We start from the raw sequence: 56400 nt of genomic DNA, 5'->3' as shown, positions 1-56400 counted from the left end.
CCGTGGCGCAGGCCGTGGGCGGCGTCCTCGGCGCGCGCGCGGCCGTCAAGGGCGGAGAGCAGCTCATCCGCTCCGTCGTGCTGCTCGTCTCGCTCGCGCTCGCGGCGCGGCTCGCGTACCAGATCCTCGCGGGGTCGTGAGCCGCTCTGCCCCGGGCAGAGCGCGCTGCGCACGCGAGGACCCACCGCTGCGACAGCGCTGTCAGGGGGAGACCCCGGCTGGCATGCGGGCGGGACCTTGGAATCGCGGGCGAGCGGGCGCGGCCCGCCTCTTGCTCGATGTCCTCGTCGCAGCGCGCGGGCGCTCTTCTCTTTGCTTCGCTTCGATCGGTCCCCCGGCGTCGGCGTGTGATGGCAGCGAGTCGACGAGGACCACGCCGCCGCCGGGGGACCCTTGCTTCATGCCGTCGGCTCCGCGCTAAGCTCGCGCGTCGTGACGACCGCATCGAATCCGGACGATCGAGACGCGCGCGCAGCCGCCCTCGTGATCGCAGGTGTCCTCGGGGCGGGCGTCGCCCACGAGCTCAGGAACCTGCTCGCTGCGATCGAGTCGGCGCTCTACCTCGCGCGACGACACGCCGACGATCCCGCGCGCCTCACAGGCCACCTCGGCCGCGCGGAGGACGAGGTGCGCAAGGGGCAAGCGGTGATCGACCGCGTGCTCGGCCTCGCGCGGGGTGAGCCGCTCGGCAAGGAGATCGTGTCCGTCGCGGAGATCGTCACGTCCGCGGAGCGCGAGCTCCTCGAGGGGGACGTGACGATCGAGGTGAGCGTGACGCCGCCGGAGCTCGAGGTCGCGTGTGATCCGATCCTGCTCGAGCGGGTGCTCGTGAACCTGCTCCTCAACGCGCGCGAGGCGCTGGAAGGCCGCGCCTCGGGGCGCATCACCCTGCGCGCGTGGGCTGCCGGGGCGGCCGTGATCGTGGACGTCGAGGACGACGGGCCGGGCATCGATCCAGCCATCGCGGCGCGCCTCTTCGAGCCCTCGGTCACCAGCAAGCCGACGGGCACGGGGCTCGGGCTCGCCTTGTGTCGCACGATCGTGCGAGGGCACGGCGGCACCATCGAGGCGCTCGCCGCGCCCTCGGGAGGCGCGCTCTTCCGGATCACCTTGCCCGCGAAGGGCGCGGACTAGCGCCTCGTCTTGCCGCCGCGGACGAGCTGCGCCACGGCCTCGCCGAGCCCCTCGAGCGTGAGCTGGTACATCGGGAACACGTCCTTCACGACCTGCGTCGTGCCGTGTGACCAGCCGCTCGGCGGATCCGGGTTCAGCCAGACGCTCCGTTCGAAGTGCTCGCGCAACATCGCGAGCCACGCGACGCCCGGCGTGCCCGCGTCCTCGCCCCAGCCTGCCGCGCCGAGCAGCTCGTAGGGCGCCATCGACGCGTCGCCGACCATCACCAGCTTGTAGTGCTTGCCGCACTCGTGGATGAGGTCGCGCACGCTCACCGGGTCCTGGAAACCTTCGGTCTTGTAGACCTTCCCGTAGACGCAGTTGTGGAAGTAGTACGTGCGCAGCTCCTTCCAGTGTGTCGCGCGTTTGGCCGCGCTGAAGAGCTGCGAGACGGCGTGCGCGTACGGATCCATCGAGCCGCCGACGTCCATCATCAGGAGGACGCGTGTGTTCGGCCGCCGCGGTGGGCGCGTCACGACCTCGAGCTCGCCCGCGTTTTTCGCCGTCGCGTCGATCGTCCCCTCGACGTCGAGCTCCTCGTCCGCGCCCTCGCGCTCGAAGCCGCGTAGCTTCCGCAAGGCCACCTCGATCGTGCGCACGTCGAGCGTGATGTCGCTGCGGTACGAGCGGTACTTGCGCGCGTCGGCCGTGTGGATCGCGCTCTTGCCGCCCGAGCCGCCGCCCACGCTGATCCCCGACGGATGGAAGCCGTTTCGGCCGAACGGCGACGTCCCGCCCGTGCCGATCCACCGGTTGCCTCCGTCGTGCCGCTCCTTCTGCTCGCGCAGCCGCTCCTCGAACTGGCGCAGCACCTCCTCGAGGTCGAGCGCCTCGATCATCGCCTTCTCTTCCTCGCTGAGCTGGCGGAGCTGCTTCGGATCACGCAGCCAGGCCTGCAGCTCCTCGGCGATCTTCTTCGCCTCCACGTGGACGCCGCGGAAGGTCTTGGCGAAGGCGAGGTCGAAGTCGTCGAGGTGGGCCTCGGAGTGCACGCACAGGGCCCGCGCCACGTGGTAAAAACCCTCCAGCGACGCGTCGTGCAGGCCCTTTTTGAGGGCGTGGCCGAGCGCCACCGCCTCCTGCGTCCCGACCGGCACCTTCCGGGCCCGCAGCTCGTACAGGAAATCGAGGAACATCCCGGCAGGAGCTTAGCCCGCTTCTCGTCTTCCGCCCTCTCGACCTCCGCCCCGTTCCGGACGCCTCCCGCGCTCGGATGTGCTCGCAGGCTCCCCTCCGCGCTTGCTCTTGTGTATGGTTCGCAGAATGGCGACCAAGGAGGAACTGGTTCAAACGGTCAAGGGCATCGTGAAGCACTGGCGGGACGGCCAGCTCGACGTGGCCTACCAGGGCTACCGCGATCTCTTCTCGAGCCCCGAGTTCGGGCAACATCGGCCGGAGGACCAGCGGAGCGCGCTCAGGCTCATGATCATGGCGAAAGGCGCGCCGAACCCCGATCGGCCCACGGAGCCGATGATCGAGGCCCACCGCGCCGCTGTGTCACCCCTCACGGACCTCGTGTCGAACCACGGCGATCCGGCCGATCACGAGATGCTCGGCGTCTGTCACGTCGTGCTCGGCAACATGGAAAGCGCGAGCGCGATCTTCCGCGCTGGGCTCGCGATCGAGCGTCAAAGAAATCCGCAGTCGGATCTCTGCGGCTCGCTGATGAAGCGGATCAGCCTGATCTAGTCCCCCTCGCAGCCCACCTTTTCGCGTGGCGTCCTGCTACGATGGCGCGAGAAGCATGCACGTCATCTGCGTGGCCAGCCAAAAGGGAGGCGTCGGTAAGACCACGATCTCGCTCAATCTGGGTCTTGCCCTCGCCCGGGCCGGCAACCGCACGCTGCTCATGGAGCTCGACGCGCAAGGCAGCCTCTGCCTCTCGCTCGGGCTGCCCGACCGCGCGCGGCCGGGCATCGCAGAGGTGCTCACGGGCGCCGAGCACATCGGCAACGTCCTGCTCCGCACCCGCGATCCGCAGCTCCACGTGCTCAGCGTGGGCCGCGTCGATCCCACGACCGTCGCCGGCTTCGAGGAGGCGCTCACGCGCACCGGCATGCTCACCGGCATGCTCAGCAAGCTCGAGAGCGAGTTCGACCTCGTGCTGCTCGACTGCCCCGCCGGCCTCGGCAAGGTCACGAGCCGCGCGCTCGAGGCCGCGACGCACGTGCTCTCGCCGCTCCAGGCCGAGCCGCTCGCGCTCCGCTCGGTCGGCCAGCTCCTCGCGCTCGTCGACCGCGTCCGCGCCGAGAAGAACCCGCGGCTCACCCTGCTCGGCATCGTGTTGTCCATGTTCGATCGGCAGACGCCCGCCTCGCTCGAGGTCGCCGAGACGCTCTGGACGCGTTTTCCGGGCGGCATCATCCTCGACAGCGTGATCCCGCGCGACGAGGTCTTCCTCGAGGCCTCGCTGCGTGGCTCGCCGCTCCTGCTCATGCAGAAGCGCCCGCCGCCGCTCGCGCGTGTCTTCGATCAGCTCGCGAACGACGTGCTCGATCGCCTCGACACCCACGGCGGCGGCGCTACGGAGGAGGACGATGGCCCGATCCCGCTCCTCGTTTGACTTCGATCTCTCGAACGCGATCGCGGCCGCGACCTCGCTCTCGCCCGAGGACAAGGGCAAGAAGAAGCAGCCGGGCGTCGAGCCGCTGCCGGCCGACCTCGTCTCCTTCGACCCCGGGGCGGCCGCGCCGGCGACGGAGGCCTCACCGGCGCCGCACGTCCCCACGCCGCCCCCGCGCGCCGGGCAGGCCGCGGCCTCGCTCTCCGATGCGGACGGTAGCTCGGGCGAGTCGCCGCGGCCCCTGCCGAAGCTGCCGGACCTCTCGGGCATCACGAGCCCCGTGCAGCGCTGCGAGAGGATCGTGCAGTGGATCGGCGAAGCCACGGGCGCGACCGACGTCTTCCTCGCCGACGCCGCCGGCTTGCCGCTCGCGGGCGCCGTGAGTGACACCGAGGCGAAGCTCGCGGGCTCGGGCCTCGTCGCCTCGTCGATCGCCTCGCTCGCCTCGGCCGTGCCTGGCAACCTCTCGTCGACCTTCGAGATGCACATCGGCGAGGGCCCGTGCTTCCAGCTCATCGGCTTTCAGGTCGGCCCCACGCTCTTCTTCGTCGGCTTGAACCGCGCGCGCCCGCTCACGCCGAACCAGTCTCTGGGCATCCGCCTCGCTTGCCGGCATGCGCTCGGCGACACGCTGCGGACCGGAGGACCATGACGGCGCGGCCTGCTCGGCCGAAAGGAGCCCCCGCCGGCGCGTCCCTCGTCGAGCAGCTCGCCGCGAGCGCCGACGGCGTCGAGGCCATCGTCGCGTTCCACATCGCCGACGCGAAGCTCCACGCGGCCTGGATCCGCCCGGGATCCGGCTACACCGCGGGCGCGATCACGCAGAGCTTGCGCGAGGTCTACAAGACGAGCCAGGTCCACGCGCGCAGGCTCGATTTCCTCTCGCCCTCGCCCCTGCTCGATCAGGGCGCGGCCGACCTCTCCGATCCGCTGATCACGCTGGAGATGCCCGGCCGCGTGATCGTGCTCCGGCGCGTGCACAGCCACGTCGTCGCGGTCTCCTTCGACAGCACCGTGCCGCTCGGCTTCGTCCGTTACCACGCCGCGCGTATCGCCAGCACGCTCCGGCCGGAGCTGCCGCCGGAGTCGATCACGCCGCCCTCGGGTGTGCCGGCCGTCTCGGCGCCGCCGCCGACGGTGAACGTCGTCTCGAAGCCCGAGCCGCAGCAGGAAGAGCACGAGGAGCCGGCGCGTACGCTCGCGTTCCCGGCGAGCGGGTCGGTCGTCGTGCGCTCGTCGCGCCCGGCGCCGCGGGGCACGAAGGCGGAGATCGATCGGGCGACGAAGCTGCTCGCGTACCTCGACGCGCACGCGCCCGACCCGCACGTCGTGCGGCTGCGTGTGTCGCTTCGCGCGGGGATCAAGCCGATCGCGCTCGACCACCCCGAGTCGCTCGGCGCCGACGCGATGGTCTTGGTCGAGACCGCGGCGGAGGACATCCTCGGCATCGACCGCGCCGAGCTCCGGAGCAAGTTATGAGGGCGCTCGGCGAGCTCGTCCGCGACCTCCAGCCGCACTCGCTGCTCACGCTGCGTGATCAGCTCGTCTACGTCCAGAGCCACCACCACGCGCTCTTCCTCGACCAGACGGTCTCCGACGCGCTCGGCGGCGAGGGCTGGGCCGTGCGCAAGCAGGCCGCCTTCGAGAGCACGCATGCGCTGCTCGAGGCGGTCTTCAAGGCCGAGAGCGTCGAGGGCGCGAAACCGCGGCTCGACGCGGCGAGCGCGCTCTTCGCCGCGATGGGCCACGGCAAGCTCGTCTTCGACGTCACGGCCGAGGGCGGCATGGTGCGGGGCGAGGGCCTGTTCTACGGGGCGAGCCACGCCGAGAAGTACGGCAAGAAGGTCCGGCACAAGCAGCCCGTCGACTCGTTCGCGGCGGGCTTCTCGGCGGCGGCGGCGAGCCTCGCGTTCCCCTCGGACTGGGGGCATTTCGAGGCCGAGGAGGTCACGTGTGTGGCGCGGGGCGACGGGGCTTGTGCCTTCACGCTCGCGCGTCGCCCGGAGCGGCCGCGGCTCGGCATCGCGGTCACGCGCCAGGTCGTCTCGGGCTTGCCGCTCAAGCCGCCGCCGCTCGACGCGCCGAACTCGCAGTACCCGCACGCCATCCCCACGGCGATGCGGGTGATCCGGAACCTCGTGGCGACCGAGGAGGGCGTCGTGCGGGCGTTTGGTGTCCGCCTCGCGCTCGTGCCGGTGGGGTACGTCAATCAGATCACGTTCGACACGATGCACCTCCTCGAGAGCCGCACGCCGGAGCTCGTGCCTGTGTACGCGTCGCTCGTGCGTGAGGCGGCGCAGGCGGGGGCGTTCCATCTGCTCGGTGGGGTGCTCGCGTCGCCGGAGTGGTCGATCTCGTCGAAGGCGACGGGGTCGGTCGAGCATCGATTGGAGAAATTGCTCTCGATCGCGCGGGTGCTCGGCTGGGGCCGCTGGTATTCGGTCGAGTTTTTCCCGGGCCAGTCGCTCGTCGTGCGGAGCCCGACCACGCAGGAGAGCATCTATTACGGCACGCGTTATGGCGCGTCCGTGCGCAACCGCCTCTTTTTCCAGCAGGGCGCGGTGCTCGCCGTGATGCAGCTCCTCCACCGTGTGGATTTCGCCGCGGCGAACCCGATCAGCGCCGCGTCGTATGCGGCGCTCTTCGGCGGGGGCGGCGGGCGCTTCCACGTGGAGGAGACGCGCTCGCCGCTGCGGGGGGACGATATGTGCGAGATCGTGGTCGAGGCTTTGAGCGAGCGCTGAGCGGCCTCAATAAACCGTCGCGTAAAGCATGTTGATGCACATCTCGTCGCCCGTCCCTTCGCCGAAGACGGTCGTCTCCGTGCGCCCGCGCGTGTCGTAGGCGCACGTGATTCCGATCGAGCTGTCGGCGCTCACCTCCAGGGGCGTCTCGTTCCACCACAGGTCTTGCCAGTGGAAATCCCAGCGGTCGACGTCGGTGATGCATTGCTCGCCGGACGGCGATTTCGCGACGCTCCTCAGCGTGCGGCCCGCCATGTGCATGTGGGGCAGGGCGCCGAAGACGCGCAGCCCGTTGAAGCTGGGCAGGTTGAATTGCTGGGCGACCCACGACAGCGGCAGCTCGCCCTTGGCCTCCGTGCGCTCCTGGCCGGGCGGCAGCGAGAGCTCGAAGGCCCCCGTCGGCACGAGGAACGCCGGCGTGAGCGCGGGGTCCTTGGCGAGCGCGAGCTTCACCTTCGATCGGTCGGTGAAGGGGCCTCCCATGGCGGGGACGTTGTAATGCATCTGCAGCACGAGCTTGCGGCCGGCTCCATAACGGATCCCCGTGCCCTCGGGGAGGAACGTGGCGCCGCTGCCCGGGGCCCACGCGGCGATGATCGAAGACCCCTTCACGCCGGAGCCGCCGAAGCACGTGTACCCCGGCCCGTCCTCGGCTGCGTCCATGGCGGCCGCGTCGGCCTCGGCATTCGCGTCGGCGAGGGAGAAGAGCACGACGTGGTGCACGACCTTCCGGTCCCCCGGCTGGATGTCGTATCCGGTCATGAACGCGTCGGCGTCGATACCCGGATCGATGATGAAGCAACGATAATCGTCCGGTTTGTCGTCGGCGGGCTTCGGCGTGTAATCGACGCCGATGTCGAACTCCACGATGTCGCCCGAGAGCGTGGGGACCTCGTGCGCGGGCGGCGGGGGCGCGTCCGCGGGGTCGCCGAGGGGCGCGCCGGCCCGAGACCAGCTCTCGAAGAGCGCGATTTGCTCGTCGCTGAGCCACCGCGCGTTCTTGAAGGTGTTGCACGAGCCGTCGTTGTTGACGGGCATGGGCGGCATCGTGCGGGCCGCGACCGCCGCCGCCATCGCGGGGGCCATCTCGGCCGCGACGTCGGCGTCGGTGAGGGAGAAGCCTCCGATGGCGCCCTCCTGATGGCAGCTCGCGCATTCTGCGTTCACGAGGGGCGCGATGTCCTTGTAATACGTGGGCCCGGTGGCCTCGTTCGTCGTGCGGCCCGGATCCTCGGTCCCGCTGCAGCCGGTGAGGGCTACGAGCCCGACCAGCGCGGAAATGGTGAAGCCATATTTTTGCATGCTGTCCTCCCTCGCGTGAATCGCTTCGGACGGGAGCAGCATGTCATTTCTGGAGAGCGCGCGCGACACGTTCCGCGATGAATTCCCGGGAGGCTCAGCGGATTTGCCTCCGTCCCGACCGCGTGCCCGAGCGCGGCGCTACGGCGTCGGCCGACCCATCGAGAACGACCGCCCGATTTTGATCGGGAGGTCATCACAATCGAGCAGATCCCCCGACTCCGGAGGAGCCCAGCCCTCCGGCAGCATGCTCGCGTAGATCGCGCGCGCCAGGGCGAGCCCGTCGAGAGCGGCCTCGATGAAGTCGGCGCCCATGCCATGGCGAATGGGCGTGGTCTCGGCTGGACCAAAAGCGAAGGGGCATTTCCATGTGCCGCTCTCTGTCGGGTAGGGCTCGTAGACGGTGAGGAGAAGCTCGGCGGCGGCCCCGGTTTCGTCGGGACGGGCGAGCTTTCGGGTCGCGAAGACCTCCAGGCTTCCCGGGTTGCTTTCGGGCGGTGGGATTTCGGGCGGCTGAAGAGGCAAGGGCCCCTCGGCCTTCGCGGGCAAGCCGCAATCGCGTGATCCTTGCCAATGACCTGTCTTCGACCAGCTCGTCGTTTCGAAGGTGAGGCGCGCATAGGTCAGGCAGTGCAGAAATGCACGGATGAGATCGAACCCGCGCGCCCTCACATTTCTAGGTTTGATGGGTGGTTCGAAGTCGAACACGCACACCCAGTCCCAGGGGTCTTGTTCGAAGGGCTGGAAGATGGTGAGGACCACCTCCTTCTCCTCCTCGCCGCCCCCCTCGTCGGTGTACCGCAGGGTCCGTGTCGTCAGGATGTCCATCGGGTGCGCTGTGGCGTCAGTTCGGCTCGGCGCCACGGGCCGCCGCGCTCCACCCAGTTCATGGCGCGGAGCTCCACGCAGACGTCCGACGCGCGACCCTGCGATACCGCGGAGCGGTCCACGAGCCCCTGACCCGCGGAAGAGCGATGATGCGGTGTCGAGCTCAGGCGGTTGCGGGGCTCTCCGCGGCATCGCGTCGGGCTCCATCGGCCGGCTGCGGTGAGCCCGGCGCCGACGCGGGAGAGGTGCTCCGTCGAGCGTGACCGCTCCTGCAGCGAAGCGGGCGGAATTGGCAGGCGCTTGCACCACGTCCTGCACCATCGCGGGTGCGTTTTCCGGCGCCCGAGCCGTCGCCCGCGCGGGCGTATGCGCTTCAAGGCGTGGTTTGGGGCGCGGGCGTCTCGGGCGCGGCGGCGGCGCCGGCTCGGCTCGTCTTGCGCCACGGGATCGTGAACAGGGCCGTCTTCTCGCGGTCCTTGAGGATGCTCTGGATCGTGCCCAGCGCCGACTCGCGGACCTGCGAAAGCTCGGACTTGTAGAGCGTGAGGGCGACTTTGCCGCTCTGGAGCGCGAGGCGCGTCTTGTCTTCGTTCTTGTCGGCCTTCGAGAACTCCGCGAGCTCCTTCGTCAGCTTGTCGAGGAAGGCCACCCGGAGCGGATCGTCCACCGGGAGGGTCTGGAGGTTCGAGATGGCCGCGCTCGTGCGCTCCGTGAACGTCGCGGCGCCGAGGCGGCGGAGCGCGGAGGGCGCGTCGGGCAAGAGGGTGAGCGCATCCTCGGGGCTCTTCACGGCGATCGTTCGCCGTAACTCGGTATAGATATCCACCACATCGAGCTTCTCGGCGTCCTCGATGGCGCGCGCCCGGATCTGATCGTCCTCGGCGCTCTGCAATGCAGCCCGGCGGGCGTCGATCTCCGCGACGATGGCGTTGGCCTCGGCGCCGACGGCGGCGAGGCCGGGATACCGCTGGGCGAGCGCGCCGCACATGGCGCCGCGACGGATGAAATCCTCGCGGTACGTGTCGAGGGGCGTCTCTTCGGTGTAGGTTTGGTAGGTGTTTTTCGCCATGGGAGTCCGTGCTTCCTTGGGTCGAGTGGGGAGCGACGGTACGTCTGCGCACGGTCGGCCGTCAAGGGGTTGGCTGCGGAGGAGCGCAGCCGCGGCCCCTGCGCCCGAGCGATCTGAAAATCTTCGTCACCTCTCCACGTGCGCGGCCAATACCAGGTGAGGAGGGTTGCGACCATGAGAACGGGAGGCCGCGCGGGCGGGCGGTCCGGAGTCCTTGCACGCTTGCTCCAGCTTCGAGACAACATCCGGCGCTTCCTCGCGAGCCAGAGCCGGAAACGTGTCCAGACGAACGAGGAGCTGGAGGACCGCACGCAGGACACGCTCGTGCGCATCGTCGAGTGTTCCGAGCGTTACGACGAGAACGTCAGCGCGCTGGACAAGTGGGTGATGGGCGTCGCGCACAACGTCGATCGGGAGCAAGCGCGTGCGCGGCGAACCCGTGACGCGTGCACGTCGAGCATCGAGGACGCGGAGGGGCTCGGGAGCGAGCTGTCGCCCGAGGAGCAGGCTCACTATCGCTACCTCGCGGAGAAGCTCGCGCGCGCCATCCAGGAGTTGCCGCTCGATCTGTTCGAGGTCCTCTGGCTCGTGGCGATCGAGGAGCGATCACACGAGGAAGCGGCGCGCCTTCTCGGCATCTCCGAGGCCGCCTCCAAGAAGCGGCTGGAGCGCGCGCGGGGCTTCCTTCGTGAGCGGATGCGTATCACGCAAGACGACCTCCATGCGGCCCTGCCTCTCGTGTGGCTCGTCGGCGACGAGCGCGCCTCGTGGCTCCAGCGGTGTCGAACGTTGGCCCGGCGCCTATGGCGTCTCCGTCCTGGCCGTGGGGCCGTCACGGTGGTTCTGTTTGGGCTCTTTCCGTGGCCGAGCCCGGCGCCTGCGCTCGCGCGGACGGGGCTCGGAGTTCGGGAGCCGGTGGCGCTCGTCGCGGAAGAGACAAGGCACGATACGGAGGATGCCGTGCGCGGTCCGGGTGCGGCGCTCGTGCCAAACGCGGCAGCTCTTCTGCCCGCGCGCCCTGCTCTTCCTGTCGACGCGGCGCAGCGCCGCACGCAGCCGGTTCCATCGCCGACAGCTCCAGTGATCGATACGACCGGACTCACGCTGATGCGTCGTGGAAACCGCTGACCGTTGACAGCAAGCGGAGACGTCTGGTCGCCTTCCGGGAATGGCGTCTCCGTGTGCACGAACCCTCCTCACCCTCGGGCTCCTCGGCTGCGCGACGCTGGCGCTCGTCCCGCTCGGCTGCTCCGCGGCCACGATCCACGACCGCGCGGACGACCGCCCGCGTGTCCCCGCCGCCACCGCGGAGCGTGTACGCGCGTGTGTCGACGAGCTCGGCGGCGAGCTTGGAACTGGCTATTACACGTTCGACGCCACGGTGAAGGTCGACGAAGAGGGCCGCGTGGTGGATGTCAAGAGCAAAGGCGTGCCCCATCCGGAGCTCGCGATATGCATGCGGATCGCGTTGCGAAGCATGACGGTCCCGGACGAGCTCCTCCGGGTGCGCGCGCTGCGCGTGGCCGAGCCGGCCGCGAAAACGAACGGGCAGGGGCCGGACGAGCCTGGGCTCGTCGGCCACCCCGCGGTGGCCGTGGTCGTGGTCGTCGCGCTCGCCGACGTCATCATCGAAGTGGGCACGACCGTCCTCGTGCTGGCCGCTGCGGTGGAGATGACCGGGGAGATCGCGAAGACGGTGCGGAAGGAAGACGATGATCCGTGTCAAGAGCCTCTGAACGACTGCCTCGACTCGGCGCGACAAAGCAAACCGGGGAGTGTATGGAGACATTCGATATGCCTCGCGTGCCACGCAAAATGCAAGGGGAACGGCAAATGGCCCGACAAGATCATGATGTCCAAATGGGAGAGATGTAAATGAGCGGTGAGCGGGAATCCGGCGGAGACATGGTGGGGGAGGAGTTGGCGTTCTGCAACGCCAGCGGCCGCCTCTTGGTCAAGTCTCTGGACAAGGAGCGAAGCTTCGCCCAGGGCGTGGACGACTTCCGCCGGCTCGAGGCGGAGTTCGTGGTGCGTGGATGCGACACTGACTTCCACGTGCTCGAGACGAGGCGACGCATCGCCGAGCTGATCCTCACGCTCGCGCAATCGAAGCGCCCCCCCCTCGAGGTCTGCCGCGAGGCCTGGAAGGACATGGTTCGCCTCGGCTTCTCGAACAGGGAACGAGAATATACCATGAGCTGGTTTTATGCGGACTGCTGTCGGTACGACGAGAACCCCGAGGAGGGGCTCGCCGTGCTTTTACCGCTCATCGCGGAGCTCGAGCGGGGGCTCGAAGAAGCGAGGGCGACGCAGAGCGACACGGAATTTTTCGAATACCACCTCGAACCCCTGCACAAGCTCCGTGACGAGCTCCTGGCCCAGCAAAGGGGCGAACCCATTCCGGGGAAAAGCACGCGGCGGCTCGACGAGGCGCGCCGGTGATCGATACGACCGGACTCACGCTGCTGCGTCGTGGGGACCGCTGACCGTTGACAGCCAGCGGAGACGTCTGGTCGCCTTCCGTGGATGGCGTCTCCGTGTGCACGAACCCTCCTCACCCTCGGGCTCCTTGGCTGCGCGCCGGCGGCGCTCTTGCCGCTCGGCTGCGGTGCCAAGATTCGTTATCCCGTGCAGCAGGAAGACCGCCCGCGCTTGCCGGACGCGACGGCGGAGCGGCTGCGCGAATGTGTCGATGAGTTCGGCAGTGCCCTTCCCCGAGGGCAATTCACGTTCGCCGCCGCGTTGACGGTCGACGAAAACGGCCACGTGGTGGATGTCAAGAGCAAAGGCGTGCCCCATGAAGAGCTCGCGATATGCATGCGGATCGCGCTGCGAGCCATGACCGTCCCGGAGGAGCTCGTCAGGCTGCGCGAGCTGCGTTTGCCCGACTCGCCCGCGTCGACGAACGGGCAGGCGGCGGCCGAGCGTGGGCTCGTCGGGCACCCGGGGGCGCTCTTGGTCGTGTGGATCGCGCTCGCCGAGCTCGTCATCGAGGTGGGACCCACCGCCGTGGCGATCGTCGCGGCGGTGGAGATGACCGGGGAGATCGCGGAGGCGGCGAAGCGGCGGCCCAATCCGAACCTGAACCGCTGCCTGGATGCTGCCGCGGGTGGAGAATATATGTGGAAGGAGTTTTGTCGAGCAGTAGCGGAGAAATTGCCGGATCCATACGATGCGCAGGAATGCTGGAGCAAGACATCAATGAGCGAGCAAGAGAAGCGAAACTGGTGCCGGAATCTATTCGGTAGGTGAAACATGCCCGCTAGCGCGAAAACAACGAAGACCAAACGAATACGATGGATCGCCGAGCGCCGTCTCGAGCGACGCGACGCCGTCGGGGGCATCGTCGTGGTCCGTATCGGCTCCCCTGAATGGCCCCCTGGCGCCGAGGAGTGGAGATGCCCGTATGTCATCGAGGGATTGGGCGATGACTCGATTCGATTTGGTCACAGCAACGAGTCCATGGCCGCGCTCCAAAACACCATTCAAGGCATTCACTACGACCTCGAGCGAAGCGGGATTCCGCTTCGATTGGAAGGGGCTAGAAAAGATTATACGGGGTTTTCCCCGTTCGTGACCTGGACGTACGGGCGCGCGTTTCAACAACGGCTCGAAAAAATGCTCTTGGACGAAGAAACGAAGCTCGTCGACGCCAAGTGCGAGCGCCGTGAACGTCAAGAGGCTCGCCGCAAGGCGAAGGCAAAGCCGCGAACGGAATGACATCTCCTGCACCTACGCGGCTTCGTCGTCGAGACCGCTGACCACGACCCCGCGGCTCTGCTCGCCGGTCCTTGTCAGGTTTGTCCCGTTCCTGTACCCTCGCCGCATGCGTTACCTCCTCGGCATCCCGCTCGTCCTCCTCGCCTCCGCGGGCGTCGCGCAGGCTGATGAGAACCCTCCGCCGAAGAACTCCGCCGCGCTCGACGAGACCTTGCAAGGCGCGCGCTTCACGGCGCTGGTCTCGAAGGGCGACCGGGAGCGCGCCGCGGGCAAGCTCGCCGAGGCCGTGATGGCGTACGCGGAGGCGTTCAAGATGAAGGACGACCCGATCGTCGGCGGCCGGCTCGGGGCCCTGCTCGTTTTGCTCGGCAACCCGATACAGGCCGCGGATCTGCTGCTCGACGCGATCGACCGCGGGCAAGGCGTATCGGCCGAGGAGCGGCACGCGTGGCTCACGGCGTACGACAAGGCGCGCGCCGAGGTGTGCCGGCTGGAGGTGACGGTGAGCGAGGCGCACGCGCGGGTGACGCTCGACGGGGCGCCGAAGAACCGCGACGGGCTGACGGGGTTCACGCTTTTCGTGCCGCCCGGCGCGCACGAGCTGCGGGCGAGCTTGAAGGGGTTCGAGGACGCGGTGATCGATTTCAACGCGATCAAGGGCGGGACGATGCAGTACACGCTCGTGCTGCGGGCGCTGCCGACGTTCACGCCGATCGAGACGCCCGAGCGGCTCTTGCGGCGGCGCAAGGTCGACCTCGCCGCGAACCCGGAGCTGCCGCCGGAGGACGAACCGCCCAAGGCGGAGCCGATCCGCGGGGGCGTGGAGGGGGAGGAGGCGCGGAGCGAGGGGCGGGGATCGGTGTACGCGGGGCCGGTCATGGTGTTCGGGGTGATGTCGTGGACTCCCGCGGTGGGGCCCGTGATTGGCGCGAGGTATCGGCCGAACGCCTGGTTGTCGATCGGGGCGGAGGGGCGAGCCGCGTGGCTCCCGACAGGGGTAGGCGGAGCGCCGATCAGCGCGATGACGGCCGGGGGGCTCGCGACGTTGTGCGGGCACTACAAGTGGGCCTTCGGGTGCGCGGTGGGGCACCTGGGCATGTTGCGGATGGTGGCCTCGGAGGCGAGCTTCTTGCCGGAGGAGTTCGTCTACTTCAGGCCTGGGCTCGGCGGCCGGCTCGGGGCAAAGGCTCGCCTTGGGCGGAGCTATTCGCTGGAAGGGTCCTTCGAGATCCTCGGCCTGCCGAGCGGTGTCAAGATCGGATTGCGCGATGAAATCATCGCTTCTCAACCCCCTGTCATGATGAGTGTCCAGGTGGGCGGCGGATGGGAGTTTTGAACATGAAAAAGACGATGGCGCTTCTGTTTACGGTTGGCTTTGTGGTCGTCGGCGCGTGCTCGGCGCCGGAGGAATTCGGCCTCGTGGAGTGCAACCCCGACCCGTTTGCGGTCTACAACCGGTGCGTCGATCCGGAGCCGGACGCCGGCACGGACGCGGCCGACGCGGGCGACGACGGCGATCTCGGCCTGGATGCGACCGCCTCCAACGAGGATCCGACGTCCTGCCAGGGCGGCGCGGGCCGATGCGTGCCCGTCCCGGAGGGCGGGGAGCAGCAGGCGGGGCTGTGGAGCAAGGAGCCGATCGCGCTCTTGGTCGCGACGACGCCGAAGAAGGGGGATCCGCCGCTCGTGTGTCCCCCGGGCATGGTCGAGCAGTTCCGCCTCCATGCCGACCTCGACGCGCCGCCGGCCGAATGCGAGCCGTGTGAATGCGGGCCCTCCTCGGGGACGTGCACGGAGCTTCCGGCGTCGATCGAGGTGCGCGCGGGGACGTGCGCGGAGAGTGGAGTGATGTCCGTCCCTTTCGACGGACCCGCCGGGTGGGACGGCTCGTGCACCAGCGCGAACGCTCTTCCGGCGGGGGCTGATTGCGGCGGGGAGCCGTGCGCGCAGTCGGTCGTGGTCTCCGCGCTGCCGGGGCCGACGACGGAGGAGCCGTGTCAGCCGGTGAAGGCGACGCCGGATTTCACGACGAAGACCGAGTGGAAGACGGCGATGCTCGGGTGTACGGCGAACCTGGATGATGACTCGTGCAATTCGACGAAGAAATCGTGTGTGGCGGATCCGGGCCTGCCGTATCTGCAATGCGTGCATCGGGAAGGGACGTTCTCGCCGGAGGATTGCCCGATGAATTATCGTTTTGCCTGGTACGTGGGGTCTCCGGAGGACGTGATCGACGATCGCGGGTGCGAGGACTGCGCGTGCGGGCCGCCCGAGGGAGGCGGGTGCAAGGCTTCGATCCGACTCTACAACGACGAGGCGTGCACGTCACAGTTCGAGCAAGGCGGCCTCGCCTCCGGTTACGAAAAATGTATCAACGTCGTCACGCCCGGCCGAGCCATCGGCGCGAAGGCGATCACGGACCTCGAATATGTGCCGGGCGCGTGCGCGAGCGGCGGGGGGACGCCGCGGGGGCTCGCGGCGGAGGATGCGAGTCGGGCCGTGACGTTTTGTTGTCTTTATTCGCTCTATATCGACATCCAGTGACGGCGAACATCGCCAGCGTGAAGGGTGGCTGCCCCGCGGCCCCTCTCTAAAAATTCTCCCTACCTGTGTCACCGGGTCCGCTCCCTCGCCAATACGAGAACTGAGGACGCGAGGAACGCGACTCGTTTCCGTACACGTGTCCCGAGGGAGGTCTCCATGCTCGCCCTGGATGATGCACCTACGCCCGCCCCGATGGGCGACCCAGATGACGAATGCGCGACGCAGGTATGGAAAGGCTCGTCGATCGGAGCCGGCGGCGCCAGGAAGGAGGGAGCTCGGGCGAGCACGCCGTCCGGCGCCGTCGCCTCGGATTCACGAGCCTCCAGCACGGGCGCGCCTGCCCAGTCGAAGCACGTTTCCTACGGTGGACGTGTCTGGGCGCGTCTTTGCGACAATGCGCAGCGATTCGCCGACGCGATGGCGTATGTGTTCTTCGGTACTCCGTGCCTCTCCAAATGCCTTCCGCCCGTTCCGCCGTTGCGGTCGGCTTTCGTGACGCAAGTGTCGCACGGGGTGATCCCGGATCAGGAGTACGCCGAGTACATGCTCCTATCCCTCGTCCGGGCCCCTCGCGTGTACCAACGCGCGGCTGTCGAGGTGGCCCATCACGCCCTCGTCGCGCGACGGGACGGAGACACCGCATATATGGACTTCGTGGTCCATTTCGCGCTGTCCCGTATGGCGCCAGATAGGGAGGGGCGGGTCACGACAGAGCGCTTGCGTGATCGGCTCTGTCACATGTCCTATGCGCGGGAGATCGCGCCGGCCCTGATCCGACTGGAGCAGCGAGGGCTCGTGGCGCTGCTGTTGCAGGACCCGAATGGGGATCCGATGCGGGAGATCCTTCGGGAGGGAATCATTGCAGTGGAGCTGCGATGCCAGCCATGAAGACGCGAGACCTTCCCGCGCCGGATCCGCGTGTCGAGACGGAGCTCATGCTGTGCAGCGACGGCTCGATCTACATAAACAGCCACGATGTCTCGCAGGAGATGTACGCGGGACGGGCGATCTTCGTTGGTTACGCGCTCCATCAGCGCGAGATCGCGCGGCGTGGGCGCGAGGGGCTCCTCACCTGGGCCATGCGCGCGCCTCTGGGGTTGGGGAGCGACGGGCGAATCTATGTGCCCGAGGCCGAGGTGGCCGAAGGCGATAGGGGCAAGCGGCGGGTGTTCCGTGGGTTCCAGGCGACCGCCGCGGAGAAGGCGCGAATGGTCGTGGAGCTGCATCGAATGGCGTTCAATGTGAGCTGTGTTCGCCTGAACACGGAAACGTAAAAACTCCCACCAAGCCCGTTGAGGCGCGCGTCTCCCTCGCTGTATCCTCCCCCCAATGGACTACGTCATTCGGCCTGGTGACACGCTGAGCAAGATCGCGTCCCGCAATGGCGTGACCGTCCGCGACATCGTCTCGGCCAACCCGCAGATCACCAACCCGAACGCGATCTCCATCGGACAGCGCATCTCCCTGCCCACGAACGCGGGCGGCGACACGGGCGGCGGCGGCTCGGGCGGCGGCGGCACCAGCAGCGCGAACCCCGCGTCGAACACGCGTCCCACGACCTCCGAGGGAAACGGCGCCGTCAGCTCGAACCCACCGCTCACCTCGCCGAACAGCGACTGGACCCTGCCCGGTGAAGGCCTCGCCCTCAAGCTCGTCCCGTCCGACTTCGACGCCGCCGCGCGTGAGCTCGGCTGCGAGTCCGCTGCCGTCCGCGCGGTCGCCGAGGTCGAGTCCGGCGGGCGCAGCGGCTTCGATGCCCAGAAGCGGCCCAAGATCCTCTTCGAGGTCCACAAGTTCCGCAAGCACACCGCGCGAAGGTACGACCAGACGCACCCGCACCTCTCCGCCCCGTACGACAGCCCGCGCCGCAGGGAGAGTTATCGCAAGGACCAGTGGGCCGTTCTGCGCGAGGCCTTCGCGCTCGACCCCGAGGCCGCCGCGAAGAGCTGCTCGTGGGGCATGTTCCAGGTGATGGGCGAGAATTACGAGATGTGCGGCTGGCGCAGCGTCCGCACCTTCGTGGAGGACATGTTCGTCTCCGAGGCGCAACACATGCGCGCCTTCCTCGGCTTCTGCCGCGACAAGCGCCTCACCCGCCACCTCATCACGAAGAACTGGGCCGCCTTCGCGCTCGGCTACAACGGCGAGGACTACGCCTCGAACCAGTACCACACCAAGATGGCCGAGGCGTACCGCCGCTACGCCCGTCGAAGTTGAGCCCGGAGCCTCCCCCGTCGCGCCCTCGATCTGATAGGTTCGGCCCCGATGGACGTCGTCTCCACCTGCCCGCTCCGCGTCTCCACGCGGACCTGGACCACGGCGCGTGGCGCCCCCGTGCTCACGGTCGCGTGCAAAGCCACCTACGTGCTCCTCCCCGGCACGTCCCAGCTCGCCCCCGAGCAGGAGCCGATCAACGAGGAGGACAACTACTGGGACGACGATCCCGCCCGGAGCCTCCACGCGCCGAGCGACCTCGCCCCCTACAAACCCTGCGCCGACGTCGTCCTCGTCGGCCACGCCTTCGCGCCCGGTCGTGTCCCCGTGCCGTCGTTCCACGTGCGTTTGATCGTGGGCGACATCGACAAGTCGATCGAGGTGTCGGGGGATCGGCTGTGGGCCGCCGACGGGACGATCCAGGACATGGGCCGCATCACGCGGATGCCGCTCCGCTACGAGCGCGCAGGCGGCGGGCCAGGGACCTGGAACCCGGTCGGCGTCCGCTGCAATGGCCCGGGGGACGGATACGGCAGGATCCCGCTGCCGAACCTGCTGCCGCCCGGCAAGACCCCCACGCGCCGCGGCGAGTTCGTCGAGCCCATCGGGTTCGGCCCCCTCGCGCCGACGTGGCCCACGCGTATGGAGAAGCTCGGCGCCTACGCCGGCATCTGGGACCCGCGGCGCTGGCACGAGAGGGCCCTGCCGGAGGGCTTCGACGCGTCCTTCTTCAACGTGGCGCCGCGTGATCAGAACGTGAGCGAGCTGCGCGGGAACGAGCGCATCGTGCTCGAGAACCTGCACCCCGAGCACGAGCGGCTCGCCACCAGCCTGCCAGGGCTCAACCCCCGCGCCGTCGCGGAGCGCGCCCCCGGCCGGCGCGAGGAGATCACGCTCACGGCCGATTCGATGTGGATCGACACCGAGCGGGGCCTCTGCACGCTCGTCTGGCGAGGACGGCTGAGCCTCGCGCACCCCCACGAGCAGGGGCGGATCACCGTGAGCCTCGAAGAACCCCGCGCCGCCGCGCCGCCGCCCGCGCCGCCCGCCGCGCCGCCCGCGCCCGCGAGCGAGAAGCCGCGGCGGCCCCTCACCATGACCATGGACCCGTCGGAGGCGACGATCGTCCGGCCGATCGAGGCCGCACGGCAGGTGATGCCCTTCATGCAGGGCGCGCCCGAGTCGGCCTCGCCGGGCTCCGTGCGTCCGCCGAGCGCGCTCGCGGGTTTGCCCTTCGCCTCCCTGACGCCCGCGACCCCAGCCCCGCCCGCGGTCGCGCCCGCGCCGCCGAGCGCGCCCCCGGCCCGCTGGCCGTCGTCGCCCGACCTGCCCGTCATGGCGCCGCCGCCGCCCGCCCCCGTGCCGCCCGCCCCGGCGTGGACCCCGAGCCCGCCGAGCGCGGTCGAGTCCGCCGCGCGGGTCTCGATCGGGCAACGTGTCGTCGCCGAGAGCGTGCCGTCCGCCGTCGAGCCGGTCGCCGTCGAGCCCGCCCCGCCCGCGCCGAGCGTCTCGCCGCGGAGCGCGCCCCGGTTCTCGCCGACGGACCCGTACGTCGACCTGCTCTGGTTCGACAAGGCCGCGCCCAAGCGGGTGCGCGCGCAGGCGAGCTTCGCGAGCGAGCTGCGCGACGGCGAGAGCCAGGGCGCGTGGCTCACGCTCGAAGACACGCAGCAGCCGAAGCAAGAGATCAAGGATCGGCGCGATGTCCTGCGGGTGCTGCGGCGTGTCCAGCCGGTCGACGCCGACGGCGTGTCGCGCGTGATGGTGGAGTCGATCGACGAGGAGGGGGCGATCACGCCGCCGCTCGTGGTGGTCTCGGGCGAGGTGCAGCTCTTCTTCCACGAGGTGCAGACGCTGAAGGCGACGATCGCGGTGACGTCGCCGCTCGCGGGGGCGGACAAACGGCTGCGCGAGACGCTCGACGCGGCGAACGAGCTGGTGGGGTCGGACTGGAAATGCACGGCGCTCGCGGCCGAGGGCATGACGATCCGGCTGCGCGAGGCGTTCGTGCAGGCGAACCGGACGTTGCCCACGAATTACCTCGACCAGAACGTCGAGCGGGTGCTGCTCGAACAACGCAGCTATCAGAAGCGCGTGATCCTGGGGGAGAAGCGCATCCGGTCGGCGATGGTGCCCGAGGGCGCGTCGGCGGCGATCCCGTGTTATCTGTCGGAGGAGCTCGAGGCGAAGCTGCCGCTCTTTTCGCGCTTCCGCGCCGTGGTCATCGCCGAGGCGCGTGGGCAGCAGGATCAGTACGAGACGAACCCGCTCGCGCTCGTGGCGCTGGCGCTCGGGCGCGTGCTCTCGATGCCGGGTAGGCGCTGAACGTCAAGCCGGGTAGGGGATCGTCCGCCGGGCCGAGGTGCGCAGGTTGACGAGCGCGATCGTGCCGGCCTGGTCGCGATAATAATGGTCCGTCAGGTCGCCGAGGATGACCTCGAGGATGAGGCGGACGGCCTCGTCGTCGTCGAGGTCGTCCACGAGGATCTCGTAGGCGCATTCGAGGACGCGGTCACGCGGCTCGAGTATGGGGATCTTGATCACGTCGACGGGCAGGGGCTCGCCGCCCGTTTTTTCGAGGCGGGAGATCACGTGGTATCCGGGCGGGGGCACGTCGGCGTACGCGCCTTCGTAGGTCGGTCGGGTCATCGTGGGTTTTTCCGGGTATGAATCGCGATCAGCGCTTCATGTACCTGCTGTTGGCAGGGTTGTAATAGTAGTTGTCCGGGTTCTGCCTGGCCCAAGGCGGCGGGTTGCCTCCCTGCGCCGCGCGCTCGGCGATGGTTTGTCCGCCCTGCGGGACGGGCTTCGGCGCGGTGGGCGCGCTGGGCGCGTCGATGCGCGGGGCGTTGGGCACGTCGGGCGTGGTGGCGCGCGGGACGGTGGGGACGTCGGGCGTGGTGGCGCGCGGGACGGTGGGGACGTCGGGCGTGGTGGCGCGCGGGACGTTGGGCACGTCGGGCGTGCCTGTGCGCATGCCGCGGACGTTGTTCCGACCCGTGCGGAGCATCAAACCCGTCTCGTAGGTCGCGCGGACCCCCTCGATGGTGTCGGTGATCGCGTGATCCCTGCCTAACAGATAGGCCGAGCCCTCTTCGAGCCCGACGAGCCCGAGATCGATCCCCGTCAGGATGGCGTCGGTGCGCACGGCCTTCCACCCGAGCGCCCGCCACGCGTAGACGCCGGAGAGGACGCCGAACACGAGGCCCGCCTTGTCGACCCACCACATCGTGTCGTCGAGCCATTTGGGGATTTCGCCCGACCACTGATCCCGGGGGATGATGTCCACCTTGGGGCCGCCGATCCCGACCGTCTTGGCCCCTTCGATGATCTTGCCGCTGCAGGTCGTCTCGTCCTCGACGCGCGCCGCGTTCAGTTGCTCGATGAAGACCGTCTCGCTGCCCGTGGCGATCACTTTGCCCGGATGCGCGCTCGATCGAATGGCGTAGTCCGCACCGACGAGGGCGCCGATGGGGCCGAGGAGCACGGCGCCGAGCAGGGCCCAGCCGTATTTCGTGATCGGCGGGTCCCCGCAAGCGAGGGGATCGTGCACGCGGGCCGCCGCAGGCAAGCCCGCGCCGATGAAGACGGTCGCGGCACCTTCGGCGATCACCCCCGATTTGGATCCACCTAACTTTCCTAATAAGCCTCCGAGGGTGTAGCCCGCCGCCGCGCCCCCCAGGACCGAGGACAGCGCCCCGAAGATCGCCGCGGCGAGGAGGAGGCCCGTGCCCGCCGTCGCGATGATGGTGACCGCGATGATCGCGCCGACGACGACCCCGACCGCGATGCCGACGAGGGCGCCGAAGAGCGAGGTCGAGTGCTCGATGGGATCTCCGACACGCGCTGCATTCGGGGTCTCGCTCATGGGCGTCGTCCTCCTCGGTGCTCTTCGTTCAACGCGCGGCGTCTTCGGTCGGTCGCAATCGGACGGTGGCGAGCACGCGCTCGAGCTCGTTCGAGCACGCGTCCGCGACACGCGCGAGGCTCACGGCCGTGATGGTGACGAATTTGCCCCGCGCGGCGAGCGTGACCTGGTGCTGGAACAAGTCGGCCTTGCCGTCGCGGAAGGTCGAGCGGACCGAGAGCGCCCGCGTCCCGGCGACGACGCGCTCGGCGCGGCCCTCGAGCGCGAACCAGGGGAGGCGCTGCGAGAGGTCCTTGACCTGGCCGTCCACGAAATCGTCGAGCGTGCGCCCATCCTGATCGGCGCGCGAGACGAGCACCTTGAACTCCTCCGGGCTCGGGTCGGGGCCGAGCACGTTCAAGGAGCGGTCGCACCAGCCGCTCGGCAACAAAAAGACCGCCTCGTCGATCGTGTACTCGCTCATCGCTTTCGAAACTTGATGCCCGAGAGGACCTGTTCGAGATACGCGTCGCATTGCGGCGCGAGCTTCACGAGGCTCGACGCGGTGAACGTCAAGACCTCGCCATAATAAGGCAGGTAGACCTGGTGCTGGTACATCGTCCCGCCATGCACCGGCCATTGCAGGCGCGCCTCGAGCCCCACGAGCGGCCCCACGGTCCGCGCGCGCTGGCCGAGGACCTTGAGCTTGGGGATCTGCTTGCCGAGCTCCTTGAGCTTGCCGAGCACGAAGGGCGCGACCTCGTCACCTTCGAGCTTGTCCCGCGTGATCACGATGTTGAAGGGGACACGCTCGCCAGGCGTGCTGACGAAGATGTTCATGGAGCGGTCGCTCCATTCGTCCGGCACGTCGAAGATGAGCTCGTCGGTATGGTACGTGCGCACGCCTCACCTCAAGACATCGGGACGACGAGCGCGTCCGGGTTGCCGGCGACGACGCCCGGCGATCCCGTCGCGAGGACGAGCTGGTTGTCGAGTCCCATCCGGGCGAGCGCCGCGACGAACGCGCCGACCTCGGGCTCGGGGATGTGCAGCTCCGGGGTGTCGATCAGGACGAGCGAGCCTTCGATCCCGGAGCGCAGGAAGGTGACCGCGAAGAGAAGCGCCTGCTTCGCGGTGTCGGAGAGCCCCTCCAGGCCGACGACCGTGCCGCGCGCGTCGGCGAAGCGCGGAACGATGGCGCGTCCGACCTGCTCGACGCCCGCGAGCTGTCGGGTGCGGCAGAGCCTGCCGAACGCCTCCGCGAGCCGCTCGGCGCCACGCGTGCCGCCCTTGTCGTGGAGGCCGAGGTTCGCCTCGGCGATGTACTGCGAGACGAGCGCGTACTTGGCGTCGTCCTGCGTGAGCCGCGCGAGCCGCTCGGCCTCGGGGACGCCGAGCGTGGCGATGCTGGGCGCGCCGCCGCGCGGGATGCGGCGGTTCGCGTGGAAATACTCGACCTTGCTCACGGCCGGATCGACGTCGTACTCGCCGAGGAGCGCGACGAGCGAGGGGTCGTGGTCGATCGACGAGAAGAGGTTCGGCGCGAAGATCGACTCGCTCGAGAGCTCCACGCCCGTCGCGCCGACGCGCGCCCGCTCCTCCTGCGAGAGGACCCAGTCGACGCGCACCTTCGCCGCCGCCTCGCCGGGGCGGACGAAATCGTTCGACGAGCGCTTGAGCCCGTACGGACCGACGTCCTCCTTGGCCGCGATGATCGCCTCGAGCAGGCTCGTCTTGCCGGACCCGGACGGCCCCGTCACCACGACGATGTCGGCCGGGGCGCCCGTCCGCGGGGACGTGAAATCGAACGTGCGGTCCGGCAAGCCGCGGAAGCCGTTCGAGATGAGTCGCTTGATCTTCATCGCTCGCTCTGCCTATTCGCCTTCGTTCGGATTGATGAGCACCTTCGGTCCCTGGATCACGATGCCCTCGGGAAGGATCCGAATGAAGGACTTGTCCCCGACCTTGAGGATGATCTGCTCGTCGCTCTCGATGAGCGTGAACTGCTTCGATTTGTGATAGGCGAAGCCCTCGAGCGAGTGCTGGACGACGTTCTTCTTGATGGCGTGCATCTGGTTCTGGAGCACGGCCACGGTCCGGTCCTTCCCCACGTTTTGCGTGTGGAACCCGACGACGACCTCGAGGTCGTCATTGAGAACGACCGTCGAGCGGTTGTGACGCACGGTGGTGGTCTGGTCGTTCTTGACGAGCGTGCTCATGTCGCGCTCGGCCTGCATGCGCAGGAGCTCCTTGCCCGCCGCGTCCTCGAACATGAGCTCGTTGTATCCGCCGGTGTTCGTGGTCGAGTTGCTCTTCCAGCCGCTCTGCGTCTTGTTGTCCGGCAGCTTGTAGGGGACCTTCTGGAGGTTCGTGTAGACGCGCCCGATGATCACGGGCCTGTCGGGATCGCCGCCGAGGAAATCGACGATCACCTCCTGCCCGACGCGCGGGATGTTCATCCCGCCGAACCCCGCGCCGCCCCAGGGGTGGCTCACGTGGATCCAGCAGGAGCTGTTGTCGTCCATCCGGCTCTCGCGGTCCCAGTGGAAATGAACCCGCACGCGGCCGAACTCGTCGCAATGAATCTCCTCGCCAGGCGGGCCGACGACCGTGGCGCTCTCGACGCCCGTCGCCTTGGGCTTCGGCGTCACGAGGGCCGGCCGGTAGGGCGATTCGGCGCGCCGGGACTCGCAGGCGTGGTGCCACTCGCCGTTGGGCGTGCCCGCGAGCAGGGACTCGACGATGAGAAGCTTCTTGCCCGGGGCGAGGTCGCTGCGCGGGTGGTCCATGAAGCTCGCGACGACGCCGGGCGCGAGGTCGTGGACGTTCGTCTCGAAGGAGACGACGTTGCCGCTGCTCCGCTTGGCGTCGAGGCGCTTGGCGGCGAGCGTGGCCGCCTCGCTCTCGTCCGTGCGCGCCTTGCCCTTGTCGTCCGCGTTCGGCGTGTCCTCGCCGCGATCGACGCCGAACAGGAACGCGCCCGGCGTGTAGTGGAAGCGCTCGAGGCGATCCTCGATGTTCACCCGCGGCTTCGCGGCGCTCGCCGCGAGGTTGTACGAAGGCGGGCGGCGATAGTCGTGATCACGCAGCACGTAGCGGCCGGGGCGAACCCGCTGCCCGACGCGGACGTTCGTCACGTGCTCGCGGTCGGCGACGGTGGGGGTGTCCCGGAACGAGATCACCGGGCGCGGCGCGTTCGCGTGGGGCGCGTCGGAGAGGACGAGCTTGGTCTCGTCGCCGCTCTGCGTGAAATAATACGAGATGCCCGCGTCCTCGAGCATGCGGCTGATGAAGGCATGATCCGACTCGGCGTACTGGACGCGGTACTTGCGCTTCTTGTACGCCCCCTTGTCGATCTTGAGCTCGGGCTCGATGCCCCACTCCGAGAGGATCTGGAGCACGATGTCGGGCTCCGAGAGCTGCTGGAACATGCGGTGGTTGCGCCGCTGCGTGAGGAGCCACAACGTGGGCACGATGTTCAGGCGGTACGTCGAGACGCCCCGCTCCTCGACGCGGACCTGCGAGAGGTCGTTGCAGATGCCCGACCAGAACCGGACGTTCGGGCCGGTATGGAGGACGAAGCGCGCCGGTTGTCCCACGACGGCGTCGAAATCGACGTCGGGGTTTTCACACACGGCGTGGAGCGTGACGTCGAAGATCGAGGACATCCGCTCGTGAATGGTGAATTCCCGGACGTCGAAGACGTCGCCCGAGCTGACCGTGACCTCGAGGTTGCCGCCCATGGTGCTGAACTCCGTGGCGCAAGAAGCAGAGGAGAAGCGGGTGGAGGCGCGTCGCGCCTCACGGACCCCCCAATCTATTCGAAGTCATAGGAATGCGATAGGCTTCTCGCGCGCGGCGCAGCGCGGCAAAGCCACAAACGAGAAGAGCCCCCTCTCCACGCGGAAGAGGGGGCTCTCGGGGGCCCGGAGGCGGGGCGGCTCAGCCCTTCGCCGCCTGGATCCCCTTCACGAGCTCCGGCACCGTCGCGAACAGGTCCGCGACGAGGCCGTAGTCGGCGACCTGGAAGATCGGCGCGTCGGCGTCCTTGTTGATCGCCACGATCACCTTCGAGCCCTTCATGCCCGCGAGGTGCTGGATCGCGCCCGAGATGCCGATCGCGAAGTAGAGCTGCGGCGCCACGATCTTGCCCGTCTGGCCGACCTGCAGATCACTCGGCGCGTAGCCCGCGTCGCAGGCCGCGCGGCTCGCGCCCACGGCCGCGCCGAGCACGTCGGCGAGCGGGTCGAGCACCTGGTTGAACTTCTCCTTCAGCGCGCGGCCACCCGACACGACCACGCGCGCCTCCGTCAGCTCCGGGCGCGCGCTCTTCACCTGGTCGAACGAGACGAACTCGACACGCTCGGCCGCCTTGCTCGGGCCCGCGTACGCCACCGTCTCCACCGCCGACTGCCCGCCCGACGGCTCCGCCGCGGCGAACGCGCTCTGACGCACGCTCACCACCTGGATCGGCGTCGTGATCGAGCAGATGCCGAACGCGTTGCCCGCGAACATTGGCCGCTTGTACCGGAGGTTGCCGTTCTCCGGCGTGACCTCCGTGATGTCGCTCGCGTAACCCGCGCCGAGGCGCGCCGCGACGCGCGGGAGCAGGTCCTTGCCGTAGGCGCTCGCCGTGCCGACCACGACGCCGAAGCCCTTGCCCACGGCCGCCACCGTCGGCGCGTAACGCTCGGCGACGTAGCTCTTCAGCGACGCATCCTCCACCACGAGGATCTTCGCCGCCCCGAAGCCCTGCGCCTCGGCCGCCGCCTTCCCGGCGCCGTCGCCGATCACCAGGATCGAGAACGTGCCACCGAGCGCCGGCGCAGCCTTCTGCGCGAACGTGATCGCCGAGTGTGTGGTCTTCTTGAGCTTGCCCTCGGCAACCTCCGCCACAACGAGAACGTCAGCCATTCTGATTCCTCTTCTCTGAAATGGGGGTTTGTCGTTTGCCGCGGGTCCTCAGAGGACCTTCGCTTCGTTCTTGAGCTTGCCGACGAGATCGCTCACGTCCTTGACCTTGATGCCCGCCTTGCGCGCCGGAGGCGCCGCGAAGCCGTGGTACTGGACCTTGAGCGCCTGATCGGCCGCGAGGTCGGCGAGCTTCACCTCGGCGAGCGGCTTCTTCTTCGCCGCCATGATCGCCGGCAGGGCCGCGAAGCGCACGCCGTCGTTGTACTTGTGGGTCTGCGGCGTCTTCATCGAGTACACGCTCGTCGGCGCCACGATACGGAGGTCGACCGTCACCACGGCCGGCAGCTTCACGCGCAGCGTCGAGACGCCGCCGTCGACCTCGCGGCCCACGAGCAGCGCGCCCGCCTCCTCGCGGATCGTCGCGGCGAACGTCGCCATCGGCCAGTCGAGCAGCTCCGCGAGGATCTGCCCCACCTGGTTCGAGTCGCCGTCGACCGCCTGCTTGCCCATCAAGACGACGTCCGGCTTCTCCTTCTCGACGAGCGCTTTCAGCGCGCGCGCCACGAGGTCACCGTCGAGTTTGTCGTCGGTCGTGTCCACGCGGATCGCTCGATCGGCGCCCGTCGCCAGCGAGGCGCGCAGCGTCGTCTCCGTCTCCTTCGGGCCGAACGTCACGACCACGACCTCACCGGCACGGACCTTCGGCTGCGTGCCGTTCTCCGTGAGCCGCAGCGCGGCCTCGAGGGCGTACTCGTCGAACGGGTTCGGCTTCCACTCGAGCCCGGCGGTGTCGATCTTCTCTCCCGATGCGGGGATCTTCACCTTGTTGGCGTTGTCCGGGTCGGCGACGCGCTTGAGAGGGACGAGGATCTTCACGGTTCGGGAGGCTCCTTTCGGCGGCCAAAGGGTCGGGCCGAGCAGGACGCGCGCCTGCCCGGCGCGTGCCTCAATGACAGCGTTGTCGTTGTGCGTCAAGGAGCCTGCTACCCTGCCGCCCGTGGCCGTCACGACCGATTTTCTCGTCATCGGCAGCGGGATCGCTGGCCTGACCTTCGCCCTCGACGTCGCCGACCAAGGCGAGGTCGTGGTCGTCACCAAGCGCAGCAGCGAGGAGTCGAACACCCGCTGGGCGCAGGGCGGCATCGCCGCCGTCATCTCGCCCGAGGACACCTTCGCGGCGCACATCGAGGACACGCTCGTCGCCGGCGCCGGCCTCTGTCACGACGTCGTCGTCGACATCTGCGTGCGCGAAGGTCCCGATCGGATCCTCGAGCTCATGGAGCGCGGGGCCCGCTTCGACCGCGACAAGGACGGCTCGATCGCCCTCGCCCGCGAGGGCGGGCACAGCGCGCGGCGCGTCTTGCACGTCGCCGACGCGACCGGCCTCGAGGTCGAGCGCGCGCTGCTCGAGCGCTGCCGCGCGCACCCGAACATCCGCATCCGCGAGCACCACATGGCGATCGATCTCATCGTCATGTCGCGCTTCGGCGGCCCCGACGTCTGCGTCGGCGCCTACGTGCTCAACACGGCCACGCGCAAGGACGGCGAGGACGACGCGAAGAGCCACCTCGTCGAGACGTACCTCGCGCGCGCCACGGTCCTCGCCTCGGGCGGCGCGGGCAAGGTCTACCTCTACACGTCGAACCCCGACGTCGCGACGGGCGACGGCATCGCGATGGCGTACCGCGCGGGCGCCGAGATCGCGAACATGGAGTTCTACCAGTTCCACCCGACCTGCCTCTACCACCCGCAGGCGAAGAGCTTCCTCATCACGGAGGCGCTGCGCGGCGAGGGCGCGATCCTGCGCCTGCCCGACGGCGCGCCGTTCATGGCGAACCACGATCCGCGCAAGGAGCTCGCGCCGCGCGACATCGTGGCGCGCGCCATCGACTTCGAGATGAAGCGCACGGGCAGCGAGTTCGTCCTGCTCGACATCACGCACAAGCCCGCGAGCTTCGTGGTCGACCACTTCCCCACGATCTACGCCGAGTGCCTGCGCTTCGGGATCGACATCACGAGCCAGCCGATCCCCGTCGTCCCCGCGGCGCACTACCTCTGCGGCGGCATCAGCACGGACCTGCACGGACGCACCACGATCCCCGGCCTCTGGGCCGTCGGCGAGTGCGCGTGCACGGGGCTGCACGGCGCCAACCGCCTCGCCTCGAACTCGCTGCTCGAGGGCCTCGTCTTCGGCCACCGCGCCGCCGTGAAGCTCACGTCGAACATCGGCGAGCTGCGCAAGAGCCCGCCGCCCGAGGTCCCCGAGTGGCAGATCGGCGACGCCGTCCCGAGCGACGAGGAGGTCGTCGTGACGCACAACTGGGACGAGCTCCGCCGCACGATGTGGAACTACGTCGGCATCGTCCGCTCGAACGCGCGCCTGCGCCGCGCCGCGCGGCGTATCGCCCTCTTGCAGGACGAGATCCGCGAGTATTACTGGAGGCACCTCGTGACGCGTGATCTTTTGGAGCTGCGCAACATCGCCACCGTCGCGGAGCTCATCGTGGGCTGCGCGTCCGCGCGCCACGAGAGCCGCGGCCTGCACCACACGATCGACTACCCGCAGACGAGTGATCGTTACGCCGTGGACACGGTCGTCAAGCGGGGCGTCCCGCCTCATCTTCGGGGGCGCTGATGGGCCCGGACGACGACGAGCGATCGAGCCAGCCGCTCGTGCCGCGCCCCGAGGGCGGCGAGCGGAGCATGAGTTACTTCGTCGCCGCGGGCTTCGCGGTCGGCACGACGTTCGTCTACATCTTCTTCCTCTCGCTCATCGGATCGATCCGCAGCGAGGGCCGCCCCGACCTCGTCACGAGCTTCGGCTGCCAGCTCGTCGCCACGTTGCTCGCGCTCTTCCTGATCCTGCAGCTCCACGCGCCGGACAGATCGATCCGCGACTACCTCGCCGTGCGCCCGACGCACCTCGGCTTCTTCCCGCTCGCGGCGCTGCTCGGCATGGCCGTGCAGGTCCCGGCGAACGCGCTCTACGACCTGCTCGTCAGGCGCTGGCCCACGGCGCAGCCGCGCGAGGAGTCGCTCCACGAGCTGCTCGCGGGCGGCGTGCCCAAGCGGATCCTCTTCTTCGTCATCCTCGTGCTCGCCGGTCCGCTCATCGAAGAGGTCTTCTTCCGCGGCGCGCTCTTCCGTCCTCTGCGTCGTCGTCACGACGCGCTCGGCACCGTCCTCGTGACGAGCGTCCTCTTCGCGATGGCGCACCTCGAGTGGCAGCTCATCCTGCCCATCGGCCTCGTCGGCCTCTCGCTCGGCTTGCTCCGCAGCGCGAGCGGATCGCTCCTGCCGAGCTTCGTCATGCACGGCCTCTTCAACGGCATCACGCTCGCGTCCGTCTACACGCGATCCCCGGCGGAGATCGCGGACGCTCAGCCGATCCCGCTCCTCGTGACGATCGGCGGATCCGCCGTCACCATCGTCTTGCTGGGCCTCGTCTACCTCCTCGGGAAACGATCCGAGGTGGCGCGGCTGGCCCGAGGAAAGGACGCAGCGTGAGCGACGCGTCAGGCTCTCCCCACGACCCTCCGAAGACCGCCCTCTGCTTGCCGGGCGGAGGCCTCACCGGCGCGCTCTACCAGATCGGCGCGCTCGCCGCGCTCGCCGACGGCGTGCGAGGCATGGACGGTCAGAGTTTTTCCCTCTACCTCGGACAATCGAGCGGCGCGAGCGTCGCCGCCGCGCTCGCCGGCGGTATCCCCGTCGATCGCCTCTACCGCGCGCTGCTCGATCCGGTCGACAACTTCTTCCCGCTCGAGCGTGGCCACGTCTTCCGCATGGACATCGACGAGTGGCGCCGCGCGCTCTCCACCTCGTGGGTCGCGATTCGCCACGCCCTCGCGCGCCTCTCGTCGCACCGCGACACGGCCGTGCCGAACGCGCCGAGCCACCTCTACCTCTGGGAGCAGATCGATCGCCTCTCGGACTCGCTGCCCGCGGGCTTCTTCACGCTCGACCGGTACGAGCGTTTCCTCGCCGAGTTTTTCCTCCGCCGCGGCATCCCCAACGCCTTCCGCGCGATGCCGCGCCCCTTGCGCATCCCCACGTACGACGTCGACTGCGGCGACCGTGTCCTCTTCGGCGCCGACGGGCACGAGGACATCCCGGTCTCGCTCGCCTGCGCCGCGTCGCTCGCGCTCCCGCCCTTCTTTTCGCCCATCCGCATCGGGGATCGGCACTACATCGACGGCGGGCTCGGCGACGTCGCGCATCTCGACGTCGCGGCCGAGGCGGGCGTCGAGTTCGCGGTCGTCGTCAACCCCATGGTGCCCGTCTCCGTCGCGCACCATGGGGTCCCCACGGGGCACGGCGTGCGGCAGAGCGTGCGCGACAAGGGCCTGTTCTGGGTGATGAACCAGGCCATGCGTATCGGCACGCACGCGCGGCTCGCCCAGAACGTCGAGCAGATCCAGCAGAAGACCGGCATGCACGTCCTCGTGCTCGAGCCCGAGCCGAGCGACGTCCTGCTCTTCCTGCACAACCCTTCGAACCTCGCCGCGCGCCGCGCCATCCTCGAGTACGCCTACCGCACGACGCGCGAGCGCATCGCCGAGTGGATGGACAAGCGCCGCGGCGTGATGGCGCGCCTCGGCTGGGAGGCGGCCTAGGACGCCGACGCGAGGTCGATGCGCGAGAGGTGTGGCCTCTGCGTGGCCAGCCACTCGCGCGCGGCGCGCTCGTCGTCGAAGCAGGTCGTGCGCCGGGTCTGTCCCCGGAAGATACTCACGGCCTTGTCCATCATGGTCACGATCACCCGCATCCGGAAGCTCGCGTTCACGAGCGCCAGCGCGCCCATGAGCTGGGTGCGCGGGTCCTCCACGGCCATCTTGCGCGTCTTCGAGCCCGGCTCGATCGTGCGCGTCATGTCGAGCAACACGAGGAGCTGCCGCCCGCCCGAGACGTCCGCGAGCACGTCGTAGAAGGCGCGCATGTGCTCCGGCTCGACCTCGCCGTTCCACGACAGCACCACGAGGTCGGGCGGCTCGAACGTCAAGCGATGGGCGGGGCCGATGGCGACGATGTGAGGCGTATCGTGTTGCAAGGCTGCTCCGTCGTTGACATTCGTGGCGTTTACGTCCGGGGCATCCACGAATACGCTCCGGCATCGGGCCCGTCAACCGGCAGCGCCCCTTCGGGATCTGGCGCGCGCCGTGCCCCTGTAAGTCCTGCCGGGCGAGGGACGTTCACGGGGCATGACGCCCGCGCCGCCCCTTGAAAGCTGCCGCTCGCTGCGCTCTCCTCGGAGGATCCCGATGCTTGCCCGTCCTGCCCTCTTCGTGTCCCTCGCCGCCGTCGCCCTCTCGGCCCTCACGGGGTGCTCGAGCCTCATCCCGTTCACCCACGAGATCCGCGTCGAGCACGGGCTCACCGACGACGAGGTCAAGAACCTGCAGTTTTATTCGTCGCACGGCATCACGCTGCGCCGCGAGATCGAGTCGGGCGGACGCAAGATCACGCCGGGCCACAAGCTGCTGCTCATCTCGGGCAAGCAGATCGAGGAGGTCGTGATCCCGGCGAAGACCCCGGGCGTCGCCGTGAAGGTCGGCCCGCGCGCGCTCGCCGTGAGCTTCGAGCCGGGCACCTCGCTCGTGTTCCAGGTGAAGGGATCACGCGTGTCGATGGATCATTCCGGGTTCCTGCGCCCGCTCGCGCTCGATCCTTCGCCCGCGTCGCCGCTCGAGCGCCGCGTGACGAACCTGCTCGGCCAGCAGTTCGCGCAGCCGCCGAACCCGTTCCCGGGCAACGACGGCAGCCCCGACCTCGGCGCGACGACCGTGGCGGGCGACGACGCGAGCGGCAACTACTGGCTCGACACGGACAGCGCGGGCCGCATCGCGTTCGACGGCAAGCTCTGGAACAGCGAAGAGGACAGCATGCAGGCGCACCTGCTCATCGACTCCGATCTGCTCGAGGAGGTCGACAAGAAGCGCAACGTCCTGCACGGCGTGAAGCTCGAGCCGAAGTGATCAGCGGCTCTTCGTGAACGGGATCGGGTGGCTGCGGAGCAGCTCCACCGTGTACGCCGCGGCCACGTCGCAGGCATACGCTCGATACCCCTCCACGCGTGGCGTGTTTTTCTGCGCGTCGGCGAGGTCCGACACGCCTCGCACCATGAAAAACTCGGGCTGACGCGCGGCCGCGAAGCACGCGCTCGCCACGCCCGCGGCCTCCATCTCCACGCCGATCATCGACGGCCACACGTTCCGATACTCCGTGAGCACCCGCTCGACCGCGACGACCTTGTCGCCCGAGGCGATCGGCCCGAGGTGGATCCGCGGCGCGCCCTCGCCGGGCCGCGGGACCACGACCCCCTGCGTCCACCCGTTGCCGAGCACGTTCAGCGCCGCCGCATAAAGCCTCCGCGACGCCTTGTGCACCGACCAGCGCACCTCGATCCCCTGCTCCGTGAGCTTCTGCAGCTCGTAATCGACGACCTGCTCCGAGATGAGCAGATCCCCGAGCGAGACGCGGTGGGCCGCGACGCCCCCCGCGATCCCCACGAGCACTACGTGCCGCGGCCGCCAGCGCTTGATCGCGTCCGCCGTCGCCGTCGCCGCATTCACGCGGCCCATTCCGAGCAGCGGCAGCACCACGACGCGATAACTGCCTGCGCCGTCCGAGACGGGCAATTGCGCGCGAAAATAGACGTGCACGTCGTCCTTGCGGGGCACGACCCGCTCGAAGCCGGGCAGGCGGCGCAGCAACGCGTCGCGCTCCTCGGGCAGCGCCGTGACGAGCAAAAAATCGATCCGCTCGGGCTTCACCTTCGCCTCGCTCTTGCGCGGACGCGGCGCCTTCGGCCGATCTGCCTGGGTGACGGGCCGCCGGCCCGAGAGCTCCTCCGTCACGAGGTCGAGGAGCCGCTCGGCGGCGTCGTCGGCCGCCTCGCGTGACCCGATCGGCGTATCGAGCGAGGCGATCTGCGCGCGCGTCACGCGCCGGTGGAGCCCCACGCCCTCGAAATCCGCCATCATCTCGTCGAATGCCTTCTTCGCGTCGCCGCCCGTGGACGGGAGCGGAAACACCGGCACCTGCTCATTCCGCGCGGTTTGGTATGTCTTGTACGTACCGCTGACGCCGCCGATGAGGATCACGGCCTGCGCGCGCCGCACGCTCTCGACCCATTCCGGCACGCCTTTCTCCACGTACACCACGTCTCCGCCGAAAAAGGCGGGCTCGTCGGGGCGCGGGACGATTTGCTTGAGGCGCGTCGAGAGCGGCAGGCCGAGGGCCTGGAGCTCGCCGGCGAAGGCCATCGTCGTGGCCTTGTCCACGCCGTTCCAGCCGCAGGTCACGAGCCCCGCGCCCGCGTGCGCCAGCGCCCGCCCGATCGCCTGCGCGGCGAGCTCCTCCGTCCTGGGCAAGGGCGCGTCGCGTGAGCCCGTTCCAGCGACCAGCACCCACGTCTCCTGCGCCTTCTCGGCGTCGCTCATGACGGCGGAGTCTACCAGGCGCGGCGCCTCGGGTGTACGCTTCGAGCAAACACCCGGCGCGGGCCGAGGGATGGAGGAGCCGGAGCATGGATCAGGGCCTCACCGATTTCCTGCGAGATTACGTCGACGCGCTCGAGCGCGGGACCGCGGCCCTCTTCGTCGGGGCGGGTTTGTCGCTCGCCGCCGACCTGCCCGGCTGGGGCAAGCTGCTCGAGGGCATGGCGCGCGAGATCGGGCTCGACGTCGGCAAAGAGCACGACCTCGTCTCCCTCGCTCAATTCCACGTCAATCGGTACGCCGGCAGCCGCGCCCACCTCGCCGCCCTCGTCCGGCGCACGTTCGATCGGGAGGTCGTGATCCCGGACAACCACCGCATCCTGGCCCGGCTCCCGTTCGGCCATGTCTGGACCACGAACTACGACGAGATCCTCGAGGCCGCGTGGCGGCAGGCGGGCCGGGTCCTCGACGTGAAATCACGCAGCGGCGACCTCACGACCTCGGACCTCGAGGCCGACGCGGTGCTCTACAAGATGCACGGCACGGCCTCGCAGCCGGACGAGGTCGTCTTGACGAAGGACGATTACGAGCTTTATTCGCGCAAGCGCCCGGGGTTCTTGCAGCTCCTCGGGAGCGACCTCACGACGCGCACGTTCCTGTTCCTCGGCCTGAGCTTCACCGATCCGAACCTCGGGCACGTCTTCGCCGAGCTGCGCCGGTGCTTCGAGGACGGCCAGCGCCAGCATTACACGATCCTGAGGCGGCCGTCGGGCGCCTACGAGGCGCAGCGGTTCGAGCACGTCGTCGCGGACCTGCGCCGTTATGGCGTCCGGACGATCGTCGTCGAGGATTACGCGCAGATCACGGACATCCTGCGTCGACTCGAGCGGCGTCGGGCGCAGCGGAGCGTGTTCGTGTCGGGCAGCTTCCCGGAGGACGGGGACGAAAAAGAAAAAGTGTTCGTCTCGGCGATCGCGCGGGGCGTCGGGCGGATCGTGGGGGCGAAGGACCTGCGGCTCGTGACGGGGCTCGGGCGCGTCGTTGGCCCCGCCGCGGTGACGGGGCTCGTCGAGGCGCTCGACGGGCGATCGGCCGCGGCCATTTCGAGGCGGCTCGTCGTGCGCCCCGTGCGCGAGGTGGTCCCGCCCGGCGCGGCGCTGGACGCGTGGAAGCGGAAATCACGGGAAGACCTGATCGCGCAATCGGGCGTGATGATCGTGGTGGGAGGGTTGCGCCGCGGCGCGCCCGCGCCCGGGGTGCTCGAAGAGTTCGAGATCGCGAAGGCCCAGGGCCTCGTCGTGTTGCCCATCGCGGCCACGGGGCACGCGGCGCGGGTGATTCACGAGGCCCTGCGCGTAATGCCCGCGGAGGACCTCCCTCGCGAGGTCGACGCGGCCTCGTTCGAGGCGCTCGGGGCGGAGACGAGGGACGAGGCCACGATCCTCGCGGCGATCGAGCGCTGCCTCGGGCGGCTCGGGGCGTGAAGCGCCGCGGCTATCCGTCTTTTCGATACACCAGGAGCTCGTTGCCGTATTCGAGCCGCCGCATCCGCCGGAGGCCGTGCGGGGAGAGCGCGAGGTCGAGCTCCCGCGGGTCGAGGTATTTCACGCCGAGCCCCGCGGACGCCGGGGTCGATTGCACGATCAAGAGGTGCCCGCCCGCCGTGAGGTGATCGGCCAGGTTCGCCGCGGCCCGATCCAGGTTCGTCGCCTGGTTCAGCGTATGGACCGCCGTGATGACGTCGTAACGCCGTCGCAGCCGCCGCGCCGCCTCGCCCGCGCCGAAGTCGAATCGATCGACGCCGTCGATGCGCCGCCCCGGATGACGCTCCCGCGCCTCACGCACCACGAGCCCGGTCCGGTGGCCGACGTCCAGCATCGAGCGGAACGAGAGCTCGTCGAGCATCGTCAAGAGCGCCGCCATGTCCATCCGATGGCTCGCCGACGGATGAAACGGCTCGAGCTCCGGCCGATACCCCTCCAGGGGAGCGGCGACACGAGCGGTTGGCAGGACGACGTGTTCCATGATGCAGTCCAGGCAGGAAAACGTGGCGCGGACGGACGAACGTGTACACGTAAGCACGTCACGTGCCAAGCGGCATGCCACGCCGTTGACGCCCGGTTCTACGTCGGATCGCCCTGAAGGCTGCGCAGGTTGCGCAGGAACGGCGCGACAAGCGCCGTCCGGACTTACAAACCTGGAATGCGGTCGAAGAGCGAGGTTTCGATCTTGCCGACCGTCGCCTCGACCTCGAAGTGGTGCACGACGCCGTCGACGTCCTCGGCGACGACACGCCGGAGCGCGGCGGGATCACGCCGCGCCAGGAGCACACGATCGACGTGGAGCTCGACGCGCAGGATGCCCGTGCCGGGCTCACGCGGCGCGCCCGTGAGCACGACCCTCGCGGGCGACGACGAGACGGGGGAGACCGAGAGCACGAACGCCACGTGCGGGCCCATCACGAGCGCGCGCCACAACGCGAGCAGGGGCGTCGCCACGCGGCGAGGCGCAGACGGGCCCTGGCCGTCGCGGATCTGGATCGACGTGACGCCGTCGTACACCAGCCGATCGTGCCCATGCACGTCGGAGAGCACCGCGATGCGGAAGGTCGCGCCGTCCCGCGGCTCCACCTCGACCGCGAGCGGGGCGGCCGAGACGCGCGCGCCGTCGACACGCGTCGACTGCCAGGTGATGAGCGCCGCGAGCGGCTGCGTGCGCGGGTACAGCGCGTCGAGCACGCTCGCCACGTCGTCCGCCGAACCCGTGAGCGCGCCGAGCCGCTCGGGCCAGGTGAGCGGCGACGCGAGCGAGAGCGGCGAGACACGCGGCGACCTCAAAGGCTCGGCCGCGAGCGGGCCAAACGTGGCGAGGTCGTTCTCCGTGCCGTCGGGCGGATCGAGCAAGAGCAGGCGCCCGACGTGCGTCAGCGCAGCGGCCTGCGGCAGGCCAGGCGCGTTCTGCGCGAGCGCAGGCGTCGCCGAGGCGGCGAACCGCGCGGCGGCGGGCGGGAAGGGCAGCGAGGGCAGGAGCGGCTCGGGCGCGCGGCCCGGGTAGACGAGCGCGCGGATCAACGTCACGCCGAGCGGATCGGCGGCGCGCAGCGCGTCGGTGCGCTCCTTCGGGACCCAGTCGAACGCCTCGCGCACGGCCGACACGAGCGCCTCGACATCGAGCCCTTCGCCACGCATGCGCTCGAGTGGCCCTTGCAGCGCGGCCGTCCCACCTTGCTCGGCCGCCTTGCGCAGCAGCGGGATCCCGCGCTGCGCCGCGCCTCGCGAGAGGGCCACGAGGCCCGCGCACGCGAGCATCGACGCGTCGCCCGGCGGACGCGAGCCGGCGCGCTCGAGCCGCGACATCGCCTCCTCGTAACAGGCGACGGCCGCGCGGTGGGCGCCGAGGTCGTCGAGCCTGCGCCCGTGCCGCACGAGCTCGAACGCCGCGCGCAGGTGCACGCGCCCGTGCCGCGCGTCGCTCTCCTCCTCGCTCGCCTGCAAGAGCCCCGGCAGCGGATCAGCGCCGCGCGCCTCTTCGCGCATCAGCGTGAGGTACCAGGCGATGTCGGCGCGGCGCTCGCGCATGTAGATCTCGCCCGGGTGATCGAGACAAACATCCACCCAGCGCAGCGCGTCCTGCAGGGCCTCGAGGCGCGTGATCGCCTCGTCCCTGCGGCCGAGCGTGGCGAAGAGGTGCCCTTCGAGCAGCGCGGCCGAGAAGCGCACCCGGTGCACGACGGCGCCGAGGCCGCCGAGCGAGGCGCGCAGCCGCGCGAGCTTCTCGAGCGCCACCTCCGTCTTGCCCGCGCGCGCGAGCACCGCCGCCTCGTTGTAGGCCGCCGCGGCGAAGACCTCGTGGAAGGGGCTCTGCCACGTGCCCGCGAGCCGCTCGGCGAGGGCTCCGAGCACGGCGAGCGCGTCCTCGTCGCGCCCCGCGAGCCCGAGGGCGGCGCCTTCGTTGCACGCCGCGATCGCCGCGAGCGCGCCCTCCGGCGGGGCCGGCGAGGGCCCGAGCCGCTCGCGCAGGGCGCCTGCCCGCTCGGCCGCCTCCTCGGGCCTGCCCGAGCGCGCGAGCACGAACGCTTCGAGGCACGCGGCGGCCGCCGCCGTCTCTCGTTGCGCCGGGCTGCTCTCGCCGGGCGTGCCGAGCGCCGCGTGGCCGAGGGCCGCGAGCGCGCGCGCGTCGTCGCCGCGCTCGATCGAGATCACCCCGAGCACGAGCGCCGCGTCCGCCGCGACGGCCCGCAGGTCCACCGAGGGGGCTTGTCCTGCGAACCTCCACTCCCCGGTGAGCTCGAGCGCGGCCGAGAGGCTGTCGGTCGCCAGGGCGAAGCGCTCGCGCGCCGCGTGCCGCTTGCCCCTGCGGTAGAGCGCGAGCAGCACCGCCTCGAAGATGTCGGGATCCTCGTGCCTGCGGTCGTGGAACCTCCGGACGACCTCGTCGTACTCGCCGGTCTCGGTCTGCGCCGAGAGGTCGCCGAGCGCGAGGAACGCCTTCGCCGTCTCCTTGCTCCCGCGCTCGTCGCGCACCGCCTCGCGCACGATCGCCGCGCAGATCTTCGCGGCCTCCGCGTTGCGGCCCTGCGCCCGGAGGGCCATGGCCTCGGCGAGGCGCTCGGCGTGCTGGGCCGAGAGCTTGCGTGTCGAGAACGGGTCGGGGCGCGAGGGGCGGTCGGTCGTGCGGCCCCCGGGCGAGCTCGGCCTCTCCGTGGGCACGACACGTAGCCCCTCCGCCGGGGTCGCCTGCGCCGAGCGACGCGCCTCGATCGCCGAGAAGAGCTCCGCCGACATGGGCCGCGCGCGCGCGCCGACCTTGATCGGGCTCGTCTTCGAGAGGCACTGCACGAAGCGGAAATAGGCGTGCGAGAGCCCTTGTGGATCCGAGGTCGGCTCGACCTCGGCGGCGAGGCGCGGGGCGGGCTTCGTGGCGCTCCGCTGGGGGATCTGCGCGAGCTCGAGGTAAAGCGAGAGGTCACACGTCGGCAGCGCGAGCGTCGAGCGCAGCAGGCCCTCGAGCCGCGGGCGCGCCTCCTCGACGAACGCGCGTCCCGCCGGGCCCTCGGCGATGTGCACGAGCAGCGGGAAGAGGTGGATCGGCCGGTCGGTCGAGGCGATCGCGCGGCGCCCGTGCGCCCACGCGCCGAGGTCGATCGCCTCTTCGAGGGACGCGTCGTCGAGGACCAGCACGAGCTTGTCGGCGAAGTACGAGGCGAGCAGGGCCGTCGTCTCGCTCTCGCCCGTCGGCGCGTCGACGAGCACCGCGTCGTAGCGACCACGCAGCGCGGCGGCGATCTCCTCGAGCACGCCTGGGAACGCCTCGAGCCCGTCGAGCGGGCGGTTGCGCTCGCGGGGCGTGTCCTCGCCGCCGACGGGCAGGAAGTGCAGCTCCACCGTCCGGTCCTCGGGCAGGCCGGGGTAACGCAGGGGCACGCGTCGGATCGTGGCGTCGTTGGCCTCGATGATCCGCTCGACGAGCTCGCGCGCCGCGCCGCCTGCGGGCCCACGCGTCGCGGGCAGGCGCCGGGTCTCTTCGCGTATCTCGGCGAGCAGATCGACGACGCCGGGCGCGGGGGCCCTCTGCCACGGCGGGCTCGACGCGGCGGGGCGGCGCTTCGTGTCGTCGGGGAAGTACCGCGTGAGCGTGGGCGAGTCGACGGCGAGGTCGACGACGAGGACCTTGTCGCCGCGGTGGGCGAGCAGGGCCGCGACGTTGGCCAGGGCCATCGCGCGCCCCGCGTCGCTGCGGGCCGACGCGAACACGGCGAGGTAGCCATCCCGAACGGTAGGCAAACGCAAACCCTCCAGCGGCCTACTCTCGCATGTTGGGCGCGCGGGACAAGAGGCACGAATCCCTCACCCCGACCCCTCGACCCGACCAGGCACCGCCTGGACCGAGGGGGGAAGAGCTGTGTAACGCGCAGTCGCGCGGCGCGCGACCGGCGCGCGAGGAGGTCGCGGGGCTCGATGCGCGCGACCCGAGCACCGCGTGAGGCGGGGCGCGTCCTCCTGTTTCGTCGCTCGTGTCACGAGGGAAGAGGTCCGAGCCCTCGCGTGTCGGCATACGCGTGCGAGACGAAGAGGGGCGGGACCTCTTCGAGCGAAGTTCGAGTCGCGTCTTCGGAGGGAGGACGGCGGATGTCGTCGGGCTCGGAGGGGGGTCGACCTGGGTCGGGGGAGGGTGCGGGTCAGGTGGGTCGGGGCTCGACCCGGACAGGGAATGTCCGCGCGCTCTGTGTTTTGTCTTGCCCGACCCGTTCGTCCTCCGGATAGATAGGGCCAGACCTCATCCGAGGAGGGGATTCCAGATGAGACGATGGGATTTCTTCGTCGCGGCGCTCGTCGTCGCGGCGTTCGTCGCATTCGTGTGCGTTTCGACCGGGTGCGCCGCGTCGCGCGACCCGCTCATGGCCCGGGTCTTCGAGGCGCCGAACGTCATTCACGTCTGCGTGCGTCCGCCGAACGTGCCGAAGAATCAGGCGTCCTGGGCCGTCACCGCCAGCGGCGGTCCCCTGACCGCGCCCTCGGAGGTGGACATCGCGAGGCGCAATGGCCTCGCGGTATACGTATTCGACCCGAATGCCCCTCCCCGGAGCGCGAAGCTCTTGCCGATTCCGCATCATCGGCTCGAATGCCCGGCGCCGCCGAAGCCCCGTGTCGTCGTGGCGAAGGTGAAAGAGGGCGAAGAGAAGAAGGAGGAGAGCAAAAGGCCCGAGCCCTCGAAGCCGAAGCCGCGGCCGATTGCGAAGCGGAGCGAGTGGTGTCCCGAGGCGGGGCAGGCGCGGCGTGGCGGCACGGGCTCGCGTACTTGCACGAGGGTCGTCGTCCGGGCCCGCACGGAGCCCGTCGTTGTCGTGGAGAGCCCCCGCGAGGTCGAGCCGTCCCGGCGGTGCCAGGACCCGGGACAGACGCGGCGGCGCGGCGGCACGGGCTCGCGGAATTGCACGAAGGTCCTCGTCGAGGACCGCATGGAGCCCGTCGTCGTCGCGGCGAATCGGCCGCCCCCGGTCGAGCCACCCGTGCCGAAGGACCCGAGCGAGGTAGAACCGGGTGACGTATGGCAATACGAGACCTGGCGCCAAACGCCCGAGGAGACCGCGCGCCTCGAACGAGCTTACGAGTGCATCAAGGGGTTTTGCCATTCGCGGCACAAGAACTTCCAGCCGAACGGAGGGAAGAAGCCCGCCGGGAAGCATGATGGGCAGTCGTTGTCAACAGGGAGCGGCGGGGGAGCGAGCGCGCCGAAGACGACAGTCCGGACCAGGACGCGGCCCTTCGGAAAACCGAAAGGGGCGAAGCCGAAGGGCGGGGCGGGGAGCGGTGGGGCTGCGAGCGCGCCGAAGACGTCAGGTGACTCGGGAGCTGGCCCCTATTCACACCTCGAAGATCATTCGAGTGTTGGTCCAGGAAAGGACTACACAAAGGCACAGAAACGAAGGTTCTTGTCCGAAAACGAAGCAAGAAACGGCGGCGCGCTCAAGGACGATCGGACGGGCGAACCTCTCGTTCGACCGCAGAAGCACCAAAAAGGCGTGTCGCCGCCCGAAAATGAAGCGCACGTCGACCACAGGCAGCCCAGGTCGAAGGGCGGACCCAACAGCGCCGCCAACGCGGAAGTCAGATCGAGGTTGAACAACCTACAAAAAGGGAGCAAGACTGACCCATGAAATGGCCCTTCGCAGATCCCCCCAACGTCGCGGTCTTCACGAGCAAGAGGATCATGTCCGGGAAGGAGTGGATAGCGTACGTCAGCCACGATGAAGACGACGGAGCATGGCAATTCCACGCGTCGAAGGGCCCGGCACCCGAGGCAGAAGCAACCGTGGTGAGCCTTCGGTCCATTGTCGACGCAGATCCGACCATTGCCTCGCTTGCCGACTTGCCACTGGGGTGGTGTGCATGGCGAGACCGTGTGGGCGCGCCATGGAACAGGAAGAAGCATGAATGACAGAGCTATCTTCACCAGAGCGTCGCGGCAATGGAAGACGTCTTCGATAGCTGCGTCCAAGCGCTGGACATCGTGACCCTCGTCGCGCCCACGCTCGATACTCCCCAAGCCGCTGTTCCTCGTCCGGCGCGACGGGGTCGCCTTCAACGGCAGCACGCAGGTCGGCTTCACGCTCTCCGAGATCAACCCGCCGCTCGCGCAGGACATCGCCATCCTGGAGGTCGAGATCGCGGCCGAACGGAAGTGGCTGCTCGAGAATGCCTCGAAGGCGGCGGACCTCGCGGAGCGGCTCGATCTGCTCCAGCAGCTCGACATGGAGCTGCATGATCTCGTTTCGAGGCCACTCGACGAGATCAGCGCGGTCGACCTCGACGCGATTCTGAAGCGATACGAGGAGGTCATCGACGATGCGACGCGGGCCGCGCTGAAGCAGCTCCTCGACGACCTGAAGAAGAGCGTGCAGGACTTGAAGGACGAGCTCGCGAGCTTGCTCGACCATTTCGGCGCGCAGGCGGATGCGTGCTCGCAGCGCTCGCGTTGCCGCCGAATAAGCTGCTCGACGCGCTCGAAGCGTCGGCGTCCGCCCTCATCGACGACGTGTGGCGCGCGGCCGAGCCGCTGGCCCGCAAGGCCATTGAGATGAAGCAAGCAGGAGGGCCGACGTACGAACTCGTGCACACGGTCGAACACCGGCGCCTGATCGAAGAGCACGCCCCCTCCCACGTCCGCCGCCTCCCGAACGGCGGCGTCCTGCTCGCGACGCATCCTTTCCGGACACTCTGGCCCCTCTGGTCGGAGGCGCTGCGCCTGCTCGGGATCCGGACGTAGCAGCGGGCGCGGCCCTCTCGGGAGAGGGGCCGGGGGTGAGGGGTGTTTACAGCGACCCGGACTCCATCGCCGCCTTCTCCGCCGCGCGCACGGCCGACTTTGCTTTGGCCTTGCCGGCGATCACCTTCGCGAGCGCGTCGGCGTAGACCTCGGTCGTATCCATCGCGTCGAAGAGCATGTTTCGCACGAGGATCGGGGTGAGACGGTCGTCCGAGTAATCGAGCGCGACCTTGAACCGCACCGAGCCGTCCTCGTAGTCCATCTCGAAATTGCCGTCGCCCATGCCGAAATTCGCGCGCGTGACGAACTCGGCGAGCTCCGCGCGCAGCTCCTTCTTCGCCTTGGGCTCGAAGAGCACGTAGACCACGACCCGCTCGAGCTCCTCGGACAGTCGCACGGCGAACGCCTCCACGATGCCCTGCTTCGCCGCCGCGAGGTAGTCGATGTACCCCTCCGTGTTGTCCTCGGAGCACGCGAACGAAAACCCCGTGGCCCCGAGCATCTCCTCGACCACCATCCGGGCCGTCTGCGGCGCCTCCGCGGCCTTCGCCGCGCCCTTGCGCCCCTTCTTCGTCGATTTCTTCTCGTCCATTCCTTCGGTCCTCTGATTTCCCGCGACCTTGCGGATCGTGTCGAGCAGGTTCTGCGTCCTCTGCCGGTGGTGCCAGTCGGGCGGGGCCATTTCGAGGGCGCGCTCGCAGTCCTCGACGGCGCCCGCGAAATCCGCGCGCAAGGCCCGGAGCGCGGCGCGCTCGCCGAACGCGCTCGGCTCGCTCGGGTCGAGGCGCACGGCCTCGTCGAGGTCGGCGATCGCGCCCAGGAGATCGCCGATCCTTTGCTTCGTCAGGCCCCGGCGTTGCCAGGCGGGCGCGAATGCGGGCGCGAGGTCGATCGCCTCCGTGTAATCGGCGAGCGCGCCCTCCACGTCGCCGGCGAGCGAGCGGGCATTGCCGCGGTTGTACTTCGGCGCGTGCTCCTCCGGCGCGAGGTCGATCGCCTCCGTGAAATCGTCGATCGCGCCGTCGAGGTCGCCCTCCTCCTGCTTGCGATTGCCGCGATTGTTGAGCGCGGCCCAGGGAGGGATCGCGCCGCCGGCCTCGGCCACGCGTCTCCGGGGGGCGGCGCGTTTCGTGGTGGGCTTGGCGGGTGTCTTCGAGGCGGTCTTTTGTGTTGGGCGAGGCATGGGATGCGCGGAGCCTAGCACGGGCGCGAGAGCCTCCTCACCCACGAAACGCCGCACGAGCCGCCCCGAGGCGTTTTTCTTGGTACGCGTGGGTCGCCGCGAGGCGAGGGACGCGGGCAAACGTGACGCGCGTGGGTCGCCGCGAGGCGAGGGGCACGCGCGAACGTGACGCGAGGGGGTCGTCCGCGGGGCGGAGGGCCCGGGAGAAGGTGACGCGCGTGGGTCGCCGCGGGGCGAGGGGCACGCGCGAACGTGACGCGCGTGGGTCGCCGCGAGGCGAGGGGCACGCGTGAACGTGACGCGGAGGGGTCGTCCGCGGGGCGGAGGGCCCGCGGCGAGGTGACGCGCGAGGGTCGCCGCGAGGCGACCCCCTCGGTCGACGATTTCGGGGGGGTGCGGCTACTGAATCAGCCGCTTGATCTCACCCTGCGCGATGTACGAGCCGCCGCCGCCGGCCTCGACGACCTCGTCGCAGACGTAGAGCACGCCGAGCTCGCGGATGCTGCGCGGGAAGCGGATGTTGTAGTTCGGGTTGTACCCGTCCGAGACGACACGCGCGCGGAGCTTCTTGCCCTCGGGCACGCATTGCACGAGCACGCCGTCGCCGATCTCCGTGCACGTCGGCAGATCCGCCGCCGTCGCCGGCGTCTTCGCCGCCTTCGACGAGGACGACGACCTGCGGCTCGACCCGCCCGAGCTCACGCTCACCGTCTCGCCCGGCCGGAGCAGGCGCTTGATCCAGCCCTGCGCGCGGTAGAAGCTCCCGTCGGCGCTCGGCACGATCGACTCGACGAGGTACGTCACGCCCTCCTGCCGGATCGCGCGCGGGAACTGCACGTTCTTGTTCACGTCGAAGCCGTCCGACGTCACCTTGATCCGGAGCTTGCCGCCCTCCTTCTCGCAACGAAGGACCACGCCGCCGTCCGCGCTCGTGACCGTCGCGAGCCCCGCCGCGCTGCCGCCGGCCGTGCCGCGCTGCGCGAGATCGCCGCGGCTACGCGCGCCGGCCTGGTAGGACTGATCGCGCAGCTCCTTGCGCAGCACGCCGTCGTACGAGCGCTTCTCCAGCCGATCGGCGAAGTGCTCGAGCTGCTCGATCTCCTCGGCGAAGGCGAACTGGTTCGCGAGCGGGCTGTTGCGGAGGTCCTCGGCCATCTTGCGGAGCTTCTGCGCCGCGTTCTTGAGGTCGCCCTTGTCCGCGAGGTCGACCGCCTCGTCCTTCAGCTTCGCCGTCTCGAGGCGCCGCGCCTCGCCGATGACGTTGATGTCCTGCGCCGCGGCGGCCGCTTCCTCGGCCGTGCCCGCGTTCACGGTCACGACGAACTCGCCCGACCCGTCCTTGATCGAGCCGTCCACCACCGTCTGGTACTGGAACCCGATCGAGGCGACCTTGATCGTCCCCGCCTTCGTCGGCTTCACCTCGAGCTCGAGCGCGAGGACCTTCTCCTCGACCGCGTACACGTCGCCGAGCGTGACTTGCAGCTCGCTGCCCTTCTCCTCGATGCGGTACTTGTTCAGCACCCAGCCGTGCTCCACGGCGTCGTCGGGCCGCACGTTCACCACGAGGTTCTGCCCGATCACGGAGGACAGACCCTCGAGCTCGATCTTGAAGACCTGCTCGACGTCCTCGGGGTGCTCGATGAAATAGAAGTTGCCCTCGGCCTCGCGGGCCATGCCGATGAGCAGGTCCTCGTTGAAGCCCGAGCCGAAGCCGAGCGTCGTCGTCACCACGCCCTCGCCCGCCTTCTCGCGGGCCGTCTTCTTCAGCACGTCGGGCGCGGTGATCCCCATGTTCGCCTGGCCGTCCGTGAGGACCAGGACGCGGTTCACCTCGTCCTTCGTGGCGTGCTTCTTCACGTGCTTGATGCCCTCGAGCCACCCGCCCGAGAGGTTCGTGCAGCCGCCGGCGCGCGCCTTGCCGATCTTGTCCTGGATGGCCTTCTTGTCCTTGGCGAGGACCGGGTCGACGATGGTGTCGGCGCTGTCGTCGAAGATGACCACGCTCACCCGATCGTCGTCCTTCATCTCCCCGACGAGGGCCTGCGCGGCCTTGATCGCCTGCCGGAGCGGCGTGCCGCCCATCGACCCCGAGCGATCGAGCACGAGGCTCAGGTTGAGCTTCCTCCTCGGCGCGTCTTCCTTCTTCCCGTCGGCGCCGAAGCGGACGACGAGCGATAACTTGGTGGATTCGCCGACGACGATCGTCGGCTTGCTCAATGCGTAAGTCGCTTTCACGGAAGTTCCCCTCTGGACGCCCGACGTGGCCGCCCGCGCGGCCTACAGACCTATCACAGCGTACCCAGGGCGGAAAATCAGGATCTCAAGGAGGGAAGTTGATGACGAGCGGGGAGAGGACCTCGTCGGCCATGCCCGGCTCGGTGAACAGCGCCTCTTTGTTGTTGCCCCAGCAGTGGATCCGGCCCTCGCTCGTGCGCGCGCAGGTGTGGCTCGATCCGGCCGCGATCTCGGCGACGTCGGTCAGGGTCACGGGCAAGGGCACGTACGTGGATTCGGTCGTCCCGTCGCCGATGCGCACCTGGGTGCTCGACACATACGCCCGGCCGTCCGCCGTCACGCTCGCCGTGTGCTGAAAACCCGCGGAGACGAAGCTCGCCGAGGGGAGCGCCGACGGGTCCGAGGGCGCCGTGCGCCAGGTGAACTCGCCGTCGATGCCGAGCTGGCCCTGATAGCCGTTGCCCCAGCAATATTGCTGCCCGCCCTTCAAGGCGCAGGTATGCTCGTACCCGGCCGAGACCTGCTCCACGGCCGTGAAGCTCACGACCTTCGGCGCGGGCTGATCGGGCCCGTCCCCGATCCCGAGCCGACCATAAATGCCGTTCACGCCCCAGCAATGGAGCGTGCCGCCGTTCGTCACCGCGCACGTGTGCTCGTAACCCGCGGAGACGTGCGCGACGTCGGAGAGCGCCACCAGCGTGGGCATCTCGACCTTCTCGCTCGGCGTCCCGAGGCCGCATTGCCCCTTGTCATTGGCGCCCCAGCAGTAGAGCTCGCCCTTGCCCGTCACCGCGCAGGTGTGCCGCCCGCCGACGCTCACCTCCGTCGCGCCGACCAGGCTCACGGCCGTCGTGGGTTTGTCCTGCCAGTTGCCGCTCGACGTCCCGAGCTGCCCGCTCGTGTTCCAGCCCCAGCACTGGACCGTGGTGTCGTCGAGGACGGCGCAGGTGTGCGCCATGAGCAGGTCCGCGCCGGCCGCGTTCTTGAACATGCCCCCGCCCGCGTCGAGGTGGATGGCCTTGCCCGCGACGGCGACCTTCTGCGGCGTGGGCGTGCTGGTGCTGCTGCCGATCCCGAGCTCGTACGCCGAGTTGTTCCCCCAGCAATACACGTCCCCGCCCCCCGTCCGCGCGCACGAGTGCCGGTTGCCGAGGGCGACCTGGACCGGATCGTCGCAGACCCCCGCGACGCACGATCGCTGGCAGACGACGCCGCAGCCGCCGCAGTTCATGGGATCGTCCACGGTGCTCGTCTCGCAGCCGGGCATGTCGTCGCAATCATCGGTCCCGACCGCGCAGCTCGGATTGCCGCCGGCGCCGCCGCCGCCCGGTCCGCCGCCGCCCGGTCCGCCGCCGCCCGGTCCGCCGCCGCCCGGACCACCGCCGCCCGTGCCGTAATTGCGGGTCTCGGGAGAACACGCGACGAGCGCGAGGCCGACGAGGAGGGCGCTGACGGAGAGAGTTTTCCCATGCATGATTGACCTCGAAAGCAAAAAAAAGCCGAGCGCGCCGGAGCGGAGACCTCAGGCGCTTTCTTCCAGCGGATTGCGATAGATCTCGTCGAGATCGAGCTTGCAGCCGATCGAGGCGAGCTCGGTGACCCCTTTTTCTGCTGTGTGGTGGTAGGTCCACGAGCCATCCGTCTGCCGGCGAAAGACCTCGATGCGCCGCCGCTCGGATGACACGAGCACGTACTCCTTCAGCGAGGGGATCTGCTGGTAGTCGACGAACTTATCCCCGCGGTCGTACGCCTCGGTGCTCGGCGAGAGGACCTCCACGAGCACGGTGGGGTTCGTCATCGTGTGCTTGTGCTCCGGATCCCTCTCCAGCTTGCCGCAGACGACGCTCAGATCGGGATAGGTCGCGAGGCCCGTGGCGAGCACCCGCAAACGAGCATCCGGGCTGAATACCGCGCAGCGCCGTCCCTCGAGCTGGTTTCCCAGCATGCGCCCCACCGTGATCGTCAGACGGGCGTGCTCGTACGACCCCCCCGTCATCGCGACGATCTCCCCGTCCCTGTACTCGTGTTTCGTCTCCGCCTTCTCCTCGAACGCGATGTACTCGGCGAACGTGACGAGCTTGCGAGCGGCCTCTCTCATCTGTGTTGCCTCCTTGCCCATCGCCCTACCACGCTCCTCTCGCCGGGAAAAGAAACCGTTTTACCTTCTGGAACCAATTTTCACCTGGCTACACCAGAAGTTTCACCGTCTCTTCATGAACGTTTTCGCCCGTCGACACACTGCCCCGCTCGGCCTGCCGCATCAGCCGCCAGATGTGCCGGCCGAGCACGTCGATCTCCGTCGACGCGTACTGCTCGCCCCCGAAGCGCTTGATGTTCTCCGTCTGCAGCTTCAGGAGCGCCGCGTCCTGCGCGAACACCTTGAGGCCGAGCGGCATCAAGAACGGCTTGAGCAGCCAGCCCGGGAACAGGCGCACCTTGAAGCTCACCACCGCGTAGATGTGCGTCAGGAAATCCGTCACCGGCGTCATCGCGGCCGAGACATAAAAATGGTTCTCCGTGCCAATCCGGTACTCGACCTCCGCGATCGAGGGCAGGATGAACCGGTCGAAATGCGTCACCTCCCCGCCCGACGGCGAGAGGATCCTCGCCACGAGGCCCGTCGGCCGCGGCTCGCCCACGTATTCGGCCACCACGCGGTCGTGCGTGCGCGTCACGCGCGCCTCGATCTGGATGCCCCGCGGCTTCGAGCGGAAGAGGCCGCTGTGCAGGTACTGCGTGTGCGGCACGTCGAGCGCGTTCTCCAGCGCCGCGTGCATCGTGCTCTCGGACTCCACGCGCCGCCGCACCGTCGTGTACCCCTTGCCGAGCTGCGGGAAGCGGTAAGGCTCGGTCTTCGGCGCCTCGTTCGGCGCCCCGTACACCCAGACGAACCCGTCCTGCTCCCGCGCCGCGTAACTCGGCGCGTTGCGCGCCTTCGCCGTCGCGTCCCCGAGCAGCGAGGGCACGAACTTGCAGGTGCCCCCGCGATCGAAGCGCCAGCCGTGGTACGAGCACTGGAGCTGCCCCTCCACCACCTCGCCGATCGAGAGCGGTACGTTCCGGTGCGGGCAGCGGTCGAGCAGAGCCCCCGGCTTGCCCTCGCCGTCGCGGAAGAGCACGATCGGCACGCCGAGCAAGGTCCGCGCGATCGGCCGATCTCCGAGCTCGTTCGACGCCGCCACCACGAACCAGTGGCCGAGCATCCGCGCCACCGACGCCCGCACCTTCGCCCGCGGCGGCGCGAGCAAGGCCTCGGCCGGCACGAGCGGCGCGCTCTCGGAGGCCTCCGCCAGAACGTCGCGATCGTCGGGTCCCATCACGCTCGAAGCCTCCCCACTTTCGGCCCCGATGGCAAGGGTGGAAGGCGCGGTCCGCGCTCCGACCGACCTCTTTACTTCCCAACGGGACGGAGGCCGGCTAGGCTCCCCGGCCGTTTCAGCCATGTCCCCTCGAAAGACCTTCGCTCGTAGCCCCCTCGTCGCCCTGCTCCTCTCGCTCCTGCCCGTCGCTTGCGGCTCCGGTTATGCGCCGCGCCCGACGTACGGGAGCGCGGATCGAGGCGCGGACACGGATCAAGACGGCGCCGCCGACATCGACGACGCTTGCCCCGCGGAGGCCGAGGATGGCCTGCCGCCGAAGGCGAACGACGGCTGCCCCGCGACCGACCCCGACAACGACGGCGTCCTGCTCGCCGACGACAAATGCCCCTACGCGAAGGAGGACGGCCTGCCGCCGAAGGCCGAGGACGGCTGCCCCTCGGACGACGAGGACCAGGACGGCGTCGCGAATGCGCTCGACAAGTGCCCCGTCCAGCCCGAGGACAACCTCCCGCCGAACGCGAGCGACGGCTGCCCCGCGCCCGACGGCGATCAGGACGGCGTCGCCGACGTCAATGACAAGTGCCCGCAGCAGCCCGAGACGCAGAATGGTTACCGCGACGAGGACGGCTGCCCCGACCAGGCCGCGGGCGAGGTCGCGTACGACGAGACGTCACACGAGATCGTGATCCCCGAGACGAAGCGGGTCGATTTCGAGCTCGATTCGGCCGAGCTCACGCCGGCCGCGAAGGGGACCGTCGCCGAGATCGCGAAGGTGCTCAAGCAATTCCCGCAGATCCAGCGCATGGAGATCGAGGGCCACGCCTCGAGCAAGGGCGACAAGAACTACAACCTGAACCTCACCGAGCGCCGCGCCCAGGCCATCGCGAACGCCCTCGTGAGCGGCGGCGTGGACCGCAACCGGCTGGTCCCGGTCGGATACGGCGAATATTGCCCCGCCGTGGACAGGGGCGACGAGGTCGACGATCCGGTGAACCGCCGCGTCCTGCTCAAGGCCGTGCAGGTGAACGGCGTTTGGCAAGACGTACCCCGCGGCTGCTGGCGGGCGAAGGCGGCCGGGATCGACCCGACGAAGCGCAAGGCCGGCGTGTGGCAGACCCCGTCGAGCCAGCCTCCGCCGTCGCCGCAGACGCCGTACGTCCCGCCCGCCGGCGGCGCCTGAATCATCTCCCGGCTTCCCCGTCCATCGAGCCGTCCATCGAGGAGCTCAGCCATGTCTCTTTTGCGTCTTCTTGCCACCCTCCCGTTCTTCGTCGCGATGCCCGCGCTCGTCGGCTGCGGCCCGTCGCACGCGCAGATCGAGCCGAAGGACGTGGTCAACGTCTCGGTCCGGCCGGCGTCGGGGCAATTGCTCTTTTGCCCCGGGGATCCCTTCCAGGTCGAGGTCGTCGCCAAGCTGAAGGACGGCACGTCCTGCAGCAACGTCGATCCGAACAAGGGGTGCATGAATGAAAAGGACACGGTCATCGCCTCGGAGATGGTGCGTATCCAGGGCTCGAGCGGCATCGTCGGCGGCGGCAATTTCATCTGGGTGCCGGACAAGGACGTCCTCAAGACGGCCGACACGGGTATGGGCCTGCGCGGCTGGCTCGAATCGGCGACGGGCGGCAAATCGATGGAGGGCGAGGCCCAGCTCGAGCCCGTCTACGATTGCCAGATGCAGCAGACGATCCGCGGCGCGAGGGGCCGCGACGGTGAGATGGGCGCGCCCGGGCCCGAGCTCACGATCTCGATCACGACGCTCTCGACGCCGTTTTTCCCCGACGCGGCGCTCCTCCGCCTCGACTGGCCGGGCAACCGCGCCTACATGATCAGCCCCTCCGCAGACAAACCCGTGCGGATCACGACGTACGGCGGGGAGGGCGGCCGGGGCCTCGAGGGCGCGCCGGGCGAGCGGGGCAGGGACGGCAAGGACGCGACGGACGAATGCGCCGATGGGCTCGACGGCACGAACGGCGGCGACGGCGGACCGGGCGGCCGGGGCGGCGACGGCGGGCCCGGCGGGTCGATCCGGGTGATCCTCGACGACGCGAACGCGGACAAACTCAAGGGGAGGCTGCTCGTCCAGAGCCTCGGCGGCCCGGGCGGCGATCGCGGGCCGGGCGGGGCGGGCGGGAAGGGCGGCCGGGGCGGCGAGGCCGGCGCGCTGAAGGCGGGGGATCCCGATTGCAAGCCGAGGAGCGGCAAGAATGGCGCGCTCGGCAAGTTCGGCCCGTCCGGCGAGCAGGGCCGCACCGGCCCGAATGGCCCGGCGCCCACGTTCGAGATGGGTGAGCGCAAGCAGATGTTCGCGAACGAGGTCGCGATCATCCAGCGGATCGAGGCGGGGAAGGCGAAATGACCGCTCGGAAGAGGGACGTGCTCAGGGCCTCCCGAGCACGCTTTGAATGGGCGTGAGCGGCGCGGCGGCGAGGTTCCTGCAGCCCGTGACGCGTTTGCCGTCGCGCGTGTAGCTCGCCGGGGGGGGCTGCGTCTGCACCATGGAGACGTGGAGCTTCCCTCCGTCGAGCCGCGCTTCCAGTCGTTTGCCCGCGATCTCGGTGTACGGGACGATGCAGGTCGAGCGGGCGAGCTCGACGTCGTAGGCATGGCCCGCGGGCGGGTTCGGCCGCAGTCGGTCCTCGACGCCGAAGACGTCCTGTTTGCCCGGTAAAACCAGGAGCACGAACCGAGCCTCGCCCTGCTCGTAGCCCTGGACGGCAAACGGCTTGGCGTCGCGGATCCGCATTTCGAGGCGGTCTCCGACGAGGACCGCGTCGTACTCGCGGCCGCTGTCGCTCCGCCAGGGGCCGGCGAGGGCGGCGAGGGGGTTTTTCCCGTCCGCATTCGGCTCCGGGGCCGCCTGCGTGGCCGCGCTCGTCGCGCTCGGCGGGCTCTCCGGCGCGGGCGCGTCCCTGGCCTGCGCGCGCTCGTCCTTGCCCTCGGGGGCGCCGAAGAGGCCGAGCGAATAGGAGATGCCGAGCCCGGCGAGGACCGCGATCCCCACGGTGAGCGCCACGGCGAGGCCGCGCTTCGGGGGCGGCTCGTTGCCGGGCGCCGTGATCACCGAGGCCGGCGCCGTCTGCGGGAAACCCGGCGCCGCCACGTCCGCCCCGAGAGGCGCGGCCGGCGCGGTGAAATGGAGCGGCGCGGCGGGAGCGGTATGGCCGGAAAAACCTCGGCCTTGCGCGTCGAGGGCCGCGAGGATCTCCTCGCACGAGCCGAACCGATCCTCGCGCCTCTTCGCGGCGCAGCGCTCGGCGACGGCCTCGAGCCAGGGGGGCACGTCGGGCCGCTTCGCCCGGATCTTCGGGAGCGGCTCCTTCACGTGCGAGGTCATGATCATGTAATGGCTGTCATCGTCGAAGGGCACCTGCCCGACGAGCAGCTCGTAGAGCAGGATGCCGAGCGCGTAGACGTCGACCCGTTTGTCGAGGCCCTTCTTCCCGGTGCATTGCTCGGGCGACATGTAGAGCACCGAGCCGATGACGCCCTCGGTGTTGCCCTTGCCTTTCTGCGCGTCGTCCTCGTCCTTGGCGATGCCGAAATCGGTGACCTTGACGATGCCGTCCTTGCCGCGGATGAGCACGTTCGCGGGCTTGAGGTCGCGGTGGATGATGCCCTCGGCGTGGGCCGCGGCGACGCCCTGTACGATGGGGCGGAAGAGGGCGAGCGCCTCGGGGACGGAGAGCGGCGCGCCGGATCTCGAATGGCGCGCGATGCGGTCCTCGAGGGTCTCGCCTTCGATGAATTGCATGACGAGGCAGAGCCCGTCCTCGTCGGAGACGACGGCGTTGAGGCGGACGACGTTCGGGTGGTCGATGCGGGCGAGCGCGCGGCCCTCGGCGAGGATCCGCTCGCGGAAATCCTTGCGGTGGGCGTACTCGGCGCGAATGGCCTTCACGACGACGGGGACGTCGGTGTTCACGTCACGCGCGAGCCAGACGACGCCCATGCCCCCCTCGCCGAGGGGTTTTTCGATGGCGTATTTGCGGTCGACGAGGGAGCCGGGGGTGAGTTCTTTCATGGGACATCCACACAGCAACGAAAGCCCGTGGTCGCATTCGCCGTGCTCCGCGCCTGACCCCCGGCCGTCGAGCAATCGAGGTCCGATCCGATGCTGGCGAACCCGCCGCCGCGCCGGCGACACGTGTCGTTTTCCCCCGCCGCCCCGTCGCAGGCGTCCTCCCACTCCCAGACGTTGCCGCTCATGTCGAAGATCCCCGGAAAACCACCCTCGCAGATGGATTGGCTGCCGACCGCGACCGCGGCGCCGAGCCCCTTGTCCTGGCCATTACACGCGCTGACCGAGTACGTATTTCCGTACGGGAAAAACAGCTCGCCGTGATGGCTGCACGCGTTGTGCCACTGGCTCACGGCGGCGCTCGTGATCTCGGAGTACGGGACCGAGCCGCCGCCGATCTTCCCGCAGAGACGCTTTCCGTGCCACGCGCAGAAGGCCGCGGCGTCGCACCAATCGACGAGCGTGACCGGAGCCTCGTCGGCAGGCGGCGCCATTCCATTCGCCGGCACGAAGCTCGTGTTGAAGCTACATTCGGTCACCTGCGGGATCTCCATGCCCATGACCAGCCCGAGCCAGGTCGCGTACTGGTCGTTCGTGACCTCGGTGCTGTCGATACAATAATTCCCGGCCGAGGTCGACACGGGCACCATCGTGGGCGTGTTCGGCGCCTCGGGGCAAAGGACCACGCCGCCGTCGCCGCCGCCAATGCCCCCCGCCCCTCCGCTCCCGCCCGCGCCCGCGCCCGCGCCGCCGTTGTCGTCGCCGCCGTCGCCGCCCGCGCCTCCCGTCGTGGTGAGGTTCGGCGCGCACGCCACGACGAGCACACAAAGGCCGAGAGGAACGACCCCCGCGCCCCACGCCCTCGCCGCTTCGAGCTTGATGTGGCGGAACCTCACGTCGCGCGCGATGCTAGCGCAGAACGAAGCCCGATCCCACCCGACCTTTCACAGCGGCTCGAACCGGATCCCGCAACGCACGGGGCCACGCACGGTGAGCCCGTGATTCCACGTGGGCTCTTCCGTCACGTGGATCGACTTCACGTGCGGCACGAGCTCCTCGAGCGCGATACGCGCCTCGGCGCGGGCGAGCGTAGCCCCGAGGCAGAAATGGATGCCGTGCCCGAAGGCCACGTTCGGACGGCGGCCGCGGTCGATGTCGAATCGCTCGGCGTCGTCGAATCGAGTCTCGTCGCGGTTGGCCGAGGCGAGGAGCGCGGCGATCACGGTTCCCTCAGGCAATGCCACGCCCGCGAGCTCGGTGTCGCGTAGCACGAGGCGCAGCGTCGCGTGCACGGGCGGCTCGAAGCGGAGCACCTCCTCCACGAACGTCGGGATGATCGAGGGGTCTCTGCGCAGGCGGTCGAGCAGCTCGGGGCGCTCGGCGAGGATCCGCATCGAATTCGTGAGCAGATGCGTCGTCGTCTCGAAGCCGGCGACGAGCAGGAGGAACATGAAGCTCATGAGCTCGGCGTCGTCGAGGCGCCGGCCATCCACCTCCGCGTCGAGCAGATCACTCGCGAGGTCGTCCCGACGCGCGCGCTTGCGATCCACGAAGACCTCCTCGATGTACCGCGTGAGCTCGGCGATCGACGCGGCGATCCGCGGGCGCGCCTCCTCGGGCGTCACGGGGGTGATGGCCACGATGTCCTCGGACCAGGTGCGAAACTTGGCGGCGAGCGAGCCGTCGAAGCCGAGCAGGTTGGCGATCACCCCGGCGGGCAAGGTCGACGAGAGCTCGTCGCAGATGTCGACCTCGAGGCCGCGCCCGGCGCGCGCGGCGAACGCGGCGCAGATCCGGCGCGCGAGCGGCTCGACGCGGGGCAGGACACGCGTGGTGAAGGCGTGCGTGACGAGCGCGCGGATGGCCGTGTGCCGCGGCGGGTCGAGCAGGACGAGCGACTCGGCGATCGGGTTGTGCTCGACCCACGGCTGCGTGGTCGCCGCCTTCAGCCCCTGCGATGAGAAGACGGCAGGGTTCTTCAGGACAGACACGACGTCGTCGTAGCGGCTCACGGCCCACACGCCCGGATCGACGAGGGCCACCGGGGCCGAGCGGCGGAGCTCGGCGTAGTGAGGGTAGGGGTCTCGGCGGACGTCCGGAGCGAGGAGGTTCAAGCGTTCCATGGATGACATCGTAACGTGTAATGCAACTTCCTCGTGGAAGGGAGTTGTCGCAGTTGGATGATGCGACCGCGAGGGCACGCGCTTGGGTGGGCGAGGTCGCGGCGTGCTTGCAAGCCCCGTCCCTCGGGGGTATCTCGCCGGAGCCGGAGACGTCTCTCCGACGCTCGAACTCCGCGTCATGGCCTTCGTTCGGTCCTCGGTGATCTCCCTCGCGCTCCTCGCCGCCGTCACGTCGACCGGCTGCAAGCGCCGCTATGACGTGGGCGACAAGGTCCTCGTCGAGTGGGAGAAGAACAACTACCCGGCGGTCATCCTCGAGACGCAGGGGACGACGAAGTTCAAGGTGCACTACGAGGGCTACGACGCGATCTGGGACGAGGTCGTGCCCCGCGACCGCG

The 56400-nt window shown here is 69.4% G+C and carries 53 protein-coding genes (2 of these 53 only partly in view); 28 read left to right on the top strand and 25 right to left on the bottom strand.

Translation table 11 applies throughout. The features are described 5' to 3' along the window. Both GF068_RS13860 and GF068_RS13855 read left to right on the top strand, forming a co-directional pair. A protein-coding gene (locus GF068_RS13860) for a TSUP family transporter (RefSeq protein ID WP_338046378.1) crosses the window boundary here: on the top strand, window positions 1-140 show its 3' end. The gene continues 655 nt to the left of window position 1, outside the view; 140 of the gene's 795 nt are visible here — the last part of the coding sequence; its start codon lies beyond the left edge, outside the window; the stop codon is at window positions 138-140. Between the two features lie 292 nt (window positions 141-432). Beyond that, window positions 433-1134, top strand: coding sequence for a sensor histidine kinase (locus GF068_RS13855; RefSeq protein ID WP_338046377.1), 702 nt, complete (start codon window positions 433-435; stop codon window positions 1132-1134). Here GF068_RS13855 and GF068_RS13850 read toward each other — a convergent pair. After that, window positions 1131-2309, bottom strand: coding sequence for a vWA domain-containing protein (locus tag GF068_RS13850; protein ID WP_153819806.1), 1179 nt, complete (start codon window positions 2307-2309; stop codon window positions 1131-1133). The two genes, GF068_RS13855 and GF068_RS13850, sit on opposite strands and share 4 nt — an antisense overlap. A 127-nt stretch (window positions 2310-2436) precedes the next feature. Between GF068_RS13850 and GF068_RS13845 the strand changes: the two genes are divergently transcribed. From GF068_RS13845 to GF068_RS13825, 5 genes are read left to right on the top strand one after another with little or no spacing between them, the layout of a single operon-like run. Then, window positions 2437-2862 (top strand): hypothetical protein, encoded by a 426-nt coding sequence (locus tag GF068_RS13845; protein ID WP_240806850.1) that lies wholly within the window; start codon window positions 2437-2439, stop codon window positions 2860-2862. Window positions 2863-2917: 55 nt separating this feature from the next. Beyond that, the gene (locus GF068_RS13840; protein WP_153819804.1) at window positions 2918-3736 is read left to right on the top strand and encodes a ParA family protein; all 819 of its coding nucleotides are present in this window, start codon (window positions 2918-2920) and stop codon (window positions 3734-3736) included. After that, entirely contained in the window at window positions 3711-4388 is a 678-nt protein-coding gene (locus GF068_RS13835) for a hypothetical protein (protein ID WP_153819803.1), read from the top strand. Before GF068_RS13840 ends, GF068_RS13835 begins: the two co-directional genes overlap by 26 nt. Next, on the top strand, window positions 4385-5215 hold the full coding sequence (locus GF068_RS13830; protein ID WP_153819802.1) for a hypothetical protein: 831 nt from the start codon (window positions 4385-4387) through the stop codon (window positions 5213-5215). The genes GF068_RS13835 and GF068_RS13830 overlap by 4 nt, the downstream gene beginning before the upstream one ends. Then, window positions 5212-6480, top strand: coding sequence for a hypothetical protein (locus GF068_RS13825; RefSeq protein WP_153819801.1), 1269 nt, complete (start codon window positions 5212-5214; stop codon window positions 6478-6480). Before GF068_RS13830 ends, GF068_RS13825 begins: the two co-directional genes overlap by 4 nt. Window positions 6481-6486: 6 nt before the next feature. Here the strand turns inward: GF068_RS13825 and GF068_RS13820 are convergent, their stop codons facing one another. From GF068_RS13820 to GF068_RS13810, 3 genes are all read right to left on the bottom strand, one after another. Next, window positions 6487-7782, bottom strand: coding sequence for a monooxygenase (locus GF068_RS13820; protein ID WP_170319466.1), 1296 nt, complete (start codon window positions 7780-7782; stop codon window positions 6487-6489). Window positions 7783-7920: 138 nt separating this feature from the next. Beyond that, window positions 7921-8607 (bottom strand): DUF6968 family protein, encoded by a 687-nt coding sequence (locus GF068_RS13815; protein WP_153819799.1) that lies wholly within the window; start codon window positions 8605-8607, stop codon window positions 7921-7923. A gap of 373 nt (window positions 8608-8980) precedes the next feature. Next, window positions 8981-9676 (bottom strand): hypothetical protein, encoded by a 696-nt coding sequence (locus tag GF068_RS13810; protein WP_153819798.1) that lies wholly within the window; start codon window positions 9674-9676, stop codon window positions 8981-8983. Window positions 9677-9898: 222 nt separating this feature from the next. On the opposite strand from GF068_RS13810, the gene GF068_RS13805 reads away from it, so the two are divergent. The 11 genes from GF068_RS13805 (at window position 9899) to GF068_RS46240 (ending at window position 20479) form a co-directional block, all read left to right on the top strand. Continuing rightward, window positions 9899-10804: an RNA polymerase sigma factor gene (locus GF068_RS13805; RefSeq protein WP_170319465.1), complete on the top strand. Its 906-nt coding sequence runs from the start codon at window positions 9899-9901 to the stop codon at window positions 10802-10804. Window positions 10805-10844: 40 nt separating this feature from the next. Next, the gene (locus GF068_RS13800) at window positions 10845-11555 is read left to right on the top strand and encodes a helix-turn-helix domain-containing protein (RefSeq protein ID WP_153819796.1); all 711 of its coding nucleotides are present in this window, start codon (window positions 10845-10847) and stop codon (window positions 11553-11555) included. After that, the gene (locus GF068_RS13795; protein WP_153819795.1) at window positions 11552-12118 is read left to right on the top strand and encodes a hypothetical protein; all 567 of its coding nucleotides are present in this window, start codon (window positions 11552-11554) and stop codon (window positions 12116-12118) included. The genes GF068_RS13800 and GF068_RS13795 overlap by 4 nt, the downstream gene beginning before the upstream one ends. 84 nt (window positions 12119-12202) lie before the next feature. Then, window positions 12203-12928: a hypothetical protein gene (locus GF068_RS13790; RefSeq protein WP_153819794.1), complete on the top strand. Its 726-nt coding sequence runs from the start codon at window positions 12203-12205 to the stop codon at window positions 12926-12928. A 3-nt stretch (window positions 12929-12931) separates the two neighbouring features. Then, window positions 12932-13396 (top strand): DUF6968 family protein, encoded by a 465-nt coding sequence (locus GF068_RS13785; RefSeq protein ID WP_153819793.1) that lies wholly within the window; start codon window positions 12932-12934, stop codon window positions 13394-13396. 106 nt (window positions 13397-13502) lie between these two features. Continuing rightward, on the top strand, window positions 13503-14732 hold the full coding sequence (locus GF068_RS13780) for a hypothetical protein (protein ID WP_153819792.1): 1230 nt from the start codon (window positions 13503-13505) through the stop codon (window positions 14730-14732). Between the two features lie 14 nt (window positions 14733-14746). Further along, the gene (locus GF068_RS13775) at window positions 14747-15940 is read left to right on the top strand and encodes a hypothetical protein (RefSeq protein WP_170319464.1); all 1194 of its coding nucleotides are present in this window, start codon (window positions 14747-14749) and stop codon (window positions 15938-15940) included. A 156-nt stretch (window positions 15941-16096) separates the two neighbouring features. Then, complete coding sequence (locus GF068_RS13770) at window positions 16097-16828, top strand: hypothetical protein (protein ID WP_153819790.1); 732 nt, start codon at window positions 16097-16099, stop codon at window positions 16826-16828. Continuing rightward, complete coding sequence (locus GF068_RS13765; protein WP_153819789.1) at window positions 16825-17214, top strand: hypothetical protein; 390 nt, start codon at window positions 16825-16827, stop codon at window positions 17212-17214. The genes GF068_RS13770 and GF068_RS13765 overlap by 4 nt, the downstream gene beginning before the upstream one ends. Before the next feature lie 55 nt (window positions 17215-17269). Continuing rightward, window positions 17270-18157, top strand: a complete 888-nt coding sequence (locus GF068_RS13760) for a LysM peptidoglycan-binding domain-containing protein (protein WP_153819788.1) — start codon at window positions 17270-17272, stop codon at window positions 18155-18157. 48 nt (window positions 18158-18205) lie between these two features. Then, on the top strand, window positions 18206-20479 hold the full coding sequence (locus GF068_RS46240; RefSeq protein WP_153819787.1) for a DUF2169 family type VI secretion system accessory protein: 2274 nt from the start codon (window positions 18206-18208) through the stop codon (window positions 20477-20479). A 3-nt stretch (window positions 20480-20482) separates the two neighbouring features. Here the strand turns inward: GF068_RS46240 and GF068_RS13750 are convergent, their stop codons facing one another. From GF068_RS13750 to GF068_RS13715, 8 genes are all read right to left on the bottom strand, one after another. Further along, a complete protein-coding gene (locus tag GF068_RS13750; protein WP_153819786.1) occupies window positions 20483-20803 on the bottom strand; it encodes a hypothetical protein in 321 nt (106 codons plus the stop codon). Between the two features lie 28 nt (window positions 20804-20831). Beyond that, the gene (locus GF068_RS13745) at window positions 20832-22022 is read right to left on the bottom strand and encodes a PAAR domain-containing protein (RefSeq protein WP_153819785.1); all 1191 of its coding nucleotides are present in this window, start codon (window positions 22020-22022) and stop codon (window positions 20832-20834) included. A gap of 28 nt (window positions 22023-22050) precedes the next feature. Further along, complete coding sequence (locus tag GF068_RS13740) at window positions 22051-22485, bottom strand: DcrB-related protein (RefSeq protein ID WP_170319463.1); 435 nt, start codon at window positions 22483-22485, stop codon at window positions 22051-22053. Then, window positions 22482-22904, bottom strand: a complete 423-nt coding sequence (locus GF068_RS13735) for a DcrB-related protein (protein WP_153819783.1) — start codon at window positions 22902-22904, stop codon at window positions 22482-22484. Before GF068_RS13735 ends, GF068_RS13740 begins: the two co-directional genes overlap by 4 nt. 8 nt (window positions 22905-22912) lie before the next feature. After that, window positions 22913-23863: an AAA family ATPase gene (locus GF068_RS13730; protein ID WP_153819782.1), complete on the bottom strand. Its 951-nt coding sequence runs from the start codon at window positions 23861-23863 to the stop codon at window positions 22913-22915. Window positions 23864-23875: 12 nt separating this feature from the next. Then, window positions 23876-25744 (bottom strand): type VI secretion system Vgr family protein, encoded by a 1869-nt coding sequence (locus GF068_RS13725; protein ID WP_153819781.1) that lies wholly within the window; start codon window positions 25742-25744, stop codon window positions 23876-23878. A gap of 199 nt (window positions 25745-25943) precedes the next feature. Then, window positions 25944-26915 carry an electron transfer flavoprotein subunit alpha/FixB family protein gene (locus GF068_RS13720; RefSeq protein WP_153819780.1) on the bottom strand — a complete coding sequence of 324 codons (972 nt, stop codon included), beginning with the start codon at window positions 26913-26915 and terminating at the stop codon, window positions 25944-25946. A gap of 48 nt (window positions 26916-26963) precedes the next feature. Beyond that, complete coding sequence (locus GF068_RS13715; protein WP_338046376.1) at window positions 26964-27791, bottom strand: electron transfer flavoprotein subunit beta/FixA family protein; 828 nt, start codon at window positions 27789-27791, stop codon at window positions 26964-26966. A gap of 121 nt (window positions 27792-27912) precedes the next feature. On the opposite strand from GF068_RS13715, the gene nadB reads away from it, so the two are divergent. From nadB to GF068_RS13700, 3 genes are read left to right on the top strand one after another with little or no spacing between them, the layout of a single operon-like run. Then, window positions 27913-29550, top strand: coding sequence for an L-aspartate oxidase (gene nadB, locus GF068_RS13710; protein WP_338046374.1), 1638 nt, complete (start codon window positions 27913-27915; stop codon window positions 29548-29550). Next, the gene (locus GF068_RS13705) at window positions 29550-30422 is read left to right on the top strand and encodes a CPBP family intramembrane glutamic endopeptidase (protein ID WP_153819777.1); all 873 of its coding nucleotides are present in this window, start codon (window positions 29550-29552) and stop codon (window positions 30420-30422) included. The genes nadB and GF068_RS13705 overlap by 1 nt, the downstream gene beginning before the upstream one ends. Next, entirely contained in the window at window positions 30419-31531 is a 1113-nt protein-coding gene (locus GF068_RS13700) for a patatin-like phospholipase family protein (protein ID WP_338046373.1), read from the top strand. The genes GF068_RS13705 and GF068_RS13700 overlap by 4 nt, the downstream gene beginning before the upstream one ends. On the opposite strand, the gene GF068_RS13695 is transcribed toward GF068_RS13700, so the two are convergent. Then, on the bottom strand, window positions 31528-31965 hold the full coding sequence (locus GF068_RS13695; protein ID WP_153819776.1) for a SpoIIAA family protein: 438 nt from the start codon (window positions 31963-31965) through the stop codon (window positions 31528-31530). The genes GF068_RS13700 and GF068_RS13695 overlap by 4 nt on opposite strands. Window positions 31966-32176: 211 nt before the next feature. Between GF068_RS13695 and GF068_RS13690 the strand changes: the two genes are divergently transcribed. Next, on the top strand, window positions 32177-32890 hold the full coding sequence (locus GF068_RS13690) for a DNA-directed RNA polymerase (RefSeq protein WP_153819775.1): 714 nt from the start codon (window positions 32177-32179) through the stop codon (window positions 32888-32890). On the opposite strand, the gene GF068_RS13685 is transcribed toward GF068_RS13690, so the two are convergent. Continuing rightward, window positions 32891-34357: a 5'-methylthioadenosine/S-adenosylhomocysteine nucleosidase family protein gene (locus GF068_RS13685; RefSeq protein ID WP_153819774.1), complete on the bottom strand. Its 1467-nt coding sequence runs from the start codon at window positions 34355-34357 to the stop codon at window positions 32891-32893. A gap of 86 nt (window positions 34358-34443) precedes the next feature. Between GF068_RS13685 and GF068_RS13680 the strand changes: the two genes are divergently transcribed. Beyond that, window positions 34444-35838 carry an SIR2 family protein gene (locus GF068_RS13680; RefSeq protein WP_153819773.1) on the top strand — a complete coding sequence of 465 codons (1395 nt, stop codon included), beginning with the start codon at window positions 34444-34446 and terminating at the stop codon, window positions 35836-35838. Window positions 35839-35848: 10 nt separating this feature from the next. On the opposite strand, the gene GF068_RS13675 is transcribed toward GF068_RS13680, so the two are convergent. Both GF068_RS13675 and GF068_RS13670 read right to left on the bottom strand, forming a co-directional pair. Further along, the gene (locus GF068_RS13675; RefSeq protein ID WP_153819772.1) at window positions 35849-36379 is read right to left on the bottom strand and encodes a methyltransferase domain-containing protein; all 531 of its coding nucleotides are present in this window, start codon (window positions 36377-36379) and stop codon (window positions 35849-35851) included. 164 nt (window positions 36380-36543) lie between these two features. Next, window positions 36544-40137, bottom strand: coding sequence for a hypothetical protein (locus tag GF068_RS13670; protein ID WP_153819771.1), 3594 nt, complete (start codon window positions 40135-40137; stop codon window positions 36544-36546). Window positions 40138-40652: 515 nt separating this feature from the next. Between GF068_RS13670 and GF068_RS13665 the strand changes: the two genes are divergently transcribed. Further along, complete coding sequence (locus GF068_RS13665; protein ID WP_153819770.1) at window positions 40653-42011, top strand: hypothetical protein; 1359 nt, start codon at window positions 40653-40655, stop codon at window positions 42009-42011. 81 nt (window positions 42012-42092) lie between these two features. Here GF068_RS13665 and GF068_RS13660 read toward each other — a convergent pair whose 3' ends face one another. Beyond that, on the bottom strand, window positions 42093-42791 hold the full coding sequence (locus GF068_RS13660; protein WP_153819769.1) for a hypothetical protein: 699 nt from the start codon (window positions 42789-42791) through the stop codon (window positions 42093-42095). Between the two features lie 20 nt (window positions 42792-42811). On the opposite strand from GF068_RS13660, the gene GF068_RS13655 reads away from it, so the two are divergent. Next, window positions 42812-43120 (top strand): hypothetical protein, encoded by a 309-nt coding sequence (locus GF068_RS13655; RefSeq protein ID WP_153819768.1) that lies wholly within the window; start codon window positions 42812-42814, stop codon window positions 43118-43120. Between the two features lie 46 nt (window positions 43121-43166). On the opposite strand, the gene GF068_RS13650 is transcribed toward GF068_RS13655, so the two are convergent. The 5 genes from GF068_RS13650 to GF068_RS13625 all read right to left on the bottom strand — a co-directional run bounded on the left by GF068_RS13650 (window position 43167) and on the right by GF068_RS13625 (window position 49855). Next, window positions 43167-44303 (bottom strand): tetratricopeptide repeat protein, encoded by a 1137-nt coding sequence (locus GF068_RS13650; protein ID WP_153819767.1) that lies wholly within the window; start codon window positions 44301-44303, stop codon window positions 43167-43169. 399 nt (window positions 44304-44702) lie between these two features. Further along, entirely contained in the window at window positions 44703-46538 is a 1836-nt protein-coding gene (locus GF068_RS13645; RefSeq protein ID WP_206079470.1) for a VWA domain-containing protein, read from the bottom strand. Window positions 46539-46623: 85 nt separating this feature from the next. Further along, on the bottom strand, window positions 46624-48012 hold the full coding sequence (locus tag GF068_RS13640) for an RCC1 domain-containing protein (protein WP_170319462.1): 1389 nt from the start codon (window positions 48010-48012) through the stop codon (window positions 46624-46626). 48 nt (window positions 48013-48060) lie between these two features. Further along, a complete protein-coding gene (locus GF068_RS13630) occupies window positions 48061-48636 on the bottom strand; it encodes a Uma2 family endonuclease (protein ID WP_153819765.1) in 576 nt (191 codons plus the stop codon). Between the two features lie 88 nt (window positions 48637-48724). Beyond that, window positions 48725-49855, bottom strand: coding sequence for a Rieske 2Fe-2S domain-containing protein (locus GF068_RS13625; RefSeq protein WP_153819764.1), 1131 nt, complete (start codon window positions 49853-49855; stop codon window positions 48725-48727). Window positions 49856-49979: 124 nt separating this feature from the next. Between GF068_RS13625 and GF068_RS13620 the strand changes: the two genes are divergently transcribed. Together GF068_RS13620 and GF068_RS13615 are read left to right on the top strand one after the other, a co-directional pair. Further along, on the top strand, window positions 49980-51038 hold the full coding sequence (locus tag GF068_RS13620; protein WP_153819763.1) for an OmpA family protein: 1059 nt from the start codon (window positions 49980-49982) through the stop codon (window positions 51036-51038). 51 nt (window positions 51039-51089) lie between these two features. Continuing rightward, window positions 51090-52217, top strand: coding sequence for a hypothetical protein (locus tag GF068_RS13615; protein WP_153819762.1), 1128 nt, complete (start codon window positions 51090-51092; stop codon window positions 52215-52217). A 21-nt stretch (window positions 52218-52238) separates the two neighbouring features. Here the strand turns inward: GF068_RS13615 and GF068_RS13610 are convergent, their stop codons facing one another. Genes GF068_RS13610 through GF068_RS13600 form a run of 3 tightly spaced genes read right to left on the bottom strand, consistent with a single transcriptional unit; the run spans window position 52239 to window position 56002 of the window. Then, window positions 52239-53882, bottom strand: a complete 1644-nt coding sequence (locus GF068_RS13610) for a serine/threonine-protein kinase (RefSeq protein WP_153819761.1) — start codon at window positions 53880-53882, stop codon at window positions 52239-52241. Continuing rightward, a complete protein-coding gene (locus GF068_RS13605; RefSeq protein ID WP_153819760.1) occupies window positions 53879-54775 on the bottom strand; it encodes an SUMF1/EgtB/PvdO family nonheme iron enzyme in 897 nt (298 codons plus the stop codon). Before GF068_RS13605 ends, GF068_RS13610 begins: the two co-directional genes overlap by 4 nt. 48 nt (window positions 54776-54823) lie before the next feature. Next, a complete protein-coding gene (locus GF068_RS13600) occupies window positions 54824-56002 on the bottom strand; it encodes a cytochrome P450 (protein ID WP_153819759.1) in 1179 nt (392 codons plus the stop codon). Window positions 56003-56180: 178 nt separating this feature from the next. Between GF068_RS13600 and GF068_RS13595 the strand changes: the two genes are divergently transcribed. Further along, window positions 56181-56400, top strand: the beginning of a protein-coding gene (locus tag GF068_RS13595; protein WP_153819758.1) for a Tudor-knot domain-containing protein. Its footprint extends 248 nt past the window's final position; only the first 220 of its 468 coding nucleotides appear in the window; it begins with the start codon at window positions 56181-56183; the stop codon falls past the right edge of the window.

This window comes from Polyangium spumosum (assembly GCF_009649845.1).
GTDB classification, from domain to species: domain Bacteria; phylum Myxococcota_A; class Polyangia; order Polyangiales; family Polyangiaceae; genus Polyangium; species Polyangium spumosum.
This window is presented reverse-complemented; position numbering and strand designations above follow the sequence as displayed.

Excerpts from the sequence above, each read along its gene's own strand:
- GF068_RS13850 (WP_153819806.1), bottom strand. The coding sequence starts at position 2,309 with ATGTTCCTCGATTTCCTGTACGAGCTGCGGGCCCGGAAGGTGCCGGTC.
- GF068_RS13845 (WP_240806850.1), top strand. The coding sequence starts at position 2,437 with ATGGCGACCAAGGAGGAACTGGTTCAAACGGTCAAGGGCATCGTGAAG.
- GF068_RS13840 (WP_153819804.1), top strand. The coding sequence starts at position 2,918 with ATGCACGTCATCTGCGTGGCCAGCCAAAAGGGAGGCGTCGGTAAGACC.
- GF068_RS13835 (WP_153819803.1), top strand. The coding sequence starts at position 3,711 with ATGGCCCGATCCCGCTCCTCGTTTGACTTCGATCTCTCGAACGCGATC.
- GF068_RS13830 (WP_153819802.1), top strand. The coding sequence starts at position 4,385 with ATGACGGCGCGGCCTGCTCGGCCGAAAGGAGCCCCCGCCGGCGCGTCC.
- GF068_RS13825 (WP_153819801.1), top strand. The coding sequence starts at position 5,212 with ATGAGGGCGCTCGGCGAGCTCGTCCGCGACCTCCAGCCGCACTCGCTG.
- GF068_RS13820 (WP_170319466.1), bottom strand. The coding sequence starts at position 7,782 with ATGCAAAAATATGGCTTCACCATTTCCGCGCTGGTCGGGCTCGTAGCC.
- GF068_RS13815 (WP_153819799.1), bottom strand. The coding sequence starts at position 8,607 with ATGGACATCCTGACGACACGGACCCTGCGGTACACCGACGAGGGGGGC.
- GF068_RS13810 (WP_153819798.1), bottom strand. The coding sequence starts at position 9,676 with ATGGCGAAAAACACCTACCAAACCTACACCGAAGAGACGCCCCTCGAC.
- GF068_RS13800 (WP_153819796.1), top strand. The coding sequence starts at position 10,845 with ATGGCGTCTCCGTGTGCACGAACCCTCCTCACCCTCGGGCTCCTCGGC.
- GF068_RS13795 (WP_153819795.1), top strand. The coding sequence starts at position 11,552 with ATGAGCGGTGAGCGGGAATCCGGCGGAGACATGGTGGGGGAGGAGTTG.
- GF068_RS13790 (WP_153819794.1), top strand. The coding sequence starts at position 12,203 with ATGGCGTCTCCGTGTGCACGAACCCTCCTCACCCTCGGGCTCCTTGGC.
- GF068_RS13785 (WP_153819793.1), top strand. The coding sequence starts at position 12,932 with ATGCCCGCTAGCGCGAAAACAACGAAGACCAAACGAATACGATGGATC.
- GF068_RS13780 (WP_153819792.1), top strand. The coding sequence starts at position 13,503 with ATGCGTTACCTCCTCGGCATCCCGCTCGTCCTCCTCGCCTCCGCGGGC.
- GF068_RS13775 (WP_170319464.1), top strand. The coding sequence starts at position 14,747 with ATGGCGCTTCTGTTTACGGTTGGCTTTGTGGTCGTCGGCGCGTGCTCG.
- GF068_RS13770 (WP_153819790.1), top strand. The coding sequence starts at position 16,097 with ATGCTCGCCCTGGATGATGCACCTACGCCCGCCCCGATGGGCGACCCA.
- GF068_RS13765 (WP_153819789.1), top strand. The coding sequence starts at position 16,825 with ATGAAGACGCGAGACCTTCCCGCGCCGGATCCGCGTGTCGAGACGGAG.
- GF068_RS13760 (WP_153819788.1), top strand. The coding sequence starts at position 17,270 with ATGGACTACGTCATTCGGCCTGGTGACACGCTGAGCAAGATCGCGTCC.
- GF068_RS46240 (WP_153819787.1), top strand. The coding sequence starts at position 18,206 with ATGGACGTCGTCTCCACCTGCCCGCTCCGCGTCTCCACGCGGACCTGG.
- GF068_RS13750 (WP_153819786.1), bottom strand. The coding sequence starts at position 20,803 with ATGACCCGACCGACCTACGAAGGCGCGTACGCCGACGTGCCCCCGCCC.
- GF068_RS13745 (WP_153819785.1), bottom strand. The coding sequence starts at position 22,022 with ATGAGCGAGACCCCGAATGCAGCGCGTGTCGGAGATCCCATCGAGCAC.
- GF068_RS13740 (WP_170319463.1), bottom strand. The coding sequence starts at position 22,485 with ATGAGCGAGTACACGATCGACGAGGCGGTCTTTTTGTTGCCGAGCGGC.
- GF068_RS13730 (WP_153819782.1), bottom strand. The coding sequence starts at position 23,863 with ATGAAGATCAAGCGACTCATCTCGAACGGCTTCCGCGGCTTGCCGGAC.
- GF068_RS13725 (WP_153819781.1), bottom strand. The coding sequence starts at position 25,744 with ATGGGCGGCAACCTCGAGGTCACGGTCAGCTCGGGCGACGTCTTCGAC.
- GF068_RS13720 (WP_153819780.1), bottom strand. The coding sequence starts at position 26,915 with ATGGCTGACGTTCTCGTTGTGGCGGAGGTTGCCGAGGGCAAGCTCAAG.
- GF068_RS13705 (WP_153819777.1), top strand. The coding sequence starts at position 29,550 with ATGGGCCCGGACGACGACGAGCGATCGAGCCAGCCGCTCGTGCCGCGC.
- GF068_RS13690 (WP_153819775.1), top strand. The coding sequence starts at position 32,177 with ATGCTTGCCCGTCCTGCCCTCTTCGTGTCCCTCGCCGCCGTCGCCCTC.
- GF068_RS13685 (WP_153819774.1), bottom strand. The coding sequence starts at position 34,357 with ATGAGCGACGCCGAGAAGGCGCAGGAGACGTGGGTGCTGGTCGCTGGA.
- GF068_RS13680 (WP_153819773.1), top strand. The coding sequence starts at position 34,444 with ATGGATCAGGGCCTCACCGATTTCCTGCGAGATTACGTCGACGCGCTC.
- GF068_RS13675 (WP_153819772.1), bottom strand. The coding sequence starts at position 36,379 with ATGGAACACGTCGTCCTGCCAACCGCTCGTGTCGCCGCTCCCCTGGAG.
- GF068_RS13665 (WP_153819770.1), top strand. The coding sequence starts at position 40,653 with ATGAGACGATGGGATTTCTTCGTCGCGGCGCTCGTCGTCGCGGCGTTC.
- GF068_RS13660 (WP_153819769.1), bottom strand. The coding sequence starts at position 42,791 with ATGGTCGAGCAAGCTCGCGAGCTCGTCCTTCAAGTCCTGCACGCTCTT.
- GF068_RS13650 (WP_153819767.1), bottom strand. The coding sequence starts at position 44,303 with ATGCCTCGCCCAACACAAAAGACCGCCTCGAAGACACCCGCCAAGCCC.
- GF068_RS13640 (WP_170319462.1), bottom strand. The coding sequence starts at position 48,012 with ATGCATGGGAAAACTCTCTCCGTCAGCGCCCTCCTCGTCGGCCTCGCG.
- GF068_RS13630 (WP_153819765.1), bottom strand. The coding sequence starts at position 48,636 with ATGAGAGAGGCCGCTCGCAAGCTCGTCACGTTCGCCGAGTACATCGCG.
- GF068_RS13625 (WP_153819764.1), bottom strand. The coding sequence starts at position 49,855 with ATGGGACCCGACGATCGCGACGTTCTGGCGGAGGCCTCCGAGAGCGCG.
- GF068_RS13620 (WP_153819763.1), top strand. The coding sequence starts at position 49,980 with ATGTCCCCTCGAAAGACCTTCGCTCGTAGCCCCCTCGTCGCCCTGCTC.
- GF068_RS13615 (WP_153819762.1), top strand. The coding sequence starts at position 51,090 with ATGTCTCTTTTGCGTCTTCTTGCCACCCTCCCGTTCTTCGTCGCGATG.
- GF068_RS13610 (WP_153819761.1), bottom strand. The coding sequence starts at position 53,882 with ATGAAAGAACTCACCCCCGGCTCCCTCGTCGACCGCAAATACGCCATC.
- GF068_RS13600 (WP_153819759.1), bottom strand. The coding sequence starts at position 56,002 with ATGGAACGCTTGAACCTCCTCGCTCCGGACGTCCGCCGAGACCCCTAC.